Annotated in this window: 64 protein-coding genes and 1 tRNA gene (1 of these 65 cut by a window edge); 32 read left to right on the top strand and 33 right to left on the bottom strand. The window is 62.0% G+C overall.

The features are described from left to right. Together mfd and NKJ64_RS11275 are read left to right on the top strand one after the other, a co-directional pair. Positions 1-84, top strand: the 3' portion of a protein-coding gene (mfd, locus tag NKJ64_RS11280) for a transcription-repair coupling factor (protein ID WP_352462559.1). It extends 3,414 nt beyond the left edge of the window; only the last 84 of its 3,498 coding nucleotides appear in the window; its start codon lies beyond the left edge, outside the window; the stop codon is at positions 82-84. A 135-nt stretch (positions 85-219) separates the two neighbouring features. Beyond that, positions 220-1,593 (top strand): class II 3-deoxy-7-phosphoheptulonate synthase, encoded by a 1,374-nt coding sequence (locus tag NKJ64_RS11275; RefSeq protein ID WP_023734446.1) that lies wholly within the window; start codon positions 220-222, stop codon positions 1,591-1,593. Between the two features lie 58 nt (positions 1,594-1,651). Here the strand turns inward: NKJ64_RS11275 and NKJ64_RS11270 are convergent, their stop codons facing one another. From NKJ64_RS11270 to NKJ64_RS11260, 3 genes are all read right to left on the bottom strand, one after another. Further along, a complete protein-coding gene (locus NKJ64_RS11270; RefSeq protein WP_023734445.1) occupies positions 1,652-2,422 on the bottom strand; it encodes an RES family NAD+ phosphorylase in 771 nt (256 codons plus the stop codon). Beyond that, a complete protein-coding gene (locus NKJ64_RS11265; RefSeq protein WP_023701176.1) occupies positions 2,382-2,780 on the bottom strand; it encodes an MbcA/ParS/Xre antitoxin family protein in 399 nt (132 codons plus the stop codon). Before NKJ64_RS11265 ends, NKJ64_RS11270 begins: the two co-directional genes overlap by 41 nt. 105 nt (positions 2,781-2,885) lie before the next feature. Continuing rightward, the gene (locus NKJ64_RS11260) at positions 2,886-3,956 is read right to left on the bottom strand and encodes a GGDEF domain-containing protein (RefSeq protein ID WP_023681555.1); all 1,071 of its coding nucleotides are present in this window, start codon (positions 3,954-3,956) and stop codon (positions 2,886-2,888) included. Positions 3,957-4,294: 338 nt separating this feature from the next. Here NKJ64_RS11260 and NKJ64_RS11255 point away from each other — a divergent pair, with 338 nt between their 5' ends. The 3 genes from NKJ64_RS11255 (at position 4,295) to NKJ64_RS11245 (ending at position 5,780) form a co-directional block, all read left to right on the top strand. After that, the gene (locus NKJ64_RS11255) at positions 4,295-4,714 is read left to right on the top strand and encodes a GFA family protein (RefSeq protein ID WP_023725736.1); all 420 of its coding nucleotides are present in this window, start codon (positions 4,295-4,297) and stop codon (positions 4,712-4,714) included. Positions 4,715-4,789: 75 nt separating this feature from the next. After that, on the top strand, positions 4,790-5,149 hold the full coding sequence (locus NKJ64_RS11250; RefSeq protein WP_023667554.1) for a diacylglycerol kinase: 360 nt from the start codon (positions 4,790-4,792) through the stop codon (positions 5,147-5,149). Positions 5,150-5,192: 43 nt separating this feature from the next. Continuing rightward, complete coding sequence (locus NKJ64_RS11245; protein ID WP_023667553.1) at positions 5,193-5,780, top strand: hemerythrin domain-containing protein; 588 nt, start codon at positions 5,193-5,195, stop codon at positions 5,778-5,780. Between the two features lie 3 nt (positions 5,781-5,783). On the opposite strand, the gene NKJ64_RS11240 is transcribed toward NKJ64_RS11245, so the two are convergent. After that, complete coding sequence (locus tag NKJ64_RS11240; RefSeq protein WP_023734443.1) at positions 5,784-6,392, bottom strand: DedA family protein; 609 nt, start codon at positions 6,390-6,392, stop codon at positions 5,784-5,786. Then, entirely contained in the window at positions 6,389-6,952 is a 564-nt protein-coding gene (locus NKJ64_RS11235) for a DUF1003 domain-containing protein (RefSeq protein WP_023691179.1), read from the bottom strand. Before NKJ64_RS11235 ends, NKJ64_RS11240 begins: the two co-directional genes overlap by 4 nt. 91 nt (positions 6,953-7,043) lie before the next feature. Between NKJ64_RS11235 and NKJ64_RS11230 the strand changes: the two genes are divergently transcribed. The 6 genes from NKJ64_RS11230 to NKJ64_RS11205 all read left to right on the top strand — a co-directional run bounded on the left by NKJ64_RS11230 (position 7,044) and on the right by NKJ64_RS11205 (position 14,090). Then, positions 7,044-7,760 (top strand): DNA-3-methyladenine glycosylase I, encoded by a 717-nt coding sequence (locus NKJ64_RS11230; protein WP_023695415.1) that lies wholly within the window; start codon positions 7,044-7,046, stop codon positions 7,758-7,760. Between the two features lie 62 nt (positions 7,761-7,822). Next, positions 7,823-9,538: an NAD+ synthase gene (locus tag NKJ64_RS11225; RefSeq protein ID WP_352462557.1), complete on the top strand. Its 1,716-nt coding sequence runs from the start codon at positions 7,823-7,825 to the stop codon at positions 9,536-9,538. Between the two features lie 34 nt (positions 9,539-9,572). Then, positions 9,573-10,457: an SPFH domain-containing protein gene (locus tag NKJ64_RS11220; RefSeq protein WP_023701171.1), complete on the top strand. Its 885-nt coding sequence runs from the start codon at positions 9,573-9,575 to the stop codon at positions 10,455-10,457. A 13-nt stretch (positions 10,458-10,470) separates the two neighbouring features. Beyond that, a complete protein-coding gene (locus tag NKJ64_RS11215) occupies positions 10,471-11,421 on the top strand; it encodes a diacylglycerol kinase catalytic domain-containing protein (protein ID WP_050588495.1) in 951 nt (316 codons plus the stop codon). A gap of 70 nt (positions 11,422-11,491) precedes the next feature. Then, entirely contained in the window at positions 11,492-11,902 is a 411-nt protein-coding gene (locus tag NKJ64_RS11210; RefSeq protein ID WP_352462555.1) for a GNAT family N-acetyltransferase, read from the top strand. A gap of 382 nt (positions 11,903-12,284) precedes the next feature. Next, a complete protein-coding gene (locus NKJ64_RS11205) occupies positions 12,285-14,090 on the top strand; it encodes an ABC transporter ATP-binding protein (RefSeq protein WP_352462554.1) in 1,806 nt (601 codons plus the stop codon). Positions 14,091-14,133: 43 nt separating this feature from the next. Here NKJ64_RS11205 and NKJ64_RS11200 read toward each other — a convergent pair whose 3' ends face one another. The 7 genes from NKJ64_RS11200 to NKJ64_RS11170 form a co-directional block, all read right to left on the bottom strand. Beyond that, positions 14,134-14,547, bottom strand: coding sequence for a GFA family protein (locus NKJ64_RS11200; RefSeq protein ID WP_023725741.1), 414 nt, complete (start codon positions 14,545-14,547; stop codon positions 14,134-14,136). A 20-nt stretch (positions 14,548-14,567) separates the two neighbouring features. Next, complete coding sequence (locus tag NKJ64_RS11195) at positions 14,568-15,032, bottom strand: SRPBCC family protein (RefSeq protein WP_023688339.1); 465 nt, start codon at positions 15,030-15,032, stop codon at positions 14,568-14,570. Further along, positions 15,029-15,349 carry an ArsR/SmtB family transcription factor gene (locus tag NKJ64_RS11190; RefSeq protein WP_023681541.1) on the bottom strand — a complete coding sequence of 107 codons (321 nt, stop codon included), beginning with the start codon at positions 15,347-15,349 and terminating at the stop codon, positions 15,029-15,031. Before NKJ64_RS11190 ends, NKJ64_RS11195 begins: the two co-directional genes overlap by 4 nt. A gap of 185 nt (positions 15,350-15,534) precedes the next feature. Further along, positions 15,535-16,032, bottom strand: a complete 498-nt coding sequence (locus NKJ64_RS11185; protein ID WP_023667541.1) for an NUDIX hydrolase — start codon at positions 16,030-16,032, stop codon at positions 15,535-15,537. A 207-nt stretch (positions 16,033-16,239) separates the two neighbouring features. Beyond that, positions 16,240-16,740, bottom strand: a complete 501-nt coding sequence (gpt, locus tag NKJ64_RS11180) for a xanthine phosphoribosyltransferase (protein WP_023667540.1) — start codon at positions 16,738-16,740, stop codon at positions 16,240-16,242. A gap of 86 nt (positions 16,741-16,826) precedes the next feature. Beyond that, positions 16,827-17,660, bottom strand: a complete 834-nt coding sequence (locus tag NKJ64_RS11175) for a universal stress protein (protein WP_023828651.1) — start codon at positions 17,658-17,660, stop codon at positions 16,827-16,829. Between the two features lie 98 nt (positions 17,661-17,758). After that, positions 17,759-18,499: a competence/damage-inducible protein A gene (locus tag NKJ64_RS11170; protein WP_023825634.1), complete on the bottom strand. Its 741-nt coding sequence runs from the start codon at positions 18,497-18,499 to the stop codon at positions 17,759-17,761. A 175-nt stretch (positions 18,500-18,674) separates the two neighbouring features. Here NKJ64_RS11170 and NKJ64_RS11165 point away from each other — a divergent pair, with 175 nt between their 5' ends. Beyond that, positions 18,675-19,736, top strand: coding sequence for an alpha/beta fold hydrolase (locus NKJ64_RS11165; RefSeq protein WP_023825633.1), 1,062 nt, complete (start codon positions 18,675-18,677; stop codon positions 19,734-19,736). A 4-nt stretch (positions 19,737-19,740) separates the two neighbouring features. Beyond that, positions 19,741-20,013, top strand: coding sequence for a hypothetical protein (locus NKJ64_RS11160; protein WP_023825632.1), 273 nt, complete (start codon positions 19,741-19,743; stop codon positions 20,011-20,013). A 117-nt stretch (positions 20,014-20,130) separates the two neighbouring features. Here the strand turns inward: NKJ64_RS11160 and NKJ64_RS11155 are convergent, their stop codons facing one another. The 4 genes from NKJ64_RS11155 to NKJ64_RS11140 form a co-directional block, all read right to left on the bottom strand. Then, a complete protein-coding gene (locus tag NKJ64_RS11155) occupies positions 20,131-20,370 on the bottom strand; it encodes a DUF2188 domain-containing protein (RefSeq protein ID WP_023667535.1) in 240 nt (79 codons plus the stop codon). A 59-nt stretch (positions 20,371-20,429) separates the two neighbouring features. Further along, a complete protein-coding gene (locus NKJ64_RS11150; protein WP_032891817.1) occupies positions 20,430-20,708 on the bottom strand; it encodes a DUF982 domain-containing protein in 279 nt (92 codons plus the stop codon). A gap of 93 nt (positions 20,709-20,801) precedes the next feature. Further along, positions 20,802-21,107 (bottom strand): SH3 domain-containing protein, encoded by a 306-nt coding sequence (locus NKJ64_RS11145; protein ID WP_023825631.1) that lies wholly within the window; start codon positions 21,105-21,107, stop codon positions 20,802-20,804. Positions 21,108-21,231: 124 nt separating this feature from the next. Next, entirely contained in the window at positions 21,232-22,329 is a 1,098-nt protein-coding gene (locus tag NKJ64_RS11140; RefSeq protein WP_023701165.1) for an NADH:flavin oxidoreductase/NADH oxidase, read from the bottom strand. A gap of 143 nt (positions 22,330-22,472) precedes the next feature. Here NKJ64_RS11140 and NKJ64_RS11135 point away from each other — a divergent pair, with 143 nt between their 5' ends. Both NKJ64_RS11135 and NKJ64_RS11130 read left to right on the top strand, forming a co-directional pair. Continuing rightward, a complete protein-coding gene (locus NKJ64_RS11135; RefSeq protein ID WP_023753305.1) occupies positions 22,473-23,051 on the top strand; it encodes an NUDIX domain-containing protein in 579 nt (192 codons plus the stop codon). A gap of 88 nt (positions 23,052-23,139) precedes the next feature. Further along, positions 23,140-24,111, top strand: coding sequence for an ATP-grasp fold amidoligase family protein (locus NKJ64_RS11130; protein ID WP_023753304.1), 972 nt, complete (start codon positions 23,140-23,142; stop codon positions 24,109-24,111). 370 nt (positions 24,112-24,481) lie between these two features. On the opposite strand, the gene NKJ64_RS11125 is transcribed toward NKJ64_RS11130, so the two are convergent. After that, positions 24,482-24,670, bottom strand: coding sequence for a hypothetical protein (locus NKJ64_RS11125; RefSeq protein WP_023688348.1), 189 nt, complete (start codon positions 24,668-24,670; stop codon positions 24,482-24,484). A 724-nt stretch (positions 24,671-25,394) separates the two neighbouring features. After that, the gene (locus NKJ64_RS11120; RefSeq protein ID WP_023681532.1) at positions 25,395-25,616 is read right to left on the bottom strand and encodes a hypothetical protein; all 222 of its coding nucleotides are present in this window, start codon (positions 25,614-25,616) and stop codon (positions 25,395-25,397) included. A gap of 86 nt (positions 25,617-25,702) precedes the next feature. Here NKJ64_RS11120 and NKJ64_RS11115 point away from each other — a divergent pair, with 86 nt between their 5' ends. Beyond that, on the top strand, positions 25,703-26,566 hold the full coding sequence (locus NKJ64_RS11115; protein WP_023667527.1) for an ATP-dependent DNA ligase: 864 nt from the start codon (positions 25,703-25,705) through the stop codon (positions 26,564-26,566). Here the strand turns inward: NKJ64_RS11115 and NKJ64_RS11110 are convergent. The 5 genes from NKJ64_RS11110 to NKJ64_RS11090 form a co-directional block, all read right to left on the bottom strand. Further along, the gene (locus NKJ64_RS11110) at positions 26,563-26,811 is read right to left on the bottom strand and encodes a hypothetical protein (RefSeq protein ID WP_023695401.1); all 249 of its coding nucleotides are present in this window, start codon (positions 26,809-26,811) and stop codon (positions 26,563-26,565) included. The genes NKJ64_RS11115 and NKJ64_RS11110 overlap by 4 nt on opposite strands. Before the next feature lie 898 nt (positions 26,812-27,709). Next, on the bottom strand, positions 27,710-27,901 hold the full coding sequence (locus tag NKJ64_RS11105) for a hypothetical protein (protein ID WP_023667524.1): 192 nt from the start codon (positions 27,899-27,901) through the stop codon (positions 27,710-27,712). 1,242 nt (positions 27,902-29,143) lie between these two features. Next, positions 29,144-29,229: transfer RNA gene (locus NKJ64_RS11100), tRNA-Leu, on the bottom strand. 128 nt (positions 29,230-29,357) lie between these two features. Then, the gene (locus tag NKJ64_RS11095) at positions 29,358-30,020 is read right to left on the bottom strand and encodes an outer membrane protein (RefSeq protein ID WP_023710596.1); all 663 of its coding nucleotides are present in this window, start codon (positions 30,018-30,020) and stop codon (positions 29,358-29,360) included. Positions 30,021-30,147: 127 nt separating this feature from the next. Beyond that, positions 30,148-30,999: an alpha/beta fold hydrolase gene (locus NKJ64_RS11090; RefSeq protein ID WP_023695399.1), complete on the bottom strand. Its 852-nt coding sequence runs from the start codon at positions 30,997-30,999 to the stop codon at positions 30,148-30,150. 263 nt (positions 31,000-31,262) lie between these two features. Here NKJ64_RS11090 and ade point away from each other — a divergent pair, with 263 nt between their 5' ends. Beyond that, positions 31,263-33,074: an adenine deaminase gene (gene ade / locus NKJ64_RS11085; RefSeq protein WP_352462551.1), complete on the top strand. Its 1,812-nt coding sequence runs from the start codon at positions 31,263-31,265 to the stop codon at positions 33,072-33,074. A gap of 22 nt (positions 33,075-33,096) precedes the next feature. Here the strand turns inward: ade and NKJ64_RS11080 are convergent, their stop codons facing one another. From NKJ64_RS11080 to NKJ64_RS11070, 3 genes are all read right to left on the bottom strand, one after another. Next, complete coding sequence (locus NKJ64_RS11080; RefSeq protein WP_031238546.1) at positions 33,097-34,260, bottom strand: alpha/beta hydrolase; 1,164 nt, start codon at positions 34,258-34,260, stop codon at positions 33,097-33,099. Between the two features lie 133 nt (positions 34,261-34,393). After that, positions 34,394-35,467 (bottom strand): alpha/beta hydrolase, encoded by a 1,074-nt coding sequence (locus NKJ64_RS11075; protein ID WP_023706608.1) that lies wholly within the window; start codon positions 35,465-35,467, stop codon positions 34,394-34,396. Between the two features lie 100 nt (positions 35,468-35,567). Beyond that, positions 35,568-36,971: an aminopeptidase P family N-terminal domain-containing protein gene (locus NKJ64_RS11070; RefSeq protein WP_352462549.1), complete on the bottom strand. Its 1,404-nt coding sequence runs from the start codon at positions 36,969-36,971 to the stop codon at positions 35,568-35,570. A 124-nt stretch (positions 36,972-37,095) separates the two neighbouring features. Here NKJ64_RS11070 and ilvA point away from each other — a divergent pair, with 124 nt between their 5' ends. The 3 genes from ilvA (at position 37,096) to NKJ64_RS11055 (ending at position 39,748) form a co-directional block, all read left to right on the top strand. Then, entirely contained in the window at positions 37,096-38,352 is a 1,257-nt protein-coding gene (gene ilvA / locus NKJ64_RS11065) for a threonine ammonia-lyase IlvA (RefSeq protein ID WP_352462548.1), read from the top strand. Next, complete coding sequence (locus NKJ64_RS11060; protein WP_352462546.1) at positions 38,349-38,894, top strand: DUF1697 domain-containing protein; 546 nt, start codon at positions 38,349-38,351, stop codon at positions 38,892-38,894. Before ilvA ends, NKJ64_RS11060 begins: the two co-directional genes overlap by 4 nt. 149 nt (positions 38,895-39,043) lie before the next feature. Continuing rightward, the gene (locus tag NKJ64_RS11055) at positions 39,044-39,748 is read left to right on the top strand and encodes an outer membrane protein (protein ID WP_352462544.1); all 705 of its coding nucleotides are present in this window, start codon (positions 39,044-39,046) and stop codon (positions 39,746-39,748) included. A gap of 105 nt (positions 39,749-39,853) precedes the next feature. Here the strand turns inward: NKJ64_RS11055 and NKJ64_RS11050 are convergent, their stop codons facing one another. Both NKJ64_RS11050 and NKJ64_RS11045 read right to left on the bottom strand, forming a co-directional pair. Beyond that, positions 39,854-40,147, bottom strand: coding sequence for a DUF2218 domain-containing protein (locus NKJ64_RS11050; RefSeq protein WP_023681521.1), 294 nt, complete (start codon positions 40,145-40,147; stop codon positions 39,854-39,856). A 133-nt stretch (positions 40,148-40,280) separates the two neighbouring features. Beyond that, positions 40,281-40,721, bottom strand: coding sequence for a VOC family protein (locus NKJ64_RS11045; protein WP_023667513.1), 441 nt, complete (start codon positions 40,719-40,721; stop codon positions 40,281-40,283). A gap of 358 nt (positions 40,722-41,079) precedes the next feature. On the opposite strand from NKJ64_RS11045, the gene NKJ64_RS11040 reads away from it, so the two are divergent. The 6 genes from NKJ64_RS11040 to NKJ64_RS11015 all read left to right on the top strand — a co-directional run bounded on the left by NKJ64_RS11040 (position 41,080) and on the right by NKJ64_RS11015 (position 44,494). Next, a complete protein-coding gene (locus NKJ64_RS11040) occupies positions 41,080-41,676 on the top strand; it encodes a cold-shock protein (protein WP_352462543.1) in 597 nt (198 codons plus the stop codon). Between the two features lie 114 nt (positions 41,677-41,790). After that, positions 41,791-42,363: a DUF192 domain-containing protein gene (locus NKJ64_RS11035; protein WP_352462542.1), complete on the top strand. Its 573-nt coding sequence runs from the start codon at positions 41,791-41,793 to the stop codon at positions 42,361-42,363. A gap of 10 nt (positions 42,364-42,373) precedes the next feature. After that, complete coding sequence (locus NKJ64_RS11030) at positions 42,374-43,141, top strand: alpha/beta fold hydrolase (RefSeq protein ID WP_352462541.1); 768 nt, start codon at positions 42,374-42,376, stop codon at positions 43,139-43,141. 101 nt (positions 43,142-43,242) lie between these two features. Continuing rightward, positions 43,243-43,569, top strand: a complete 327-nt coding sequence (locus NKJ64_RS11025) for a hypothetical protein (RefSeq protein WP_352462539.1) — start codon at positions 43,243-43,245, stop codon at positions 43,567-43,569. Between the two features lie 70 nt (positions 43,570-43,639). Further along, the gene (locus NKJ64_RS11020; RefSeq protein WP_023822943.1) at positions 43,640-43,954 is read left to right on the top strand and encodes a hypothetical protein; all 315 of its coding nucleotides are present in this window, start codon (positions 43,640-43,642) and stop codon (positions 43,952-43,954) included. Between the two features lie 84 nt (positions 43,955-44,038). After that, complete coding sequence (locus tag NKJ64_RS11015) at positions 44,039-44,494, top strand: GNAT family N-acetyltransferase (protein WP_352462537.1); 456 nt, start codon at positions 44,039-44,041, stop codon at positions 44,492-44,494. On the opposite strand, the gene NKJ64_RS11010 is transcribed toward NKJ64_RS11015, so the two are convergent. Beyond that, complete coding sequence (locus NKJ64_RS11010; RefSeq protein WP_023822941.1) at positions 44,491-45,105, bottom strand: HD domain-containing protein; 615 nt, start codon at positions 45,103-45,105, stop codon at positions 44,491-44,493. The genes NKJ64_RS11015 and NKJ64_RS11010 overlap by 4 nt on opposite strands. A 133-nt stretch (positions 45,106-45,238) precedes the next feature. Between NKJ64_RS11010 and cysE the strand changes: the two genes are divergently transcribed. Beyond that, entirely contained in the window at positions 45,239-46,087 is an 849-nt protein-coding gene (gene cysE / locus NKJ64_RS11005) for a serine O-acetyltransferase (protein ID WP_023667506.1), read from the top strand. A 255-nt stretch (positions 46,088-46,342) separates the two neighbouring features. After that, a complete protein-coding gene (locus tag NKJ64_RS11000; RefSeq protein ID WP_006200852.1) occupies positions 46,343-46,546 on the top strand; it encodes a DUF3126 family protein in 204 nt (67 codons plus the stop codon). A gap of 255 nt (positions 46,547-46,801) precedes the next feature. Here NKJ64_RS11000 and NKJ64_RS10995 read toward each other — a convergent pair whose 3' ends face one another. Then, entirely contained in the window at positions 46,802-47,527 is a 726-nt protein-coding gene (locus NKJ64_RS10995; RefSeq protein ID WP_352462536.1) for a hypothetical protein, read from the bottom strand. 110 nt (positions 47,528-47,637) lie between these two features. Here NKJ64_RS10995 and NKJ64_RS10990 point away from each other — a divergent pair, with 110 nt between their 5' ends. Beyond that, positions 47,638-48,006, top strand: a complete 369-nt coding sequence (locus NKJ64_RS10990) for a DUF6949 family protein (protein ID WP_352462534.1) — start codon at positions 47,638-47,640, stop codon at positions 48,004-48,006. A gap of 84 nt (positions 48,007-48,090) precedes the next feature. Then, a complete protein-coding gene (locus NKJ64_RS10985) occupies positions 48,091-48,618 on the top strand; it encodes a gamma carbonic anhydrase family protein (RefSeq protein WP_023710583.1) in 528 nt (175 codons plus the stop codon). 243 nt (positions 48,619-48,861) lie between these two features. Here NKJ64_RS10985 and NKJ64_RS10980 read toward each other — a convergent pair whose 3' ends face one another. The 3 genes from NKJ64_RS10980 to NKJ64_RS10970 all read right to left on the bottom strand — a co-directional run bounded on the left by NKJ64_RS10980 (position 48,862) and on the right by NKJ64_RS10970 (position 51,138). Next, entirely contained in the window at positions 48,862-49,470 is a 609-nt protein-coding gene (locus NKJ64_RS10980; RefSeq protein WP_023753295.1) for a transglutaminase-like cysteine peptidase, read from the bottom strand. Between the two features lie 287 nt (positions 49,471-49,757). Beyond that, complete coding sequence (locus NKJ64_RS10975; protein WP_023667501.1) at positions 49,758-50,375, bottom strand: PilZ domain-containing protein; 618 nt, start codon at positions 50,373-50,375, stop codon at positions 49,758-49,760. A 124-nt stretch (positions 50,376-50,499) separates the two neighbouring features. Beyond that, complete coding sequence (locus NKJ64_RS10970) at positions 50,500-51,138, bottom strand: PAS domain-containing protein (protein ID WP_023833720.1); 639 nt, start codon at positions 51,136-51,138, stop codon at positions 50,500-50,502. 398 nt (positions 51,139-51,536) lie between these two features. On the opposite strand from NKJ64_RS10970, the gene NKJ64_RS10965 reads away from it, so the two are divergent. After that, positions 51,537-52,304 (top strand): rhomboid family intramembrane serine protease, encoded by a 768-nt coding sequence (locus tag NKJ64_RS10965; protein WP_352462533.1) that lies wholly within the window; start codon positions 51,537-51,539, stop codon positions 52,302-52,304. A gap of 138 nt (positions 52,305-52,442) precedes the next feature. Continuing rightward, complete coding sequence (locus NKJ64_RS10960; protein WP_023667498.1) at positions 52,443-52,874, top strand: CBS domain-containing protein; 432 nt, start codon at positions 52,443-52,445, stop codon at positions 52,872-52,874. Positions 52,875-52,985 lie beyond the last annotated feature (111 nt).

Below are 52,985 nucleotides of genomic sequence, written 5' to 3'. Positions count from 1 at the left end.
GACTGGCCGACAGCCGAGAAGCGTCTGGCGGGCTCGGCTGTCGTCATGACGCAGTTGGCGCGGCTGGTGGAGAAGGCCGCATAGCCCGCCGGCTACCATTCGCCAGCGCTTGAATTCCGGTCTAGAATAGGAAATCGGCTTCGTGTATGGAGCCGCGATCCCCATGTGGGGCAGGAATGGCGGGCAAAAGCCTGCTGGAAAAGGCGTTTGGGTGCAGCGATGACGAAATGGTCGCCGAATTCTTGGAGAGCGAAGCCGATCAAGCAGGTTCCTGCCTATCCGGACCTTGCCGCGCTGAAGAGCACGGAAGCCCAGCTCGCCACCTTTCCGCCGCTGGTTTTTGCCGGTGAGGCGCGCAAGCTGAAGAAGCAGCTTGCGGCCGTCGCTGCCGGCGACGCATTCCTTCTGCAGGGCGGCGATTGCGCCGAGAGTTTCGCCGAGCATGGCGCGGACAACATCCGCGACTTCTTCCGCGTCTTCCTGCAGATGTCGGTGGTGCTGACTTTCGCCGGCGCGCAGCCGGTGGTGAAGGTCGGCCGCGTTGCTGGTCAGTTCGCCAAGCCGCGCTCGTCCGACAATGAGACCAAGGGCGAGGTGACGCTGCCGAGCTATCGCGGCGACATCATCAACGGCATCGAGTTCGACCCGAAGTCGCGTATTCCCGACCCGGCCCGCCAGGAGATGGCTTACCGCCAGTCGGCGGCGACGCTCAACCTGTTGCGCGCCTTCGCCCAGGGCGGCTATGCCAGCCTGGAGAACGTGCATAGCTGGATGCTGGGTTTCGTCTCCGACAGCCCGCAGGGCGAGAAATACGGCAAGCTCGCCAACCGCATCACCGAGACGATGGACTTCATGAAGGCCGTCGGCATCACCTCGGAAACCAACTACGCCTTGCGCGAGACCGATTTCTACACCAGCCACGAAGCGCTGTTGCTGGGCTATGAAGAGGCGCTGACCCGCGTCGATTCGACGTCGGGCGACTGGTATGCAACCTCCGGCCACATGATCTGGATCGGCGACCGAACCCGCCAGCCCGACCATGCCCATGTCGAATATTGCCGTGGCATCAAGAACCCGCTCGGCCTCAAATGCGGTCCGTCGCTGACGCCGGATGGTTTGCTGGAGCTGATCGACCTGCTCAATCCGGAGAACGAGCCGGGCCGGCTGACGCTGATTGCCCGCTTCGGCTCCGACAAGGTCGCCGACCATCTGCCGAAGCTGGTGCGCGCGGTGCAGAAGGAAGGCCGCAGCGTCGTGTGGTCGTCCGATCCGATGCACGGCAACACGATCGAGGCCGCCGGCTACAAGACGCGGCCGTTCGACCGCATCCTCAAGGAAGTGCAGACCTTCTTCGAGGTGCATCGCGCTGAGGGCACGCACCCCGGCGGCATCCATGTCGAGATGACCGGCAAGAATGTTACCGAATGCACCGGCGGCGCCCGCGCCATCACCGCAGAGGAATTGCAGGACCGCTACCACACCCATTGCGACCCACGCCTTAACGCCGACCAGGCGATCGAATTGGCTTTCCTCGTCTCCGACCTGTTGAAGAAGAGCCATCCCGTGCAGCACAAGCAGGCGGCCAACGGCTGAACCCGTTTTCAGATTGAAGTGGAAAGCGCCGGAGAGATCCGGCGCTTTTTCGTTTTGATCAACGCCCGCGTTCCCAGCGCAATCCGTTGAGCCGGGGATCGTTGGCAAAGGCGGTTCTGGAAAACTCGATGCGCCTTTCCGGAAATTCGCAGATCGCCTGGACGCCGAGGGAGCCCAGCCGGATGCGCCATGTGTGCGGCTCCAGCGGCTTGGCCTTGGTAAAGCCGCGGCATGTCAGCAGCGCCACATTGACGCCCTTCGGGTCGCGCGCCGAACGGTAACGGATCGCCTCCAGCCCAGCCTCACGCGCGACATCGGCAATCGCCTGGCTGGCGGCATAGTCGGTCGGATGCGTCCAATGGGCCCGGTCGCGGTCGAGCGGCGGCCGCGTCAGGTCGATGGCCTTGTCGGTACGGATCGCGGCGGCGAAGGCGGTGTATTCGGCGGCGTCGTGCGGCCATGGCGTGTCGGGCGAATCGGCGAAGAACAACAAGCGGTAGAAGGCCATTTCGGCGACCGCCGTCATGATCGTCTCCGCGGCATAGTAGACACCCAGGGTGCGGCCAGCGCGGCGGAAGCGCGAGCCGTAGGGATAGATCGAGCCGTAGCGGAAGGGCGTCGCCAGGAGATAGTGGAGATGCCGGCATTCCATGGGGATTTGCGGCTTGGTCTCCTCGATCAGATCCTCGAGCAGCGCCTGTTCGTCCAGCGTGTCGACGATCTTCAGCGTCGAGACGCGGTGCTGCGCCTCGACCATGCGCCAGTATTTGCCGTCGAGCCGGACGGCTTCAGACGAGAGCGCGTCGGGAGTCCAGATAGGCAATGACATCGACAAGCCCGGTAATAGTGAGGATCTTTTCAAGCGGGCTGCCATCGAAAGCCGTGTTGGCGTTCTTCAGCCATGCCCGGGCTATCGTCTCGTCACCGCCGACAATGGCATCGAGCGAACGGAACAGCCGCACGAACAGCACCGCGAGTTCGAACGGCTTGGTGCCGCGCTCCAGCAGGAATTCCTGCCTGCGCATGCGTGAAACCGTGGCTTCCGAGACGCCGATGATCGACGCAAGCACCCTGGCGGTTATATCCAAGAGTTCGGCGGCGCGCAGCGTGGCCTTGGTCAGAACCGCGTTTTCGGCCGCCTTCGCGGTCAGATCAGGGGCGGCAGCATTGGGTGGTGTAACAGACATGGCCTCTCTCTTTCCATGGAAAATATAGTCCACGGAAATTCATATGGAAAGAGGCGGGATCCGATAAATTTGCCTGTGCCCGGGAATTGGCTGCACGCCGAAGCGTCAGTCTTTCTTGTAGAGCAGCCAGTTCTTGCCGGTGCGGCCGGCCATTGTCGAGTGCCGGGTGACGCGGTTGCGCCCGCCAACCTTGGAGCGGTAGAGCGCCCGGTCCGCCTTGGTGTAAAGATCCTCCGGGCTTTCCGCTTCGGAAGCCATGCAGATGCCCATGGAAACGGTCACCGTGCCGTAATTGGCGCCGGTCTGGCTGCTGGTGAACGGCGTCTGTTCGATCAGCACGCGGATGCGTTCGGCGATCTCGTAAGTGGTATCCTCGCTGGCGCCCTCGACGATCAGCGCGAATTCCTCGCCGCCGGTGCGGGCAACGAACATGTCTTCACGGATGCTGGTCTGGAAGATTTCAGCGACGATCTGGATGATCTTGTCGCCGACCGGGTGGCCGTAGCGATCGTTGACACCCTTGAAATGGTCGATGTCGGCAAGGATCAGGGCGTTGAACAGGATCCCCTTGTTGGAGGTGTAAATCGCCGTGATTTGCTTGTCGAAGGCGCGGCGGTTCCAGATATGCGTCAAGGGGTCGGTGTCGGCGAGCCGCTTGTACTCCTCAAGCTTCGACTTGACGCTCTCCAGTTCCGCCGTCTTGTCGCTCAGCGTGGTTGCAACCTGCTTGCCGTGGTCGAGGGTCGAGTTGGTGGCCGCCGCCATGGCGCTGGCGACCTTCTGCAGCAGATCCTGCGAAAGCAGGCTGCGGTTGGCGAGGCCACTCGATGTCTCATCGAGGATCTTGCCGTATTTCTCGATATGGCTACGTTCGCTGCGCAGCAGCAAGGCGATGTCCTCGAGTTCCCTGGCCAGCACGTCGCGCGCCTGCTCGACAATGCCGGGACCGTGATGCTGGGCAAAGAAAGCGCGGCCGATGCGGTCGAGATCGTCCTGCGTCGGCTGGTTGCCCAGCGCGACGACGGCCAGGCCGAGTTCGCGATTGGTGCCTTTCAGTGCTTCGTAGAAGATTTCGTAATTGCGCGGCAGGCCAAGCACGCCGAGCTGACGCATGGTCGCCACAACGGCTGTTGCAATGTCGCTGTTTCGGTCGGTCTGGACGGCTGCCGGCTGCATGTTCTGTTCACTCTGCCTCTGGGAACCATCGCAGACCGTGCGAGATGCCGCCGACCGGAGAGTGCCAGCCGTATTTCGGATCATCCTGCGAAAGACACGTCCCCAATCGCGACATTCGCTTGGCAACGACCATAGATGCGCCGGCGCTAAAGTTTCCTTAATGTGCCGCCAGGTAACGCGTCCGTTCTACCGCAGGCTGCAGAAATGGTTTGCAAAGATCCTGAGGTCAGGTCCGAACACGCCCACCCCATGTCGCATTTGCCGGTGCCCGGCTGCGGCAAAACTGAAATCCTCTCGGCCAGCGGCGAAGCCGTGGACGATGGCTGGTGGAGGTAGGGATGAGCAACAACCACAGCGGATCTTGCCTGTGTGGAGCCGTGCGTTTCCAGACGCGAGGGCCGTTGCGCGGCGTCATTTATTGCCACTGTTCGCAGTGCCGCAAGCAGAGCGGGCATTTTTACGCCGCGACCAACGTCGCCGACGGCGACATCACGATAACCGGCGCCGACAACATCAGCTGGTACGAATCGTCTTCCTTTGCCAAGCGCGGCTTTTGCAAGATCTGCGGCTCGGTGCTGTTCTGGAAGCCGGGTCAGAATGCGTATGTCTCAGTTCTGGCCGGATCGTTCGACAACCCGACCGGGCTCGAAGGCCAATGCCACATCTTTGTCGGCGACAAGGGCGATTACTATACGATCGACGATGGACTGCCGCAGTTCGAGAAGTCGACGCCGACGATCAAGGTTGCGGAGGAGTGATTTTGCGGCGGCTGCCTTATTCCCTTGATCCAGCCATTGCGATATCCCCTGCCGGTGATTCGAAGGGGATGCGGCATGCAGCGGCTGATCGGTGCTTACTTCAATTCTGTGCGAGCCTTTCGCAAGCTCGCCGCCAGCGAAAGGGCATTTCAGCAGGAACTGATGCTGCTGGTGCTGGCGCTGCCGCTCGGCTGGTTCGTCTCGGTCTCGTGGCGCGGCTACGCGCTGTTGATCGGCGCGGTGCTGCTGCTCATCATGGTCGAAGTGCTGAACACCGGCATCGAGGCAGCCTGCGATGCCTTCAGTCGCGAGTTCAACGTCGACATCCAGCTCGCCAAGGACTGCGGCTCGCTGGCGGTGCTGATTTCGGTTGTTATCGTCGCCGGCGTCTGGGGAATCGCCCTCATCGAGCGCATCACGGGACTACCGATCTGATCTGAACGCTCCCATATGTTAGTCACCAAAGGAGACTGACGTCGTGGAAGCCAATTTTCTGCTGCTTGAAAGAGCCGGCCTGCCGGAAGACCTGCGCTGGCTGGCGGAAAAATATCCGCGCGAGACATGGCAGGGCCACGCCAACATCCACGGCATGGCAAACATGTGGCTGCAGCGGCACGACATGTTCCGAGAGCTGGGCGGCATGCTCACCAACGGCATTGGCGACTATCGCGAAGGCAGGCTGACGGCGCCGGATTTCGCGCGCTGGTTCGCGCCGCGGCTGAACCACTTTCTCGGCAATCTCGACGGCCACCACAATGTCGAGGACTACCAATATTTCCCGGCTTTCGCCAAGGCGGAGCCGCGCCTGAAGCGCGGCTTCGAAATCCTCGATGCCGACCATCACACCATTCATGAGGGGTTGGAGCGCAACGCCGAGACGGCGAACGCCTTCATCCGCACGCTCGAGGAGAGCGAGGACAGGCAACGCTTCGCCGCCGACGCCTATGCGGACGAGAACAGCCGGCTGATCGCCATGCTGAAGCGGCATCTGGCCGACGAGGAAGATCTCATCATCCCGCTGATCCTCGATCGCGGCGACCGGGCTCTGGTCGAGGACGACGACTGAACCTTACGATATGGTTTCGCTGTCGCGGGCGTCCTTGGCGCGCTCCTTGCCGGCGACGGTGCGGGCGATGAGCCAGGCAAGGATGGCGACACCCAGACCTATGGCAAGCGCGATCAGCAGCCGTTCGTGATGGAGCAGTGCCTTGCCTATCATCTGCTCGGCGCCGAGGCCGAAGACGTAGCCGATGCCGCAGAACAAAGCCGCCCAGACCAGCGACGACACCGCGTTGAGGATAACGAAGCGCGCTACCGAAATGCTGGCGAAACCGGCCGCGATGCCGCCGACCAGGCGCAGGCCATAGATGTAGCGGTTGGACAGGACGAATATGTTGGGATGGGACGAGACGAGACGGTAGGCGTGGTTGAAGCCGGGCCTCGCCTTCAGTTTCAGCACCCTGGGATGGTCGGCAAAGCTGCGGCCGAGGACGAAGAAAAACGTGTCGCCGACGAAGGCGCCAATGGCGGCCGCGAGGAAAGCCTTCCAGAGGATGAAGACATGCTGATGGGCGAAGAAGCCGCCGAGGATGGCCGCACTTTCGCCTTCGGCGACACAGCCCAGGAAAACCGCGATCAACCCATATTGCTCGATGAGGTGATGGACGATCCCGGTCATTGAGAGGTTTGCCGGCCCGACAGTTTTTCGTCTATGCGGTTCACCTGTTCGGCCAGGCGCGCAATGTCCTCGCGCACGCCGATGATCTGGCTGTGGCGCAGTTCGTCCAGCTTTTCATGCAGAGCCATGATCTCGATCTCGGCCTTGAGGTTGACCTCATAGTCATGCGCGGCGTCGATGCGGTCGCGCGCGGCCTGGCGGTTCTGCGACATCATGATCACCGGCGCCTGCAAGGCGGCGATCATCGACAGCACCAGGTTTAGGAAGATGAAGGGGTAGGGGTCGAACGAGTCTCGCCCGAGCAGCCACCAATTGGCGCCGATCCACAGCACCAGGAAAGCAATGAAGGACAGGATGAACGTCCACGAGCCGCCGATGCGGGCAATGGCATCGGCGATCCGGTCGCCGGCGCCCTGAAGGCCGGTGAGGCTGTCGTTGATATCCTGCGAGATGGGCTTGCGGTCGACAGTGCTCTGCAACACCCGCCGCTCGAGCTCGCTGAGGCCCTCCGGCGTTCGCTTCAGCCAGCGGTTGGCCAGTTCTGGCACGGTTTTGTGCATGGATGTCTCCATAGGAAAAGCGTCGGCTTGGCAGCCTCGTTTGCATATAGGAAGATGGCGTTTCGTCAAAAGCGCGGCGCGAGGATGCAGGATGCCCGATTTCGCGAAGATTCGCGCCCGTGCAGCAAAACGCAAAGGCGGCGACGCGGTGCTGACCTCGCTGCTCGGGCCGGCGCCTGACAATGCTGCTGTTGCCGACATTACGGACGATCGCATCCTGTCGACGATGGCCGAGCGGGTGTTTGCCGCCGGCTTCGTCTGGCGCGTCATCGAACAGAAATGGCCGGGCTTCGAGGAAGCCTTTCTCCATTTCGAGCCGAAACGGCTGTTGTTTCAACCTGATGACTTCTGGCATGACCTGACGGCTGATCAACGCATTGTGCGCAACCCGCAGAAGATCAAATCCGTCCGCGACAACGCCGCCTTCGTTGAGCGTGTGTCGAAGGAACATGGCGGTTTCGGCAAATTCCTCGCGGAGTGGCCTGACGACGACCAGGTCGGGCTGATGGCGTATCTCGGCAAGCATGGCAGCCGGCTTGGCGGCAACACCGGCCAGTATTTCCTGCGTTGGCTGCAATGGGACGCCTTCGTCATCTCGGCCGATATGGTCGCGGCTTTGCGTGACGCCGGCCTCGACATCGCCGAAAGTCCGACGTCGAAGAGGGATCTCGACAGGATTCAGGCGCAGATCAACAAATGGGCGCAGGAAACCGGCCTGCCGCGCCGGCACATCTCGCGCATTCTGGCGATGTCGATCGGAGAGAACCATTCGCCGCAATCGCTGCGGGAATATATGGGCGATGACTGATCACCGAATTGGTCCAAACGAACGCCATTGCCCGGGCAAATTTGCCGCGCTAAACCGCAGGCATGACCCAGAAGACCGCACCCGATATTCTGCGCATCGCCGTTGCCCAGCTCAACCCGACGGTCGGCGATGTCGCCGGCAACCTTGCCAAGGCGCGCGAGGCGAGGGCCGATGCCGCCCGCCAGGGCGCCGACATCGTGCTCTACACCGAGCTTTTCCTTGCCGGTTACCCGCCGGAGGACCTGGTGCTGAAGCCGGCCTTCCTCAAGGTTTGCGAGAAGGCCGCGCAAGACTTCGCCGGAGATACCGCCGATGGCGGGCCGGGCGTCATCATCGGCACGCCGCTGAAGCGCAAGAGCGGCACCCACAATTCGATCATCGTCGCCGATGGCGGCAAGATCCTCGCCGAGCGCTACAAGCTCGATTTGCCAAACTATGGCGAGTTCGACGAGAAGCGCGTCTTTCAGGCCGGCCCCGAGGCTCAGGGACCCGTCAATTTCCGCGGTGTGCGCATCGGAATTCCGATCTGCGAGGACATCTGGGGCGACGTCGGCATCTGTGAAACCCTGGCCGAAAGCGGCGCGGAAATCCTGCTGGTGCCGAACGGCTCGCCCTACTACCGCGCCAAGATGGACGTGCGCCATCAGGTCGTTATCCGCCAGGTCATCGAGACCGGTTTGCCGATGATCTATGCCAATCAGATCGGCGGCCAGGATGAGCTGATCTTCGACGGCGCCTCTTTTGCCATAGGCGCCGACAAGACGCTTGCCTTCCAGATGAGCCAGTTCGAGGAAACTGTCGACGTCACCACCTGGAAGCGCAACCGCGTCGCCGCAGGCGCGCAAAACGCAGAAGAGTTCGACGGCTGGGTCTGCTCGGAAGGGCCGATGTCGAAAATCCCCGAGCGCGAAGAGGCGGACTACCGCGCCTGCATGCTCGGCCTGCGCGACTACGTCAACAAGAACGGCTTCAAGAACGTGGTGCTGGGTCTCTCCGGCGGCATCGATTCGGCGATCTGCGCGGCCCTTGCCGTCGACGCACTTGGCGAGGAGCGGCTGCGGGCGGTGATGATGCCCTACCGCTATACCTCGGAGGATTCGCTGAAGGATGCCGAGGATTGCGCCCGTGCGCTTGGCTGCCGCTATGACATCGTGCCGATCTTCGAACCGGTCGAGGGTTTTCTGCATACGCTGACGCAGCTTTTCGAGGGCACCAAGGAAGGCATTACCGAGGAAAATTTGCAGAGCCGCGCGCGCGGCACGATCCTGATGGCGATTTCCAACAAGTTCGGCTCGATGGTCGTCACCACGGGCAACAAGAGCGAGATGTCGGTGGGCTACGCCACGCTTTATGGCGACATGAATGGCGGCTTCAACCCGATAAAAGACCTCTACAAGATGCAGGTCTATGCGCTGTCGCGCTGGCGCAACAGCCATGTGCCGCCGGGCGCGCTCGGTCCCTCAGGCGAGGTGATCCCCAGGAATATCATCGACAAGGCGCCGTCGGCGGAATTGCGCGAGAACCAGACCGACCAGGATTCGCTGCCGCCCTATCCGGTGCTGGACGACATTCTGGAATGCCTGGTCGAGAACGAAATGGGCGTCGACGACATCGTCGCGCGCGGCCACGATCGGGCGACGGTGACGCGCGTCGAACATTTGCTCTACATTGCCGAGTACAAACGCCGGCAAGCGGCGCCGGGTGTGAAGATCACCCGTAAGAATTTTGGACGCGACCGCCGCTATCCCATCACCAACCGTTTCAGGGATCGCGGCTAAACCTCTGATTAAATTGATGAACCTTGGGGGGCGCATGTTTATCAGCTATTTCAAGGGAACGCCTGAGTATCACATCCTGCGCTTCAAGAACGGCAAGATCAGGGAGCAGGGGCGCGGCATCTCCTTCTGGTACGGCACGTTCGGCACCACGATAGCGATGGTGCCGGTGACGTCGCTCGATAACCCCTTCATCTTCACCGAGACGACGGCGAATTTCCAGGATCTGGCAATCCAGGGGTCGGTCAGCTACCGCATCATCGATCCACTCAAGGCAGCCGAAGGTTTTGATTTCAGCGCCAAGCTCAGCCGTGCCGACGTCGTCGGCGACGGCCGGGAGAAGATCGCCGAGCGCCTGGTGCTTGCGATACAGAGCCGCGCCCGCGCGGTGGTTTCGAGCATGACGCTGGAACAGGCGCTGGCCGAGGTGACCAAGCTCGGTGGCAATCTGGCCGAACTGCTCCGCAACGATCCGATTGCCGCGACCGCAGGCCTGTCGATCGAGGAGGTCCACATCACCTCGGTCCAGCCGACGCCGGAGATCCGCAAGGCGCTCCAGACCGAATATCGCGAGGCGCTGCAGCGCCAGGCCGATGCCGCGATCTATGGGCGCCGTGCCTGGGGCGTGGAGAAGGAGCGCGAGATCAAGCAGAGCGAACTGGCGACCGAAATCGAGCTTGCCGAACGCAACAAGCTGCTGGTCGACACCGAAGCGCGCAACAAGCTGACGCTTGCCGAGGCGCAAGCCAAGGCGCAGCAGCTGGAACTGACCGTCTATTCGTCGGCGCCCGCCCACGTGCTGACGGCGATGGCCTTCAAGGCCTGGGCGGAAAAGGGCGGTTCGGTCGGCAATCTGTCGATCACGCCTGACATGCTCACCAGCGCGCTCAGCCAGCTTTCCACGCCGAAAGCCGGGTCCTGAAAGGCAAGCACGGGTGGCAAGCGACCAGAGCGGCAGGCCGATCGACCGGGTGATCGTCGTCACCCGCAAGACCGAGCTGGAGGAGCTGACGACGCGCTTCAACACGCAGGGACAGGCGCGCTTTTATCTCCGGCAGGCCGGCATGAATTTCGACCCGGTCAAGGCGGCGCATGACGTCTATCACCAGGCGCTCGACCGGGTGATGGGTTCGCTTCCCCAAGGCCTCAAACAGTTGCGGCTCGACCGCGAACTGGTACCGCAGTTCGAATTCGGGTCCGACGCGGTGATCGCGCTCGGTCAGGACGGGCTGGTGTCCAACACCGCGAAGTACCTCCCGTACCAACCGCTGATCGGCATCAACCCGAACCCGGCGCTTTTCGACGGCGTGCTGCTGCCGTGGAATGCCGACGATACCGAAAAGGTCCTCGGCCTGACGATCGCCGGCAAGGCGAAGCGCCAGGCGGTGGTGATGGCCGAAGCGCGCTCCAATGACGGACGCCGGCTGATCGCCTTCAACGATCTGTACGTCGGCGCCTCGACGCATGTCTCGGCGCGCTACGAGTTGACCTATGGCGGCAGGACCGAGCGCCAGTCGTCGAGCGGCATTATCATCTCCACGGGCGCCGGCTCCACCGGCTGGCTGCGCTCGGTGATGGCGGGCGCCGCGGGACTGGCCGCGGCCTATGGTGACAACTCCGTGCCGACCGTGCCGCCGCAAGGCTACGATCGCGAAGGCGAACAGCTGTTCTTTTCGGTGCGCGAACCGTTTCCGAGCAACACGACCGGCGTGTCGCTTGTGCATGGCGTCATCACCCGCGACCGGCCGCTGGTGGTTTCTTCGCGGCAGAGCAGGGGCGGCGTTATCTTCAGCGACGGCATGGAGCTCGATTTCGTCGAGTTCAATTCCGGCACCGACGTGACCATCGCGATCGCCGACCAGAAGGCCTATCTCGTGGTGCCATAAACGCGCCACGTGGGCAGCCAAATCACCGGCCGGACTGAATTCGGCCGCCCGCCATTCTTTGCGATGCACCATGCCCGACTGTGAAATCAGCTTCGACATGTCACGGATCGATTTCCGGGCGACCTCCGATCTATTGATGGCGAGTTATTGGGGCGCCGGCCGCAGCGATGACTTTCATCGCCGCGCCTTTGCCAACTCGTTCTGCACCGCGGCCTATATCGACGGGAACCAAGTCGGTTTTGGCCGGGCCATCACCGACCGTACGGTGTTTGCCTATCTCGCCGACATCATCATCTGGCCGCAGCATCGCGGGCAGGGCATTGGCACGCAACTGGTGCGGGCGCTCATCGACCACCCTGAACTCAGCACGGTCTCGCACTGGAGCCTGTCGACCAGTGACGCGCATTGCCTTTATGAGAAGCTGGGCTTCAAGGCATCGATCGACGGCCGCTACATGCGCCGCGATCGCAACCCGGAATGAGGCATAGCGAGGGGGTCGACCGGCTGTTGTTGCAAAATAACCTCACTGGTTGGGCCAGTTACGCTTTGCCACGTGCCCGGCCTTGGCGATCCTTCATGGCGTCTCTATAAGGACCGCTCCGCAAGTGTCTTGCGGGAGGTCCGAATGGCAGTATTTCACATGGTAATGCGAGGCCGCTAGGTCTCACCTGGCGTCCGGCGAAGGTTTGTCCTTCGCGCCGATGCCGGGTCGAGTACAGGCTTCTGCCGATGCCGGTCGCCACCCGACGAATCGGGCGCGCCGCCACCTATGCCGAACCTCCGCAGCCCCGGGCGAATTGCCCAGCGCGGTTTTCAATTTCAGACCTTACCGGGACCGGGCAGATTTGCGCCCGGATGACAACATGGCTCGTTTCCGAATCGATCTGCGTGCAAGCGCCTTTCGCAGCGTTCTTGGCTTCACGCTCAGCCACTGGAGGCGCCAGCCGTGGCGGCTTTCGCTGATCATGGGCAGCTTCCTGCTGTCGACCCTGGCCGACGTCTTGACGCCGCTCTATTCCGGCCGGCTGGTCGACGCCGTCGCCAGCAGTGCGTTGGCTGACGATGTCGCGTGGAACGCGGCAATGGCGGCGTTCTTCGCGCTCATCGCTTTGGCGCTGACCGGCGTGGTGCTGCGCAACCTCGCCTTCATGGGCATTGTCGAGCTGACGCTGAAGATGATGGCCGACATCGCCGCCGACGCGTTCCATCGCGTGCAGCGCTTCTCAACCGACTGGCACGCCAACAGCTTTGCCGGATCGACGGTGCGCAAGGTTACGCGCGGAATGTGGGCTCTCGACCTGCTCAACGACACCATCCTGATTGCGTTGCTGCCGTCGGTCGCCATGCTGGTCGGCTCGACGTTGCTGCTCGGCTGGTTCTGGCCGCTGATGGGGCTGGTCGTGGCAGTCGGCTCGCTGCTGTTCATCACCGTGACGGCGCTGCTGTCGCTCGGCTATGTCGCGCCCGCGGCACGGCTCGCCAACAGCTGGGATACGCGGCTTGGCGGCTCGCTTGCCGATGCCGTGAGCTGCAATGCCGTGGTCAAGGGTTTCGGCGCCGAGACGCGCGAGGAAGCGCGGCTTGCCAAGGTCGTCGCCAAATGGCGCGCGCGGACCAGCCGCACCTGGGTGCGCGGCACCATCAACGGCACGACGCAAGGCGCCATGTTGCTGGTGCTGCGGACGGCAGTAATCGGCCTGTCGCTGATGCTGTGGGCCTGGGGCCAGGCAAGTGCGGGCGATGTCGCCTTCGTGCTGACCTCGTTCTTCGTGCTGCAGGGCTACCTCAGGGACATCGGCACGCATATCCGCAATTTGCAGCGTTCGGTCAACGACATGGAGGAACTGGTCGATTTCCAGTCGCAACCGCTCGGCATCGAGGACCGGCCCGGCGCCAAGCCGATCCGGATCACGCATGGCCACATCGCCTTCGATAACGTCACCTTCCACTATGGCAGCCATCGCCTGCCGCTCTACCGCGATTTTTCGGTGGAGATAGCGGCGGGCGAGCGGGTCGGACTGGTCGGCCATTCCGGCTCGGGCAAGACGACCTTCGTGAAGCTGATCCAGCGTCTCTATAATGTCAGCGGCGGCAGGATCCTGGTCGATGGCCAAGACATCTCCCAGGTTGCACAGGCGTCGCTGCGCGCGCAGATTGCCATCGTCCAGCAGGAGCCCATCCTGTTCCACCGCTCGCTGGCGGAAAACATCGCCTATGCCCGTCCGGACGCCACGCAGGCCGAGATCGAGCATGCCGCCAAGCTCGCCAGCGCGCACGACTTCATCACCAGCCTGCCGAAGGGCTACGGCACGCTGGTCGGTGAACGCGGCGTGAAACTGTCGGGCGGCGAGCGCCAGCGGGTGGCGATCGCACGCGCCTTCCTGGCGGATGCGCGCATCCTGATCCTGGACGAGGCGACATCGAGCCTCGATTCGGAATCGGAAGTACTGATCCAGCAGGCGATGGAGCGGCTGATGGTTGGCCGCACGACGCTGGTCATCGCGCACCGTCTGTCGACGGTGCGGGCGCTGGACAGGCTGCTCGTGTTCGACCGTGGCAAGATCGTCGAGGAAGGCTCGCATGACGAGCTGATCCGGCTGAAGGGCGGCATCTACCGCCGCCTGTTCGAGCGGCAGGCGCTGGAACTGACCAAGGGCCTGGTGATCTGAGCTGAACGCAGAGCCCTATCCGAGGGATAGGGCTCTGCCTGGTTCATCCAGGCATTCGCTCGAATGGCTGAAGCGCTGGGTCGATCGTGTCCCAGGCGTGGCCGCGCACGGTGTAGGTGACCGCCTGCGGGTCGAACTGGCCGGGATCATCGAGGCTCGTGGCCTGGATAGCCGTCACCTCCGGCATGGCGACGAACGTTACGTAGACCGGCGTGCCGCAGGTCGGGCAAAAGGCCTGGGCTTTTTCATTGCCGCTGTCGGCGATCATCCGCCACGTGCTCGGCTCGCCGGTGATCTTTACGTCAGCGCGCCGGCCGAAGGTCACATAGGAACAATGGCCAGTACCGCTGCGCTTTTGGCAATCGAGGCATTGGCAGTGGTTCTGAAAGATCGGCTCGCCGCTGGCCTCATAGCGGATCGCGCCGCAGGCGCAGCCGCCGGTAAAGTGCTTGGTCATCATCGTTCTCCGCGGTTGCTTCAGGCCGATTTCGGCTTGGCGAACAGGTCGATGCCCGTGCCGGTTTCGAGGAAGGATTTCATGCTGGACAGCACGGCCGGCCAACCCTGGCTGATGCCCTTGGCCATGCCGCTGCCGGCTTCGAGCTCGTCATGGCTGACGGTCAGCTTGACCATGGTGTCGTATTCCTCGATGGCGAACGTCACCTGGCTGTGCTTGGTCGGATCGTCGGCCTGCGAGGCGTTGGCCCAGCTCATGACCAGCCGGGTTGGCGGCGAGATTTCGACGACCTTGCCAACGAGTTCGACGGTCCGTTCGTCATTGGCGCGGATGTGTTCCCATTTCGAGCCGGGCTTCCAGTCGGAGACGTTTTCGTGGCCCCAGTAGCGCTTGGCGATATCGGGCCTGGTGATGGCTTCGAACACCTTTTGTGGCGTCGATCTGATGTAGGTCACGTAGACAAAACTGGTGGTTTCCCGGGTCATTGGTCGTCTCCTTCGAGTTCTTGTTTCAGGTCGTGCAGCAGGCTCAGCCGCTGCCGTTCGAATTTTCGCACCCACCGCTCGTAGACTTCGTGCAGCGGCACGGGGTTGATGAAATGCAGCTTCTCGCGGCCACGCTTGACCGTGCTGATCAGATTGGCCGCTTCCAGCAGATCGATGTGCTGCGTGGCGGATTGCCTCGCCATGTCGAGATTTTCGCAAAGCTCGCCGAGCGTCTGGCCGTTCTTCTCACACAGAAGATCGAGCAGCATTCTGCGGGTCGGGTCGCCCAGCGCTTTGAAAACCTTGTCGGCGTCCATCGGTCTCACTCATCTTGAAGACACAATATGCAGGTAAATGCCTGCATGTCAAGCTGTGGCTAAGCTTGGCCTGAAGGGGAGGGATTTATAGTGTCGGATTGCTGGCGCGCGGAGCGAAGCACCGAGCCCGGAATCGGGGCAAGAACCGGTGCGGGCGCGCAGGACTATGCAGCGGTGGCTGTGAGCTAGGCTCTAACGACGAACTTGTCGGGATCGGCGCAGAAATGGGCGATGATCTGGCAGAGGTCCGGCTCGTTGACCATGCGTACGGCCTCGGCCCCATTGACCCATTTGCGGGTGCGCGCGCGCTTTTCCTTCCAGCGGTCGGCAACGTGCTCAACCTGCAGCGGAAACACCAGCACTTCGCAAGGGACTTCCTCGCCGGACGCGAGGGCCTTGGCGTAGAAGTAACGACCGGCCTCGAAAAGCGAAATCTTGCCACGCAATCCGGCTTCCTCGCCCGCCTCGCGCGCCGCTGCCTCGCAGAGCGGCTCCCTGGCCTCGGGCCAGCCCTTCGGCAGCACCCAACGCCCGGTGTCTCGGCTGGTGATCAGCATGATCTCGACGCCGTCTTCGTTATTGCGCCATGGCAAAGCGGCAACCTGCAGGCGACAAGGCGAAGTGCCGAAGAGCTTGCGGACCCTTTCAGCCAGATGGTCGTGTGTCGCCGGTGTCGTCAGCATCAGTGAAAGCTACCCCAGCCCTCAGTATCGTTAGCCGCCGTATGTAATCTTACCGACAAGTGTAAGTCTTAAAAGTAAAAAACATCACACCAACCGTCCAATCCGCCAACAGGCGTCGATTCGACAGAATAATGTGCCTTCCAGTGTCTGTTTTCATAGCAGACGGGGCGGGTTTGGCCGTCTGGGCAGAAATGGGGCTGGCGCGAATCAGCCGGCGTGATCGTCGGCGATCGGCTTCTGGTAGGTGAAACCCATGTCCCAGGGAAAGTAGATCCAGGTGTCCTGGCTGACTTCGGTGATGAAGGTGTCGACCAGCGGCCGGCCTTTCGGCTTGGCGTAGACGGTGGCGAAATGCGCCTTGGGCATCATGGCGCGCACGATGCCTGCCGTCTTGCCGGTGTCTGTGAGGTCGTCGATGATCAGCACGCCCGCGCCATCATCGGCGAGCAGCGCCGGCGTGATCTCCTTCAGCACCTGCAATTGCCCCTGGCTGGTGTAGTCGTGATAGGAGGCGACGCAGACCGTCTCGATGACGCGTATGCCGAGTTCGCGTGAGATGATGGCAGCGGGAACCAGGCCCCCACGGGTGATGCAGACGATGGCCTTCCACTGACCCTTGTTGGCGCCGGCAAGCCGCCAGGCGAGCGCCCGGGCATCGCGGTGGAACTGGTCCCAGGAGACCGGAAAGGCTTTTTCGGGAAGGGACATTCTGCACTCCGCGCGCAACATTGTGGAATGCGCGCGGAATTAACTGGAAAGTCAGGGCATTGGCAAGGGCGGGGCCAGCTGTGGAGTTACCGCGACAAAAAGGCCGCAACCGGCACGCTGCGCAACACGGTGCGCGTGACGCCGCCGAACAAAAGCTGACGCAGCCAGGAATGGCTGTAGGCGCCGAGCACCAGAAGGTCGGCTCCGGTCTCGGCGATCCGGGTCTGGATGACGTCATCGACCGAAGCATTACCCGATTTCTGCACCGACACGCTGACCGTTGCGCCATGCCTGGAGAGTGCCGCGGCGATCTCGGCGCCGGCGGCTTCCGGGTTGTCATCCAGCGTATCCGGCGGATCGATGACCAGAATGTCGGTCTTTTCGGCCTCGATGATGAAGGGCAGCGCGTCGAAGGCGGCACGCGCCGCCTCCTTGCTGCCGTTCCAGGCCAGCAGCACATGTTTGAATGTGGTGACCAACGGCCCCTCATGCGGCACCACCAGCACTGGCCGGCCGGCATCGTAAACCAGCGTGTCGACATCGGCGCTCGTGTCGCCCCCGATCTCGCGCTGCGCGGCAATAATCAGATCGGCGGCGCGCACGCTGGAAATACCCGTCAGCGCGCTGTCGCCGGAAAAGCTCTCGAGGCTGCGCCATTCGAAGGAAAGGCCGGAATTCTCGATCCGCCCAACGAAAAGCGCCTGCAATTTCTCGGCGCGCTCGCGGTTCATGTCGGCGGAGACCTGCAGGAACTCAGTGTCGGGGAAGCCGGTTGCCGAGGTGTAGGGAACGGGCAGCGCTTCGGCATGGATGCCGATGAGATGGCTCTCGAACCGGTCGGCAAGCGGGATGGCGCAGTCGAGCACGCGTTCGGCGTCCTGTTCGTTCTGCAATATGGCGACGATGGTCTTGAAGCGCATGCGAAATCCCTCAAATCTGCCAGCGCGTGCTGCGCCCGAGGGAAAACGTGGGAGTGCGGTGCTTGGTTCCGGCCCGGCGATGGTCCGCGAACCCAGGGTCAATTGGCGGCGGTGAAGCCGGCCACCATCGCCTCGACGTCCTTGCGTGCCGAATCCAGCGCCTCCTGGCTGCGGGCGCGGACCACCAGCTCCGTCCAGAATTTGCCGTCGCCATATTTCGGATAGGAGCCGATGATGGTGTCGGGATGCGCCTTCTGGATGTCGCCCAGGGGACCGCCGATCAGGCCTTCGCCGAACGGGCAATGGACGGTGGCCGACAGCATCTTGGTGCCGGCCTTCAGCGTCGGCACGACATTGTCGAGCATGGCCTGGAAAATCGCCGGCACGCCGGCCATGACATGGACGTTGCCGATGCGAAAGCCGGGCGCGACGGAGACCGGATTGTCGATATGGTCGGCGCCGCGCGGCATGCGCGCCATGCGCTTGCGGGCCTCGGTGTATTCGATGCCGCGCGCGGCATAGCTCTCGCCCAGCATGGCATAGGCCTTGGCGTCGTATTCGCACGGCACCCCAAAAGCCATGGAAACGGAATCGGCGGTGATGTCGTCATGCGTCGGGCCGATGCCACCGGTGGTAAAGACATAGGTGTAGCGGGCGCGTACGGCATTCACCGCAGCGACAATCTCGTCCTCCTCGTCGGGAACGATGCGCACTTCCTTCAGGTCGATGCCGATGGCCGTCATGATGTCGGCGAGGTGGCCGATATTTTTATCCTTGGTGCGGCCGGACAGAATCTCGTCGCCGATGACAAGCATGGCGGCAGTGACGATTTCAGGCATGGAAGGCTCCGGCAAACAGGCCCGTTGGCAGACAAGGTCGCCTGAGGCAGAAAGAAGGTCGCCTGAGATAGCGCGCCATCGAACTGGCGGCAATGCCGACACAAGCCGCCATCTGCCTTGCCGAGCGTTCGTCAGTGGGTGATGGTGCGCGCCGGTCCGCTTCCCGGGTGAAAACATGCTGGTATCGATTCTGCTTTGGCTTGTCGCCGGCCTGTCCGTGCTGGCTCTCGTCATCGTGGCCTGTCTGGTGGCCGCTACGCTCTGGATTGCCGCCAAGGCCGAAAGGCTGGTGCCGGCCAGCGGAAACTTCGTCGAGATCGACGGCAGCCGCATCCATTATGTCGAAACGGGCGAGGGACGGCCGATCCTGTTCGTGCACGGACTTGGCGCGCAGCTCCACCAGTTTCGCCACACGCTGTTTGAGCGCTTTGGCCCTGGCTACCGCCTCATTGCACTCGACCGGCCGGGATCGGGCTATTCTGTTCGCGCGCGAGGAGCCACCGGCCGTCTGCCTGAACAGGTCGAGATCATCAGGCGCTTCATCGAAACACTCGGGCTGGAAAGGCCGCTCGTGGTCGGGCACTCGCTGGGGGGCGCCGTCGCGCTGACCCTGGCCTTGGAGCATCCCGGCGCGATTTCCGGCATCGCTTTGCTGGCGCCGCTGACGCATCTGGAAGCCGGCGCCCGCGAGAAAGCGGGCCTGCTCTATATCCGTTCGCGGCTTTGGCGCTGGATCATGGCCTACACCGTCGCGATACCGACAAGCCTCAGATATGCGCGGCAGACACTGGAGTTCATCTTCGCGCCGCAGGCCGTTCCCGCCGACTACATGATCGATGGCGGCGGATGGCTCGGGCTGAGGCCAAGCCATTTCCATGCAACCTCCACCGATTTCGTAGCGGTCGAACAGGATCTTGGCCGCATCGAAGAGCGCTATGAAGAGATCGCCATGCCGGCCGGCATTTTCTTCGGGACAGCCGATCGCGTCATCGCCATGCGCATACATGGGGAGCCGATGAAGGACAGGATCGAAGGGCTCGATTTCGAGACGGTCGAAGGCCTCGGCCACATGCCGCAATTCGTCGAGCCGGACCGCGTCATCGCCTTCATCAAGCGCATTGCCGAGCGGGCATTCGCCGGCCAAGACCTCACCACAGCCTCACAACAATTTCACCGAACCATTCGGCTGATATCCGGTTTACCCCGTGTCGCACCCAAGGCGGCAGATACGGAGTAATTCAATGTACAGGAAAGTTTTTGCAGCATCCGTGCTGACGATCGGTCTTGCCACATCGGCGATGGCGCAGTCATCGCACGGCACGTATTCCAACCATTACAACTGGTGGCCGTTCGGGAACGAGCAGTCATCGACGGTCGACCAGAGCACCACTGGCAGCATCAATGTCGACGATAGCCAAGGCTATGGCGGCGCTACCGGGCCGTGCGCCTCCGACCCGTCAGGAACCTACGGAAATGTGAGGCCCAACGTGAACGATCAATATTGCGGCAAGTGATCAAGCCGCGGCTTCGACTGACCGGCAGGATGTCCCGCCTGTTTGTTTTGACGCAATTCCCTAGGGAATTGCTTAGGCGAGCATCCACGGCCGGCAGCGAAAGCTGAGGGGCAAGGATCAGTCGGAAACTTCGGTCTGCGGCCGGTCGCGGCCGTCGGCCAGTTCGTCGTGCCACTTGCCTTCGGCATCCTCATACTGGATGCCGTCCGTGGCGCCGGCGATCTGCTGTTCGGCCGAGGCGATCTCGGCGGCGCGCAGCGCATCCTGGTGGGTCGGGAATGTCTCCGAGAATGTCGAACCGACCTTGTAGGCCCAGCCCCCGTCATGCTCGACGATCTTGTAAGTCAGCTTCGCCATGAAATCCTCCGGTTCGTCCGTCCGCTCAATGCGGCCCGTTATTCAATGCTATCTGGGCTTCAATGCAGTTTGGCGTCTGGCAGCCGGTCTTCGGGAACCAGCACTTCCGATTCCTTGGCCGCTTCGATCAAGGCCCTGCGTGCATCGGCCGTCGAACGATAACCTTCCAGCACTTTGAGGCAAGTGTCGAGAGCATCACGATGGCGCGGGCCGCGATTGAGAGGCCACACCGTCATCAGGCACTCCGCCGCTTCCTGGGTGCTGCGGATCTGGCGATATTTGCCGACATGGCCGAGTTCGACCACGACCGGGGTTTCAAAAGGTTTGTTATCCATGATGGCCGCAACGCAAAGCAGCCAATATGGTTGCAAAAATGGCCGTCAGCCTGCGCCCAAACGTCTCACCAACCGCAATCGTTGGTCTCAGTAACCTCAGTCGTTGCGCAGCCAGTGGGCGTTGGCCCAGCCGGTCCGTCCGCCGATTTCGACCTGGTACCAGTTGCCCCGGCGGTCGAAAATCTCCGTGTGGTCGCCGTTGAACAATTGCCCGATCATGCGCGACGACGAGTTCGGCCGTGCGCGCACGGCGAGAAACCCGCTGCCGGTATCCAGATCGTAGTGCCTGGACAGGCCGTGCACCGTGCCTTCGCAATATTGCGCGCCGACCGGAGACGACGCGGCGAACGACAGTGCGACCACCAGAGCGGCTGCCGCCGGATAGATTGCCCTTGATGCCATGGACTTTGCTCCCAATCCGGCCGCCAAGGCGGCCTGCCCCCAGGGACTATAGCGGGCGGATTAACGCGAAGCTGCGGCAATCTGTCCAGCAGATGCGTTTGGCGCATCCGTCGGCGCTGCCTGTTCAGCCCTTCGTCCAATGCTGCATCGTCGTCACCGAGCGGGCGAGCTGTGGCGCGGGATGGATTTTCTCGCTGAAGGTGGCGGCGGCGCGCCAGCCCCAGCGCGGATCGGCGAGGAAGGCGCGGGCCAGCGCGACTATGTCGGCGCGGCCGTCGGCGACGATCGCCTCTGCCTGCGAGGGATCGTCGATCAGGCCGACAGCCCGTGTCGGGATGCCGGCGCCCTTGCGCACCGCTTCGGCCAGATGCACCTGATAGCCGGCGCCGGTCGGCAGCTTCTGCAACGGCGAATTGCCGCCGCTCGAACAGCAGATATAGGCAACATCAAGCGCCTTCAAAGCTTTGGCCACCTCGATCGCCTCTTCGACCTCGAAGCCGCCATCGACCCAGTCCTTCACCGACAGGCGGGCGCCAAGCATCAGGTTTGGAACTGCCTTCCTCACCGATTTGGCGATCTCGATGAGGAAGCGCATGCGGTTTTCCAGCGAGCCGCCCCAGCGGTCGGTGCGCTGGTTGGAAAGCGGCGACAGGAACTGGAAGATCAGATAGCCGTGCGCGGCGTGCAACTCGAGGAAGTCGAAGCCGGCGCGCTCGGCCCGCTTCGCGGCTTGAGTGAAGCGCTCGATAAGCTGCAGGATTTCATCCTCCTCCAGCGCATGCGGCACATTCCAGCCGGTGTCATAGGCGATGGCCGAGGCCGAGACGGTCTGCCAGGGATCCTCGCCCGGCTGCAATGGGCCGCCGCCTTCCCAGGGCTTTCGGTTGGAGGCCTTGCGGCCGGCATGGGCAAGCTGAATGCCGAATTTCGTTTCCGGCGCGGCGACGCGCCTTGCTGCATCCAGCGTGCGCCGGGCGGCCGCCTCGTTGTCGTCGGAATAGAGGCCGAGGCAGCCATGGGTGATGCGGCCGCGCCGTTCGACGTCGGTCATCTCGACGGTGACCATGCCGGCGCCCGACATCGCCAGGTTCATCCAGTGATAGAGATGCCAGTCGCTGGCCGAGCCATCTTCGGCGGAATACTGGCACATCGGCGCCACCGCGATACGGTTCGGAAAGGTCAGGCCGTCGAGAGCGATCGGCTGGAAAAGCGCTGCGGTCATCAAAAAACTCCGGAGAGGGACTGCAGCTATTTAGGCGATGGCAGTTGCCGGCACCAGACACGAGGCGGTGAAAGCGTCGCCGTTTCGGTTGCGCGCAAAACCGTTCGCGGTTACGCCATGGCGCCGACAGCTTGGAGCTCATCATGGAAGATCGTATCCGCATCCGCTCGGAGGAAGTCCTGTCCGACGACTGGGCGGTCCTGAAGAAGACTATTCTCGATTACCGTCGGCGCGACGGGCAGTGGGAGACGCAGATTCGCCAGACCTACGATCGTGGCGACGGCGCGGTGATCCTGCCTTTCGATCCCGAGCGTCAGACGGTGCTTCTGGTGCGGCAGTTCCGCTACCCCGCCTACGTCACCGGCCACCGCGAACCGCTGATCGAGGCCTGCGCCGGCCTGCTCGACAAAAACGATCCCGAAACCGCCATCCTCAAGGAGGCCGAGGAAGAGCTCGGCTATCGCCTACAGAACATCGAGCGGCTGTTTTCCCCCTATATGAGCCCGGGCAGCGTCACCGAACGGCTGTGGTTCTTCGTGGCGCGCTATTCACCCGCCGACCGCATCTCGGCCGGCGGCGGCGCGGCCGACGAGGGCGAGGACATCGAGGTTCTGGAAATGCGGCTTGATGAAGCGCTGGCCGGCATTTCAGACGGCCGCATCATCGATGCCAAGACGATCATCCTGATCCAGCATTTGAAACTGTACCCGATGAAGGGCTAGCTCGGCGAAGCTCGACGTGCCTCACTGCTGCGGGCAGGGTGGCCGTCCACTTCGCGGATGAAGTTGCGCAAGTTGCAAGGACACCGGAATGGCGCGTGGCGCAAAGGCATGGCTGAAGCGAAACAGCGCGCGGGCATCTCTCCTGTTGCTGAACGCCGCGCTGCTTGTCCGCTATCGCCGGTTGACCCAGCGTTTCCTTGAGCGAATGCGGCATCTGCCGAATTTTGCAGCCCCGGTGACGTTCACGGAAAAGGTCCACTGGCGCAAGATTTTCGATGACGATCCTCGCTTTATCGGCCTTCTCGACAAGCTCAAGTCCAAGGAAATCGTCAGGGAGCGGCTTCCCGGGCTCGCCATCCCGGAGGTGCTGTGGCAGGGCGACGATCCGCGCCAGATCCCCTTCGATGACCTGAAAATCCCATACGCCGTCAAATGCAACCACGGTTGCGCCATGAATGTCATCGTTCGCGATCCGGCCAACGCCGACCGGGAGGCGATCATTGCCGAGATGACGGAATACCTTGGCCAAACCTATGGCGCCCGCAAGCTGGAGCGCAGCTATGCGCACATAGAGCGGCGGGTTTTCGTCGAAGCGCTTGTCGGCAAGGACCAGGATTATGACCCGGTCGACTACAAATTCTGTGTGCTGGCTGGCCACGTCGCCTACATTGTCGTCGTCGCCTTCCGTTCCACGGTCAAGAATACCGCCCACCTGGATCGCGATTGGCGCCCGCTGAACATCGTCCAGGGCGCGATCGACTCGAGCCTGGAAATTCCCCCTCCCAAGAGCCTGGCGCGGATGATCGAGGCAGCCGAGGCGCTCGGCAGCGAGTTCGACATGGTGCGTGTCGATTTCTACGAGGAGGAGGGGGAGCCGATCTTCGGAGAATTCACGGTCTACCCACGCAGCGGCTTGCTGCAATTCGACCCGGCTGCCTTCGACCGCGAACTGGGCGCGCATTGGGATATTGGCGCGTCAGGTTACCTCAGTCGTTTGCCCAGCCGATTTGCCCAACGATACAAGGCGATGCTCGTCGCCGCCGGCTATCTCGACGTTTGAGATGGCTGCCTTGGGTGGCGTGCCACCCGAAGCTCGAAGAGCGAAGGGTGGTGCGGAGAACCCATACGATTAGAGATCGAGGCAAACTGATAGCTCAGCAGGTCAATAGCCGTGATTTCGAAGTGCTGCCTCAACTGAGCCGTAGCGGTCAATTTGCCCTGCTGGGATCAATCTTCGTGAGCCGCTGCCTGGTCTCGACCACGCGCCTTTGCGCAGATCGGATTCGGCAAGGCGAGATTCTTAGCGACGCCGCAGTCTTCATCGAGCAAGTTTTCAGCGCGCTTCCTGCTGCGACTCGGCCGATTACCGCTAAGGTTACCGGCAAGCTCTCCCACGTCCGGACTGGGTCGAGATCATTTGAAGAACTCTTTCAGCTTGTTGAGTCGACTGTCGCCAGAGGCCTTCCGGCTTTCAGGACACGCCGCCTCGCCGATCGTATCCTGCTGGATAAAGCGAGGTTCTCAGCCACCATTTTCTCGCTGAGTACCAGCGCGAACTCGGTCTGTTTGATGCGCTGCTGAGCATCAGCGAGTTGCATCGTGAAAAGATCGGTTGCCATTGTTGATCCGGGATCCGCGAGATTCATGATTGCGTAACACATGGCGGCCGAAATCGTTCCTAGTTGTCGGGCGAAGCCGGTGCCGCAAAGGGCGGCTGAGTTTGAACTTCCGACCCGACCAGACGTCCGCGAGCGCCAAGGCATCGAGAGCCCAGTGATCGGAGGGCCACGACGAGCGGGCGCAACCCGACCACTTAAGTGATCAGCCTCGCTACAGCCTTGACAGGTACAGTCGCGGCCTCATCAAGGGGAGGTATCAATGGTCTCGGCGATTGGAAACCAACATCGGCAGGCAGCTGAAACTCGACCGAAACCCGCAAAGACAGAACCGGGCGAAGGATTTGCGCCAGGCAAAAGCGCAGACAGCGTAGGACATCGCGCCAAGGCAATGGCGGCAGAAAGTGGCGACACGGATTCTGGCGCCCAGGGGCGCGCCGCATCGACAATCGCCAGGATGGATATCACCGTTTTGGCTCCACAGAGCGAAGAGCCGCCTTTGGAGTAGCCCGGGCGGCCGTGCCGCTGCCTCAGTCCTTGTGCAGCACAACGCGCGCTGGCTACGCTCGGTGGCCATCGTCGTCTCGAAACACTTCGGGCGTTGCACTGCCGCGAGCCGCCTTCGCTGCTGGTCGAGGGGCTGTAACCCTTGGTGAGGCCGGCATCGCCTCGCCGGTCGTTGCGAGCCCACGATCGGGCGGCCAAGCGACCTTCCCTGTGTCGGTCTCTATTTGATACTAGGGGACGGCGGTTTCATCACGGGCAGTTGCAGCTGGTCAATGGTTGCGACGATGCCGGCGGCAATGGCTTCCGCCTCATGGATCAGTTCCGGACCATAGAGCCCATTGACCATCTCTTCGCTCGGCAGCACGCCAGGAGGACAGTGCTCTTCCATTGTGCGCCGGATGAGCGTCAGCGCTGCCCGGCATTGGTCGGCTTCGATCTTCATAGCTCTTCAAACATCCAATTCGTCTAAAATGTTCCGGAACTAATTTAGCGATAGCTAATTGAAGTCGTGGTTCTGCGAGTCAGTGCATGCGTCTGAAATTCATCAAGCCTATGGAACCCGAACTGGTCGACACGCCGCCGATGGGCGATGATTGGATTCATGAGATCAAATTCGATGGCTACCGCACCCAGGTCATCAAGGATGATGACGGGATTCGGCTGATCACCAAGAACGGTTATGATTGGACGGGCCGCTACATCCAACTTGCCGGTGAGGCGGAAGCGATCGAGGCGAAAGACTTCATCATCGACGGCGAGACCATTACGATCAATGAGGCTGGCCTATCCGACTTCCATGCGCATCAATCAGCCGCGACCAGCCGCAAGCCGTCGCGCGATCTGTATCTGCTAGCATTCGACCTCTTGCACCTGAACGGGCATGACTTGCGGAACACGCCGGTGGAAGACCGTCGCGAGATCCTCCGGGCGTTGATCCCGGACGGCGGCCGAATCCAGTTCAGCGAAGCGATGCCGGGCACTGGCGACGCCGTCTTTCATCTGGTCGACCAGGCTGGGCTTGAAGGTATCGTTTCAAAGCGGAAGGGCAGCAAGTATCGGTCGGGTCCGACGACGAACTGGCGCAAGATCAAGTGCTATGCCGAAAAGGAGATGGACATCATCGGCGTGCAGCGCGAGGCCGGCAAGCCTGCCATGGTGCTGATGGCCGACAAAGGCCACTATGCCGGCGGCGCCTTCGTCACCTTCAAGGCGGACAAGCGCCAGCGCCTATGGGACCGCGTGCAAGGCAAGATTGGCGGGCCGGCGCCGAAAGGGCTCAAGAGTGACAAGGCCGAATGGCTAAAGCCGGGCCTGGTCGGCCGCGTGCGGTTCCTAAAGGGCGAGGAGAAGCTTCGCCATGCCAAGCTGCTGGATTTCCGGGAGGAGACTTAGCCCGGAGGCTTGTCCCGGGGCTGTGCCGGTCCTGTCCCGTTCCACTGGATGAACTTCGCCCTCTGGCCGGTGATGGTCTCGATCGACTTCAACAGGGGTCCATGGACCTTACGTAGAGCTTGGTAGTGCTCGCCGTGGTACGCCAGGAGCGGCCCGACGATGCTCTTGTGCAGCGCTTCGGCTGCCGCCAGGAAGCGCTCGATTTCAGCCCGGGAAAGTTGTTCCGAAGGTTTGGTTCTGGCCATTGGCGCTCTCCATTGAGGGGTCGCCGCAACGAGGACTATAATCCTACATGCCGGACTGCCTGACAAGAGGGCTCGCCGGCCTTACCCCGCAGGTAGCAGTAGGGCGACGGCGCCAAGCGCAGCATCAGGAGCAACCACCAGCAAAGATGAGCAACGGCAGGCCCGGCGACCTCCTTTGGCACACGGGACAAACAAGAAGGTCGCCGAGCCTTACCGGCGCTGCTTTGTGAGGGAGACGACGCCGGATGAGATGAGAGTATGCGATCGTGCTAATCTCTGCGAACCATGCGAACGAAGGAAAGCCTTGTGGCACCGACGTTGAGATCAAGGTCGGCGGGGCGCTGATCGCTGCGGCAGGATTCTTCCAAAGCGGTAGTGAGTCCAGAGCGGAACATTAGCGTCGGCTAACGGTTAATTCGGCAGTGTTCCGAACCGTGATTGGTAGAGCGATGGTGACGTTTCATCTTGTCTATTTTTCCGGCCTGACGGCAGACCAGCTGCTAGGCAGCGCCGTTTCTATCCTGGCGTGTTTGCTGCTTTATAACGCTCTGGCTACGGACGCCTAACTGATAGGTCGGCCAGCGGCCCGGCATCCTTGGCAGCCGGCGATTGCCATCCCGATGCCAACTTCAAGACCTATCACGAGGCCAAAGACAAGCTTGCCGACGAAATCAATGGCGAGGGCCGGACAGGACGCCACACGTCCAGGCAGGGCTCTCTGAGGGCATTGGCGATGCCCGTTGCCTCAAGGTGGCGAGCTTTTTTAGTTAATAGGCCTCCGCGCTGGGCAATCTGTTCCGAGAGCTTCTGTGATGCCTCTATGACGTGGCAAACCTTGGAAAAGGTTTCCGTGGCAGGACCGGGGTACGATTCTAACCAACTAGGGCTGTATAGGCCACTAGCGCCCGACGATCCGGCTAATCATGTCGTCGTCAGGTGCGCTGTCGGTGAATTCCCGTAGGAGCGCCTTCGCGTGGTCTACCCAATGCTCTTCAGCCAGGTTCAGCTCCCGAACGGATCTCCTGAAGGTCTCGCACACCACATCGAAATCGAAGGCGTCAATGCTGTAGCCTTCCTCGTCATGGTCCATCGGCCGCCTCCCCCAATGGGGGAAACTGTACGGAATCGTACGAAGCAAGTGCAAGGGCATTCAAAAGCAATTGGCTGATGCCGCCCGATCGTTCCACAATGTGTTGCTAATATGCAGCACCGACTGAATCTCCGATCAGCGGCACTTGTGGTTGGTTCCAACAGCTGCGCGTTGACGGCAAGATGCCAAAGCCAACGACATGCGGGCGACGAAGATGGACAAGCGACAAAACACAAGAAATGTTGAGTTGGTCGGTCTTCTGGCCGTGCCGTTGTCAGTTCTAATCACGCTGCTGATAGCTGGAATGATCCTTTGCTGAAATGTTTGAGTGGCAAAAGGCTGGGGCGGGTTTTTCCCCTTTGAAAGAAGTCACGATGTCCCTATCCGTCGAACCCCCGATATTGCCAGAGGATAGCCCAGACCGTGAGGTGAACTGTGAAGTCGCATTAGAAGCCGCGTTTGCGGCCTTGGTGACTGCGTCAGAAGCGCAAGGTTGGACGCCACAGGAAACGGCTGCAACTCTTCTTAAAATCGCGACGGAGCATGCCCACCGGGTTGAGGCCGCTGCGGCCCCAGCCGGCTCCCAAGGGAGTGCTTGACCTGGCCCGCGCGGTCGGTCGCTACCGACAGGAGTGTTGCAGCAGGTATTCCAGCAAGAGTGTTAAACCTCTTCAGTTTTGTCCCTCTCCTCTGCCAATGCGCTTTTATCAAAGCCAAGCCCCAGTGGCATCGGCATGATAAGGTCTGTGAGTTGCGGCTTACACTCGAAGAGGATTGCCCTGGCCAATAGGTGGCCGGCTCGCAAAGGTCTTTGAGACGTTCTGCAGCCACATCCTCTATGCCGACATGCTCCATAGCGTATGAAGAGCTACCAGCACGCTTGTAATATAGCTTTTGATCGCTGCGGTGTGGTCGACGTTCCGACCGTGGCACGTCAATGACTATGAAACCGGCGTTTTGGTCGGCATTCGATGCAAGTCCGGCGACACGGATACCGTCGTTTTTCGGCTGCATTAGATCCCCAACTGCCGAGCTTACGACCGAAAGGGCTACAGGTTCGGGATTTGGCTCAAGCGCAGTTGCGCCGTCAGCCCCGTCACTGTTCTTACGGCAACCAATACCGAACACCAAAACTCCAGCATGGCAGTTCCCGGCTTTGTATCCCGGCTCTACGGCTACCCGCGTCAGCCTTTTCTATGGTAGCCAGTGAGTTCTTACAGAACGAATCCTAAGCATTTCAATTGGTGCGGACGACGGGAATCGAACCCGTACGATCAGAGATCGAGGGATTTTAAGTCCCTTGCGTCTACCAATTCCGCCACGTCCGCAGGCCAGCCCTTTTCAGACGCCAGCGAAAACCCGTCAAGCCATCTTTTGCCGAGTGTCGGACTCATGAAAGGTGGTTCGCGATTTCAAAACAATTGGTTGTGGCGAAAATCTCAGTCGCCGAGAAGGCTCAGAATTTGTAGCTGAGATTAATACTAACCGCGTTCAGCATCACATCCTGATCGCGATCGTTGAAGGGTTCCGCCACGTCATAGTGCTCGGAGCCGAAATCATAATAGCGATATTGCGCGCCGACGATGAATTTGTCGGTCAGCGCATAGTCGACGCCGGCGCCCAACGTCCAGCCGACATTCGTGCGTGTGCCGGCGAACGACGCGCCCGCGACTTGCGAAGTTTCGATGCCGGCAAAGGCGACGCCGCCGACGCCGTAGACCAGCACGCGGTCCATGGCGAAGCCCGCTTTGGCGTCGACAGATCCGAACCACTTGATGTCCGTGCGGAATGTGCTTCCAAGGCCTGATACGGCCGTACCGTCGACGGCGGAATAATTGAGCTCCGCCTCGGCGCCGAGCACTGCCTGGTCGAACTGCCACAGGCCGGCGACATGGCCCCCGACGAAACCGCCGTCAATATCGGGCGAGATGGAAAACGGCGCGCCTTCCGTCACTGATATGTCGGACTGGCCCCAGCCGTAGCCGGCCTGCAGGCCGGCATAGTAGCCGGTCCAGTCGAAGCCTGGTTCGGTCATCGGCACCGCCATCGGGTCGGCGGCGAATGCCGGCGCGGCCAGAGCGATCAGAAATCCGGCACTGGCAATCGTCAGACAGCGCATCGAGTTCTCCGAAAAGGCGGTTCAGAAGGCGCCTTGCCGGAAGGTAATCCTATTCGCCGCAAAACGGAACCCATTGTTCAACAATCGGAATGTACCCGTTGCTGCGCTGGGTGCTCAGCTGGGGGCGCTATTTGGCGTCGATGAAGTCCAGCGCCGCCTGACTATATTCGTCCGGCGCCTGCAGCATGGCGAAATGACTGGCGTTGGGCAGGATGATGAGCTTGGCGCCCGGAATGACGGAGGCCATGTATTCGGTGTGTTCGCGCTTGATCGCCTCGTCATGGTCGCCGGCAACGATCGCGGTCGGCGTGGTTATCTTGCCGAGCTGTTCCTTGGTCCAGGCCGGCTCCGACTCCCACATGTGGCTGATCTGCGCCACGAAGGCATCGTACTGGTCGGGAGTCTTCGACAGTTTCTTGTAGTCGCGGCCCGAGCGGTCGATATAGGCGGCAAAGGTCTTGTTGGTCAGCACACCCGGATCGACGCCATCGGTGGTGACGTTGGCGGCCTGCGCAAAGAGCCGTGTCAGCCGCTCCGGATGATGCAGCGCAATGTCGATGCCGATAATGCCCCCGTCGCTCCAGCCGACAAGAGCGGTCTTGTCGATCTTGAGATAGTCGAGCAGCGCAAGATAGTCCGACGCCATGAGGTCATAGCCGTAAGCTTGCTCGGTGCGGGTAGAACGGCCATGGCCGCGGCTGTCGGCAATGATCACCTTGTGCGTCTTGGACATCGTCGCCACCTGGCTTGCCCAGATGTCGCCATGGCCAAGGCCGCCATGGATCAGGAGAATCGGATCACCGGCGCCGAAAACGGCATAGTACATCTGGATGCCGTTGACCGGCGCATACCCGCTCTGATCCGGTTTGGGCATCGCCGCCGGCTCCGGCAAGGTCTGCCAACGTTCCTCGGCGGATACAAAGCCGGCCGAGATCAGGAACAGGGTGACGAAGGCGAGTGCTTTCAGGAACCGGATCATGACTTCACCTCAGGAGGTTTCGGGCTCATCACAACAAAAACCCGCCTCGCGGCGGGTCGTCGGCGCAAATCAGCACCATAGCCAGAATGGTAGCATAAGTGGCGGCACAAGCCAAACTGAATGACCGCACCGCTGATGCCTGCCCTCGGGGGTGAGCAGGTGCGGCGCATCCGCCCCGGGCGAATTCTCATCGACGGATTTCGTCCGTGATCGCTGGCCAAAACCTTGCCGGCTTGGCACAGTCTGGCAAACAGGAGTCTTTCATGGCCAAGCAGCCGTCGGCGACGAAACCCAAGCCCTGGACCGAGATGGCGACGCATCTGGTCGATGTCGCGACGGGGCGCAAGCCTGCCGATCTCGTCATCCGCAACGGCCGCTGGGTGAACGTGCATTCGGGTGAGATCATAGCCGGCACCGACATCGCCATATCAGGCGGCCGCTTCGCCTATTGCGGGCCGAATGCCAGCCATGCCATCGGCCAGGGCACCAAGGTGGTCGACGCCGGCGGTCGCTATCTGGTGCCCGGCCTGTGCGACGCGCATATGCATGTCGAGAGCGGCATGGTGACGGTGACCGAGTTCTGCCGCGCCGTCATCCCGCACGGCACCACCTCCATGTTCATCGATCCGCACGAGATCGCCAATGTGCTGGGTCTGCCCGGCGTGCGGCTGATGCATGACGAGGCCGTCGCCATGCCGATCAACATCCATGTCCAGATGCCGTCCTGCGTGCCGTCCGCGCCGGGGTTGGAGCATGCCGGGGCAGAACTGACGGTCGCCGATGTCGCGGAAGCGATGACCTGGGAAAACATCATCGGGCTCGGCGAAGTGATGAATTTTCCCGGTGTCGTGGCCAACGATCCGGTGATGTCGGGCGAGATCGCCGCCACGGTGCGAGCGGGCAAGACGGTCGGCGGCCACTATGCGTCGCGCGATCTCGGCCTGCCGTTCCATGGCTATGTCGCCGGCGGGCCGGAGGACGACCATGAAGGCACACGCGCCGAGGACGCAATCGCCCGTGTGCGCCAGGGTATGAAGGCAATGCTGCGGCTGGGCTCGGCCTGGTACGATGTTGCCTCGCAGATCAAGGCGGTGACCGAGAGCGGTCTCGACCCGCGCAACTTCATCCTGTGCACCGACGACAGCCATTCCGGCACGCTGGTGCATGAAGGCCATATGGACCGGGTGGTGCGCCACGCCATCCAACAGGGATTGAAGCCGGTGACGGCGATCCAGATGGCGACGCTGAATACCGCCCAGCATTTCAAGCTGGAGCGCGAACTGGGCTCGATCGCGCCGGGACGGCTGGCCGATCTGCTGATCGTCTCCGATCTTGCCGCCATGACCATCGACGAGGTCTATGGCCGCGGCGTCAGGCTGGCCAAGGGCGGCAAGCTCGAGATCGACATTCCGGCCTATGATTACCCCAAATCGGCGAAGAACACCGTCAAGCTCGGCAAGAAGCTGAAGCCAGGCGACTTCGACATTGCGGCGCCCAAGGGCGCCAACGAGGTGCGGGTGCGGGTCATCGGCGTGATCGAAAACCAGGCGCCGACGCGGGCGCTGGAGGCCGACCTGCCGGTCGAGGACGGGCTGGTCGCCATGGACCGCCGCAACGACATCTGCCAGATCGCGCTGGTCGAGCGCCACCGCGGCACCGGCGGCGTCACCAATGCCTTCGTCTCAGGCTTCGGCTATATGGGCGACTGCGCCATGGCGTCGAGCGTCGCACATGATGCCCACCACATCATCTGCGTCGGCACCAACAAGGAAGACATGGCCCTGGCCGTCAACCGGCTGGGCGAGGTCGGCGGGGGCGTGGTGCTGTTTTCGAAGGGCAAGGAGCTTGCGCTGGTCGAAATGCCGATCGCCGGGCTGATGTCGGACGAGCGGGCGGAAATCGTGGCGGCCAAGGCGGAGAAACTGACCGAGGCGATGCGCAAGATGGGCTGCTCGCTCAACAACGCCTACATGCAGCACTCGCTGCTGGCGCTGGTCGTCATCCCGGAACTCAGGATTTCCGATGTCGGCCTGATCGACGTGACGACGTTCCAGAAGGTAGGTTTGTTTATCTGAGATCAGCCCCGGTGCTTGGCTCTCATCCGCCGGTGGCGATGGTCAGCACCTTGAATGGCGTGGTGATGATGATCTCGGCGACGGATCCGACTGCCTTGCCGAGGCCTCGGCCGAGATTGTCGATCTGGCCCTGCGTGGGTTCGTCCGATGCCAGGCCGGCTGGAGCGCGCAGACGGTCGCCGAGCAATTGCACCAGGAACGGGTTGTCGGCGAATTTGGCGTGGTTCAGGCGGTCGCCGCCCTTGATCTGGCTGAGGTCGGCCACAACGACGCCGTAACTGGCAATGTCGGCGGCGTTGCCGTAGTCGCCGACGCGCGGCTTGTCGCCGGATAGCAGGCTGGACAGTCTCAGAGCACGGTCGTCGGCGGAAAGCAGGATGACGAACGGCCTGTCGGGCTTGCCGTAGCGGATCATCTGCTTCTTGAAGACGTCGACATCGATATCGGGCGATGCCAGGACAACACGGCCGAGCTTGCCGTCGAGATCGCGGTCGCCGGTGATGGCGAGCTGGCGCAGCGCTTCCATCGTCACCCAGGTTCCCATCGAATGCGCGATGATGTCGATGCTCTTGACCTTTGTCTTGGCGAGCATCCTGAGCGTCGCCTCGAGGTCGTCGCGCGCGGCGTTGGCGCTGTCCTTGTCGTAGATATAGCCCGTGGTCTTGCCGCTCGAAGCCCACGAAAACAAGATCGGCGTGCCGGGATATTCGGTGTCGTGGGCGATCTGCGTCAGCCGGTAGACCCCATCGTCGAAGCCGTTGTTGAAGCCGTGGACGAAGACCAGCGCGCGGTCGCCATTCATGGTGATGTTGGCGCCGACGGCCTTGGCGAATTGCGAGGCGTCGCCATAGTGGACGACATCGGTGACGGTGAATTGCTTGGCCGGGTTCGAATTGGCCGAGCCCTTGGCGCGCTCGATGGCGCCGACCTGGTGGACCTTCGGCACGGTGACGTCGACACGGGCGTAGCTGGTGGTCAGCGAGCGATCGCCATCGAACACCTGGCGTGGGTCCTTGGTCGCCTGCTTGCGGGTGGTGGCGACGAAGATTTCGTGGGTGGCCGCGATGTCGGAGGCAGGCACCGAAACCGTCGTCTTGTTCAACAGGTCATGGGTGTTCGGGCCGGCGCAGCCGGCGGCAGCGAGCGCGAACGCAAGGACCAGGACAGTCTTCCAACGCTCGTTCACGCGGGCTCCCGCTGGCGCATTGGCGCCGATTTCAATGTCGTAGAGGCAGAGACCGGCCCGGTCCAGTTGAAAGTGATCGGGCCGAGCGGCATTCGCGACCTCACGCGGCGACGGTCGCCGCAAGGCAACAGCCTTATTGTCCGAGCGCGCTGATGCGGTCGGTCACCGTCTGGTCGCTGGCAAAGCCGTCATCCTCGCGCAGCCGCTGGCCGATCATCTTCACCAGTTCGGGATTGTCGGCGAACTTGGTGTGGTTGAAGCTGTCGCCTCCCTTGACCTTGGAGAGGTCGACCACGGTGACGCCATAAGCGGCGAGGTCGGCGGCATCCTTGTAGTCGCCGACGCGTGGCCGCGAGCCGGCAATCAGGCCTGAGAGCCGCAGCGCACGGTCGTCGTCGGAGAGCAGCAGGATGAACGGCTTGTCCGGCTTGCCGTAGCGGCGCATCTGGCTCTTGAAGACGTCGACGTCGATGTCCGGAGAGGCCAGCACGACATCGCCGAGCTTGCCGCCGAGATCGCGGTCGCCGGTGATGGCCATCTGGCGCAGCGTTTCCATGGTCACCCAGGTTCCGAGCGAGTGGGCGACGATGTCGATGCGCCGCGCGCCGGACTGCTGCAGCATGCGCAATGTCACCTCCAGCTGATCGCGGGCGGCGCTGGCGCTTTCCTTGTCATAGACATAGTCGGTGGTTCTGGCGCCGGATGCCCAGGAAAACAGCACCGGCGTGCCGGGATAGCCGGAATCGTGGACGATCTGGGTCAGGCGGTAGACCGCGTCGTCGAAGCCGGTGTTGTAGCCATGCACGAAGACCATGACGCGGCCGCCGCGCGCGGCAATGTCGGCATTGAGCGCACTGGAGAATTTCGGCTGCGCATCGTAGCCGACGACCTCGGAGGCCATGAAGTACTTCGCTGGGTCGTTGGACCTGCCGCGCGAGCGGCGCTCGATCTGGCCGGTCTGGTGGATGCCGGGAACGGTGACGGTGACGCGGGCGTAGTTCAGCGTCGCCGAGCGTTCGCCGTCGAAAACTTTGTTGGGATCGTCGGATTTCTTGCGTGTGGTGGCAATGAAGATCGAGTGATTGCCCGAGATTTCGGTCACCGGCGTGGACATGACGGCGCTGCCGAGCAGTTCCTCGGTTTTGCGGCCGCCGCAGCCGGCGATCAACAGGGCAAGTGCAAGAATGCAAATCGTCTTCAAACGCACGTCAAAAATTCCACTCCGGCCAAAAGGCCCATATACCCCCGCGGCACCTCCCGGACAGTGAGAGTGCGGCAGAAGTAAGTCGTGTCCAGCCGAAATGTGGTCAGCGTCGAGCCACGGTCATCGCACTGTTGCGCGAAAGCCAGAATGGCGGCAGGAACGCAGGGATGTTGGAGAAGGGCAATACCTCGGGCTTGAGCCTGATGCCCAGCACATCGCCCATGAAGGCGCGGCGCGCCTCGATGCGGCGCCATGCCTCGGGATAACGGGCCGCGATCTCCTCGCGCAACGCCTCATCGGCAAGCGCGATACCGTCTTCGATGTTGGTGGTGAAATAGCTGGTTCCGGTCGCCGGAATGATGTCGACCTGCAGCGCCATGCCGGACCGCAGCGCGATGTCCGAGCCGGAAAACACCGGCGAATGCATCCATTCGTCGATATGGACGAGATGGCCGGGGTTGAGCGAGACGCCGAAGAACGTGTCGCCTATGCGGTCGTGCACGGCTTTCCACAGCACGCCGCCGGCAACGCCGATGCCGATGGTCTCGTACCAGTCGACGACGGCGGCGAAATAGGGCGCGACCAGCTTGTCGACATAATCGTCTATCTCGCGCGGCAGTTCCGCGGCGCTCTCGACCAGGAAGCCAGCGCGGGCGTTGAGCGAGCCCTGGATGCCATAGGCCATGGTGACGGGATCGCCGCGCTTGATGATGTCGAGGCGCGGGCTAGGCAAGCCGTAGGGCGCACGCCTGCCGGCGGACAGCATCGGGTGGCAGCACAGGGGCAGGCCGTTGATCCCCATCAGCCGCGCGGCCTGCAATTCGCTCATGCCGGGCTCGATATTCCCAAGCACGTTGCGCAGGCCCTGCGAGGAAAAGGTCGCGGCGAATTCGAAGGACGCCAATTGGTCTGCCTCGTTGATGGCGCGTAGGCCGTCGGACGGGTTCATCAACAGGTTGGCGGCGTTGACCACCGCGCCTCTGTCGCCGGCCAGTGTGCGCAGCGTATCGGCGATGAAGGACGGCAGGTCGAGCGTCGTCTCGCCAAAGCCGCCATCGCCGGGCCCGAACGGCTTCCAGCCGATGGCGCCGATCTTCTGGCCGGCTTTCAGGCCGCAGGCGGCAAGTGTGTCGGCAAGCGAGGCGGAGCGGTCGCGTGGCTGCGCCGGCAGCGAGAAGGTCTGGTAGAGGACGCGCTCGTAAGGCCCGTCGCAGATTTCGGCATAGCCCCAACCCTCATTGCCGACGAGAAGTTTTGGCTGGCTGCCGGGAACGATGACCAGCAGCGTCTCCTCGAAACGCGGATCGTAACCACTGAGATAGGCGACATTGGCCGCGTGCTCGCGGTCGCCATAGACGGCAAAGGCGTCGAGCCCGGCCTCGGCGCCGCGCGCCAGCAGAGCCTCGATGCGCGCTTCGTAGGTCCGCCGCTGAACTAGCGGCATCACTGTTGGTTCGCCGAATTCAGGAAGGTCTACGGTCTTCAGGGCGACAGCCGAAACAGGCATGAAGATGGCTCCAATGGATTTCCTGCTGGCGCGTCAAAGCGGCCGCGCCGCATCGGTGGCTGCAAACGGCGAATTGTGCAATAGGCTTCGCCTTCGAACCATTCGATCCAGAGGTGACGGCGCCATGAACAGTTTCTCCTCCCGTGTCGCCACCGCCGCAGCCGCGATCCGCGAGATCTTTCCCGAAACGCCGCTGCAGGAAAACAACTATCTGTCGAAGAAGACGGGGGCTCGGGTGCTGTTGAAGCGCGAGGATCTTTCGCCGGTGCGCTCCTACAAGATCCGCGGCGCCTTCAACTTTTTCCGCAAGGCGCTTGCCGCCGGCAACGAGGCCGAGCTGTTCGTCTGCGCCTCGGCCGGCAACCATGCGCAGGGCTTTGCCTTCGTCTGCCGCCATTTCGGCAAGAAGGGCGTGGTCTTCATGCCGGTGACGACGCCGCAGCAAAAGATCGACAAGACGCGGCTGTTCGGCGGCGATTTCGTCGAGATCAGGCTGGTCGGCGACTTCTTCGACGACTGCTACCGCGCCGCCTTCGAATTCACCGAAAGTTCCGGCGCGCATATGGTGCCGCCCTTCGACCACAAGGATATTATCGAGGGGCAGGCGACGGTCGCCTATGAGATCGCCGACCAGATGCCAGGCGCGCGCATGCCCGACATCATCATGCTGCCGGTCGGCGGCGGTGGCCTGGCCGCGGGGGTGACGCACTATTTCGCCGATCAGCAACGTGACGCGCGCTACGTCTTTTGCGAACCGGCCGGTGCGCCGAGCCTGCATCAGAGCCTCGCCAGCGGCAAGCGCGTCCGGCTCGCCAATGTCGACAATTTCGTCGACGGCGCGGCGGTGGCCGAGATCGGCCGCGAGCCGTTGCGCCACCTCAAGGAGTTCGCCGCTCAGGCGGTGCGGCTGATCCCTGAGAACCGGCTCTGCGCCACCATGATCGAGATGCTCAACATCGAAGGTGTGGTGCTGGAGCCGGCCGGTGCCTTGGCGATCGACGCGTTGAAGGATTTTTCGCGCAAGGAAATCCGCGGCAAGACCATCGTCGCGGTGGTGTCGGGCGGCAATTTCGATTTCGAGCGGCTGCCCGACGTGAAGGAGCGGGCGCTGCGCTTCGAGGGGCTGAAGAAATATTTTATCATCCGCTTTCCGCAGCGGCCGGGCGCGCTGCGCGACTTCCTCGAACTGCTCGGTCCCGACGACGACATCGCGCGCTTCGAATATCTGAAGAAATCGGCGCGCAATTTCGGCTCTGTGCTTATTGGCATCGAAACCAAAGACCGGCGAAACTTCGATTTGCTGAGGGCGAATTTCGAGGCCGAGGGCGTGCACTATCAGGACATCACCGACAACGAGACCCTGGCCGGGTTCATCATATGAGCGGCACTGTCTTCGTCGCACTGTTTTCCGGCATCAATGTCGGCGGCAACCGCATCGTCCAGATGGCGGAGTTGCGGGCGTTATTCGAGGCGCTAGGCTTCACCGATGTCGCCAGTTATGTGCAGAGCGGCAATGTCGTGTTCCGGACCAAGAAGGGCGACACCGCCACGCTGGCGAAACAGATCGAAACGGCGTTCGAGAAAAAATGGGGCTTTCACTCGCGCATACTGGTGCGCGATCTCGGCTGGCTCGAACGGCTGGTGAACGAAAACCCATATCCGGAGGTCGCCGGCGATTCGACCAAGCTCCATGCCTACACGCTGGAGCGCCAGCCGACGGCGGACGAGATCGCCAGGCTTGCCGAAAAATGCACCGGCCCGGAAAGCTTCGAGGTCAAGGGCGACGTGCTCTACCTCAATGCGCCGGACGGGCTCGGCAAATCGATGTTCGGCAATCTCATCCCGCGCACGTTGAAAGTGCCCGGCACCGCGCGCAACTGGCGCTCGGTGCTTGCGCTGCTGGAGATGGCGCGTTCGCTTTGAATCGCTTAGATCTGCATTGCGGTCGCGATGCTAATTAAGTCTCGGCTAAACAGTTGTTTTTCTGCAACAATTTTCGATTATCCAGCCTGGGCAGCTTAATGACTACTGCATGTCTGTGCTATGCTCCTTCCGACGCATTGGGGAGTTTCATGAAACGTCTGCTTCTCGCATCTACTTTCCTGATTTCGGCTTGCGGCGCGGCGTTCGCCGCCGACGTGATTGAGACCGTACCGGCAGGGTTTGTCTGGTCGGGTGGCTATGTCGGCATCAACGCCGGCTATGGCTGGGGACGCGGTGACGCGGTCGACCAGACGGATTCCTTCTTCGATGAGGAGCTTGGTCAGACCCATGACGTCGATACCGACGGCTTCCTCGGCGGCGTTCAGGCCGGTTACAACTGGCAGTCCGGAGCATTTGTCTATGGCGTCGAAGCCGATCTGGGCTATCTCGGCCTCGACGGCGACAGGACTATCGTCGAAGAGCCGGACAATTTCGGATCGGCGAAACTGGGCGTCTATGGCGATCTGACGGCACGTCTGGGCTACGCCACCGACAGGCTGCTGATCTACGCCAAGGGCGGCGCGGCGGCGACTCACTACAAATTGAGTTATGGCGATACTTTCGATTTTGACGGGGTGCCCGACCCGGACAGCAGCGCATCGAGGAGCGGAGGCCGCTTCGGCTATACGATCGGTGGCGGTGTCGAATGGGCCTTCGCCGACAAATGGACCACGAAGCTGGAATACCAGTACTTCGACTTCGGCAAGGTCCGTTTGACAGATATCGAGGGCAACGACGCAAGGGTGAAGATCGACGCCCATACGATCAAGATCGGCCTGAACTACAAGTTCTGATCGATCCGTCGTTCCGACAATTCAGATGGCGTCGCAACCAAGTGACGCCATAACGTTGTCCGGGGCTGGCAGCTTCCGGCGTTCGGCGTTGCGGCTGACAGCAGATCAGGTCGCCGGAGCCTGCTTCCACTCGAAAGTCAGCTCCTCACGGAAGGCGAAGCGCTTGATGTGATCGGCAACGACGCTCTCCATGCGCTCCAGCGATCCACTTTCATCTGTCGACACCGTGATATGCAGCGCTGCCGCATCGGCATCGAGAACCGTGCGGCCGAGCGACAGATCGATGGTGCCGTGGTTTGGATCGAACTCGACGGGAAATTTGTGCGCCCAGTGCTTGCACAGCTGCTGCAAATAGCGGCTGGCATATGCGGTGGTGACATCGGCACGGCTGGTCGGCATAAATGAATTCTCCTGGATGAGGCACTGGCTTTGTTTGGCTGGCGCGACAGGCAGGTAAATAGGTGCCGTTGCTCGAAATGGCAAAGGCGGCCGGCTTGTCGGCGCGGCCGCCTCGCTCAAGATGGCGTGATCGCTACCAGGTGCCGGTGTTCGGCATCGATGCCCACGGCTCGGCCTTGGGCTTGGCCGGGCCCTTCTGCAGCAGTTCGAAGGAGATGCCGTCCGGCGACTTGACGAAGGCCATGTTGCCGTCGCGCGGCGGCCGGTTGATGATGACGCCATTGTCCATCAGATGCTGGCAGGTGGCGTAGATGTCGTCGACCTCATAGGCGAGATGGCCGAAATTGCGGCCGCCCTTGTACTCCTCCGGATCCCAATTGTAGGTCAGTTCGATCAGCGGCGCCTTCTCAGTGATGCCGCTTTCTACATCCTCGGAGGCGGCGAGGAAGATCAGCGTGAAGCGGCCCTGCTCGTTTTCGTAACGGCGCACTTCCTTAAGGCCGAGCTTGTTGCAGTAGAAATCAAGCGAGACATCGACGTCGGCGACACGGACCATTGTGTGGAGGTAGCGCATGGGATTTCCTCGGGGATGTTTGGGTTGCGAGGCAACATAAGGTCCACCCCGCCGAAGGGCAACGAGCATCGGACTGGAAAAGTGGTCACCGGTTTTGGAAAAATCAGATTGCTCTGACAAAAGCGTCGAACACAAGTGGTTGCCGATTTCGGCAAAATCCCTTGCAAATTGCCGACCGGTTGACCGCCTTGATGGATCGTCATTGCTGCCGGCAGCGACGCCGGCAAACAACAAGTCAGCTATTCCTGTATTCAACCGTGAAAAAAGGCACGGCAGGTCTTGCACACCCCGGAAGCGGCGGTGTTAATCTAATGTCAAGAATCACTTGCGGTTTTCTTGAAAAAAAGGGGGCGTTCTTATGGGGGATAAGGCCTCTTTCACGAGGCGGGATGAGAACCTTGACGGCGCCCTGAAGCGCGACAGTGGCGGCGATAGCGCCGACCTTGTCGAAATCGCCGGCGCCATCAAATGGTTCGACGTGGCCAAGGGCTACGGTTTCATACTACCCGATGACGGTTCTTCGGGCGACATCCTCCTCCATGTCACCTGCCTTCGAAAGGACGGTTTTCAGACGGCATTGGAGGGCGCGCGTGTCGTGTGCGTTGTCAAGCACGGCGACCGTGGTTTGCAGGCGTTCCGGGTGCTGTCCATGGACACCACTACGGCGATCCATCCGGCCGAGATGCAGGAACAGCGCACCCATGTGGCGGTGACGCCGGAAAGCGGGCTCGAGCGGGCGCTGGTTAAGTGGTTCAACCGCACCAAGGGCTTCGGCTTTCTGACGCGCGGGGAGGGCACCGAGGATATCTTCGTCCATATGGAGACGCTGCGCCGCTATGGCATCACCGAGCTCAGGCCCGGACAGGTCGTGCTGGTGCGTTTCGGACGCGGTGACAAGGGCCTCATGGCTGCCGAGATTCACCCCGATATGGGCACCTTGCCGGTCGCGCATTAGGACGCGAGCCTTCCTGAGGAAGTCAGGACGGCTCTTTTTCTTGGTTTCACCACGATCTTATCCGAATACCTGAGACCACTTTTAGGGATCATGGTCTTTGGTCGAGGATTTCCAATGGCGTACAGGAACTGGCTGACAGCGGGCGCGCTCTGCGTCATCGTTGCGGTAGCCGCAGGCGCTTACTTCTATTCCGGGCAGCCGACCGCATCCCAGCAGACGATCGCCGGCGGTCAGGCGATGATCCTTCCCGTCGATCCGACACCCTTGGTCGTGGCGACGAAAGGCGGCGATAAATCCTTTTCGATCGAAGTCGCCGACACCGACTCGGAACGGGAGGCCGGCCTGATGTATCGCCAGGATATGGCCGACAATCATGGCATGCTGTTCGTCTTCGAGATGCAGAAGCAGGTCGGCTTCTGGATGCACAACACGCCGATGCCGCTCGACCTGATCTTTGTTGGACAGGACGGCAAGGTCCGGGCCGTCAAGCACGGCACTCCATTGTCCGATGCAGTCATCTCGCCGGGTGTGCCAGTGCGCTTCGTGCTGGAGCTCAAGGCCGGCACCGCCGCCAAAAACGGCGTCGACTATGGCGATCTGCTGCGCCATCCGGCCGTCGGCACGGTGTCCGGCCCCGGCATGCCGCCATCGGACAAGGGCAACGCGCCCACGCCCGGCGCCGGCTGAGCCGCTCCCGATGCAATTCTTCTCCCATGACGGGTTCGACTTCGCCTTCCTCGACCGCGAGCCGGCGTCGGGGGCGGGCGATCCGGTGCTGATGATCCACGGCTTTGCCTCCAGCCACTATGTCAACTGGGTATCGCCCGGCTGGTTCAAGACGCTGAACGATGCCGGCTATCGCGCCATCGCCTTCGACAATCGCGGCCACGGCTCGTCGTCGAAAAGCTATGACGAGGCCGACTACACCCCGGCCAAGATGGCCTCGGACGCGGCAGCGCTGCTCGACCATCTCGGCATCGGGCGCGCGCATGTCATGGGCTATTCGATGGGCGCGCGCATTTCGGCGTTCCTGGCGCTGTCGGATCCGGACAAGGTGGCGACGCTGGTCTTCGGCGGGCTCGGCATCGGCATGATCGACGGGGTCGGCGACTGGGATCCGATCGCCGAGGCGCTGCTGGCCGACGATCCGGCCGCCACCAGCCATCCGCGCGGCCGCTCGTTTCGCGCCTTTGCGGATCAGACGCGCAGCGACCGCCGGGCATTGGCGGCCTGCATCGCCACGTCGCGCGAACTGCTCAGCGAGGACGATATGGCGCGCATCGCCCAACCGACGCTGATTGCCGTCGGCACGACAGACGATATTGGCGGCTCGCCCGACGAACTGGCGGCGCTGATGCCGAACGCCAGAGCATTTCACATCGACGGCCGCGACCATATGCTGGCTGTGGGCGACAAGACCTTCAAGCAGCGGGTTTTGGAGTTTTATGCCGAAAATCCGCTTTAACCGGTAAGCGATTTTCGGGCGATATGGATTGGGCGGCCGGCGAGGGGTGGCAAACAATGGCACAATGGGGAAGAAGCGCCGACGCTCTGCCGGGCCCCGTCGTGACAAGCAAGTTCGGCAAGCGTTCCGTCATCCTGGCGCTGCTCGCCTTCGGTGCCGGTGTGATAGCGCTGACCACAATGGTGGCGCTGCCGGCCCACGCATCCGAGCGTGCCCAGAACATCGCCACGGGTTTCTTCATGGCGGTTTTCCTGCTGGCAGGGCCGTTGGCGCATATTGCCGGATTGATTTTCGGGCTGATGGCGCTGGTGCGTTCGAACGATAGCCGCGTGCTTGGGGTCGTCGGCATCCTGCTCAACGGCGGCTCCCTGGCGGTTGGCTTCCTGCTGCTTGTGGCAATGGCATCGACGATAGGCGCTTTCACCTGATCGGGGACGAGTAATGGCCGGATGGGGAAGAAGCACGATAGCAATGCCCGGCGTGGTGGGGCGGAGCAGCTTGGGCAAACGCTCGGTGATCCTGGCCCTGCTGGCGTTCGCAATGGATTTTGCGGCGGTGGTCACGCTGGCGTTGATGCCAGGCGAGGCGTCGCTGGCCGCTCAAAACGTCCTCGGCGGGGTTTTTCTGGTGGTGTTTCTCGTTGCGGCGCCGCTGGCGCACATCACCGGCGTGGTTTTTGGCTTGATGGCACTGGGACGTTCAAACGACAATCATGTCCTCGGCATCGTCGGTATCCTCCTCAACGGGCTGTCGTTGGTGATCGGCCTGTTCTTTGTTTGGGCGGCGACCAAGTCCGTTGGCGCCTTCAGGTGATCGATCTTCGTCTGGCTTGCAGCCGGAGGCGGTGCCGCTCTGGTTGACCTTCTCGTCACCTATATGGACATGCGCCCGCGCGATTTGGCGCCTGCACGCGTCAGCCCTGCAGCAGCGACCACGGTGGCGCTGGAAAGGCTGGACAGCGCCGCTTACATCGACCTCTACCGCGCTGTCGGCGAGCCGGTGCAGTGGGACCAGCGGCTGCGCATGCCGGCGGAAGACCTCGAGCGCCTGCTGGCGCTGCCCTCGACACATATCCATGTGCTGCGCGTCGAGGGCGAGGCCGCTGGCCTGTGCGAATTCAACGGCGTCGGCCAGCCTGAGGTCGAGCTGGTTCATTTCGGGCTGGTTCCCGCCTTCCAGGGTCGCAGGCTCGGCCCGTTCCTGCTCGACCAGGCGCTTCGCGCCATCTGGTCGCGGGCGCCGCAAAGGGTCTGGCTTCATACCGACACATACGACCATCCGGCCGCGCAATCGGTCTACAGGCGCGCCGGTTTCAAAGCCTATGCGCAGCGCATGGGGACATTTCCGGATTAGGATTTGAGCGTTTCTAGAGACCGCGCCAGGTTTTGCCTGGCCTGGGGCTCGAACCTGTGGCGGAATTCCTGCGTGTGAAAAATATGCTGGCGCGCGAGGAAAGTCTTGAGAATCGCGCCGCGGCCGGCGCGCCACATAGGCTCCTCGACCCAGCCATATTCGCGTCGGACCGCTTGTTCATAGGCGTCGAAAGCGTCGGCTGACGCACCCAGTATCGCCAGGTCCATGTCGAGGAAAAGCGCTGCGTCGCGGAGGGCGTTCTCATCGGCAAGGCCCCGTGGTTGAAGGCTGGGCAGTTCATGCGTGGCAGTGGCGACGATCATCGCCGCGATGCGGCCGAGGCGCTCCGGATCGGTGCGGGCGGCAAGTTTGTCCTGCGCAAGTGCTGCACTCCTGGCCTCGTTGTCCTTGGCGCGGCTGTCATATATGGCGTCATGGAACCAGATTGCGGCTTCGACGGCGCCGGAATCATGCAGCGATGCTCGATATTCGTCCGCCAGCGCCAGCAACGCCTCGATATGGGCGAGGTTGTGATAGTGGCGATCCGGAGCTTGATAGAGCGCGGAGAGCGCGCGTTTCAGCGGAGCGTCGATCAAGGGTTCGTTTTCCATGGCGGCTTGAATTTCCGTGAACCAAATCCATTTCACCGAGCACTAAGGAAAATTGAGTTCAATCGTGCTATGATCTGGCTTATATGTGCCGCCGGAGAATAGGCAAGCGGCCAGGACGCAGGACAAGACGTCGATGAACAGCATCAGCATTTCCCGCCCCACAATGGTCCAGCCGGTCGATCCGATCTGGCGTTCGGTCCGCGACGAGGCGATGGAAGCGGTCAACCGCGACCCGCTTCTGGCGGCGTTCCTCTATTCGACCATCCTCAACCAGGAGAGCCTGGAGGAAGCTGTCATCCATCGGCTCGCCGAGCGGCTCGCGCATCAGGACATCGGCTCCGACCTCATCCGCCAGACGTTCAAGTCGATGCTGGCCGACGACAAGGAATGGTCGTCGATCGTGCGTGTCGACATCCAGGCCTATTACGACCGCGATCCGGCCTGCGACCGCTTCATCATGCCGGTGCTCTATTTCAAGGGTTTCCATGCGATCCAGACGCACAGGCTGGCACATTGGCTGTGGAATCAGGGCCGCAAGGATTTCGCGCTCTATCTGCAGAGCCGCTCGTCCTCGGTGTTCCAGACCGACATCAACCCGGCCGCCCGCATCGGCAAGGGCATCTTCATCGACCACGCCACCGGCCTCGTCGTGGGCGAGACGGCGGTGATCGAGGACGATGTGTCGATCCTGCACGGCGTGACGCTGGGCGGCACGGGCAAGGCCGGCGGCGACCGCCACCCCAAGATCCGTTACGGCGTACTGATCGGCGCCGGCGCCAAGATTCTCGGCAATATCGAGATCGGCCATTGCTCGAAGATCGCGGCAGGCTCGGTCGTGCTGTCGCCGGTGCCGCACAACAAGACGGTTGCCGGCGTACCGGCCCGCGTCGTCGGCGAGACCGGCTGCGACCAGCCTTCGCGGCAGATGGACCAGCTTTTGCCGTCGCAGTCGATGGACCAGGTCGTCAGCTTCGACATCTGATTTGCAACACCCGGCGTGCCGGACTGAGTCCGGTTGCCGGCGCCGTTGCCTCTGGAGCATGATGCCGAAAAGTGTGAAGCGGTTTTCGGACGACATCATGCTCTACCTCCTTGATTTAGAGGCGGATTTGGATTCGACCTGAAATCATCCGGCTCCAGGGTTCGCGTTCTATCCAGCCGGCTTGCCTTTACATCGCCATTGTCGACGTGCCAGAAGCGCGTTCCAACGAGCAAGCCCGACGATCGGAGAAGACTTTTGAAGCCGGACGAAATCAGAAAGCTGGACGCCTATTTCAAGCGCGTCTTCCAGAATCCCAAACTCGAGGTGAAGGCGCGGCCGCGCAAGGAAGATTCGGCCGAGGTCTATGTCGGCGACGAGTTCCTCGGCATCGTCTTCAAGGACGAGGACGACGGCGACTATAATTTCTCGATGGCGATCCTCGACATCGATCTGGCCTGAGCCCAGACGGCTACGGACTTCGGCGATTGGCGGCAGCCAGCTGCGCCATCGTCATCCCGGGGAGAAGCAGCCGCAGAGCGGCGTCGCTGAGACGCTGGGATACATTCCGGCCCTCGGCTCAGGAATGTGGCGGTCCAGAACTGCCTCTGCTGCTTCCCAACAGTAATTCTGCACCGCTTCGCTGCCTTAAGCGCATGGAACGGATCCTCGGGTCCGCGCGGCTTCGCGCCCATGTATGACAAAAGCAGAGGGCCGCTACCGTGCGGTCTTTAAGACGCGCGTGGCCTCGGCGACGATAGCGGCGTCAAGCGCCGGCCAGTTGCCCAGCAACTCCCGGGGAAAGCGGTAGGTCAGGCTGAGGCTGTCGTCGACCTGGATGTCGCGCTCGCAGGGCGCCAGCGATTCCTCAGCGCTCGGTCCGCTCAGGCAGCGGACGACGAACGGGTCCTTGCCGGCCCGGTCGGCGACCGCAAGCACCTCGTTGAGATAGCCTGATTTTTCCGTAAAACCGTAAATCGTCGTGCCGCCGGGGCCGGGCGCGCCGGGCTGGCTGATGAGCGCGCTATAGATCGGCGCGAAACGGCCGCTCATGTCGCGCGACATCATCTGCGGTTCAAACGACAGGAAGATGATGTTTTTGGCGGCCCCCGTGTGGTTGAAATCGTCGCGGGCGGCTTCGCTGTAGCCGTCCATCTGGGGATAGCGCAGATAGAGGTCGAGGCGCGAAGCGATGCCGTCGCGCCGCGCCTGCAGGAAGCGGATGGCGTTGGCCGGCACGGCAATGACATTGTTGCCGATCACTACCCTGTGGACCGTGGTGTCGTCGGTGTAGCCGGCCATGGCGATCGAGCGGCCGAACCATTTTCCGCCAAGGCTGATCGCCAGCGACAGCAGCGCCAATGCGGCAAAAGCATAGAACACCCGCTTCATCAGCACGGAATCGACGACGTTGAACTCTTCTGCGGTCGCTGCCTGCTTCATCGCAATCCCCATAGTCGCCGCCCTCTGTCCCTGGGCGGCACACATGCCGCGGCATGGCTCTTGCTGCGCTGGACGCGACTGTGCGATTTCATGGTAAACGGAAGGTAAAGATGAGCCTGCTACTGCCCGTTCTCTTCGCTTTCGCCGTCGGGCTCACCGCCTGCGGGCTTACCGGGTCCGTGATGGAACTGGCGGCGGGCCGCCGGCTTGCCTTTGCCGAGCCTTATGTGTCGCCGGCGTACATCCTGCGCTCGCTGGCCGCGACCGCTTGCGCCGGGCCGTTCATGCTCGCCAACGATGCGCTCGATGCGCGGCGCGAGGGCCGCATTTCGACGCTGATGCTGGTGTCCTGCGGCTGCACGGTGATCGCCTGGGCGCTGGCGCTGGGCATCGTGCTGATCGCCATTGCCTCCTGGGGCATTGGCTCTCCTGGTGCGCTTCAGCTTTTGGTGGAATCGCTGGCGCGGTATTTGCCTTGAGGCAATTGCTGGGGAAACCGCTACGCGGTTTTCCCAGGATTGTTCTAGGGTTTGTCCCGGCCTGCGACGAATCGGAGACTGGAAATGCCGACCTATGCAATCGACGGAAAATCGCCCCGTTTCGAGGATGCCGACAGCAACTGGATCGCGCCCGATGCGACCTTGATCGGCGACATCAGCGTCGGTCGCAATGCCGGCTTCTGGTTTGGCGCAGTCATCCGCGGTGACAATGAGCCGATCGTCGTCGGTGCCGACAGCAATGTCCAGGAGCATACGGTGATGCACACCGATCCCGGCTTTCCGCTGACGATAGGGCAAGGCTGCACCATCGGCCACCGCGCCTTGCTGCATGGCTGCACGATCGGCGACAACAGCCTGATCGGCATGGGCACCATCGTGCTCAACGGCGCCAGGATCGGCAGGAATTGCCTGGTCGGCGCCGGCGCACTGGTCACCGAAGGCAAGGAGTTCCCCGACAATTGCCTGATCGTCGGCTCGCCCGCGCGGGTGATCAGGACGCTGGACGATGCCGCGGTCGCCAGGCTGCGCGCCTCGGCCGCGCACTATGTCGCCAACGGCAAGCGCTTCAAGGCCGGGCTGAAGAAGGCCTGAACTCTATTCCTGTTTGACGATGATCTTTCCCGAACGGCGGGTCAGCGCAGCAAAAATCGTTTCTCGCTTTCGCTGACGCGGTCCTTCGGTTCGGGATCATGGTCTGAAATGGTGGAGCCGGCCCGGGGACGGGGCCGGCTCCTTAAAACCCGGTCGTTGGGGACGGGGAGGGTGGGGACTCGACCGGGCTTTCTCGTTAGGCACGTCGCATTATTCGATGTGCTTGACCTCTGTAATGGCGTCCTAGCGGACGCTGGCGACCGCGTCGGCGCGGCCGTCGTTGATCGTCACCCACACGCCGGAATTCTGGTCGGACTGGCGCTTCAGGTAGGTGTAGTCGGTGTCGGTCCAGGACAGCACCTTGGACTCCAGATTATCGAGGATGAACTCGCCGAGGCTGGTGCGCACGGTCAGCACCGCATGGCCGTCGCCATTTTGTTGGCGCGCCACGGTCATCAAGAGATTGCCGGCGGGAACGCCAAGCGCCATCAATTCGCGGCGCTTCTCCAGCGCATAATCCTCGCAGTCGCCGAAGCCGCTGTCGGGATAGGACCAGACCTCTTCCTTGCCCCACATTTCCATGTCGGTGCGCGGCACGATCCGGGTGTTGACAGAATTGTTGACGTCGACGATCGCCGCCCACAGCTTGCGGGTCAGTTCGACCGGTGTCTGCTTCGGCGTGCGCTGAGCGCATTCCTGCGGCAGCTTCTGGCAGAATTCGTAGTGACCGACCGGCTGTGTCGTGCGGCCGCCAGTGTGCATGTAGGCCGGTCCTGCTGCTTGCGCCGTTCCCCAAGCGGGAAGCTGCATCGCCATTGCCATGAGCAACAGCTTGCCCCACGTCTTTGCCATTCGTCAGTCTCCCCGTTTGAGGAGACAATGACAGCGTTGGATTTATTTGACGCAAAAACCCGAAGTAGACATTGAGTAAAACCCCAATAGAATAAGCGTAAAATTTGATCTATTTTAATATAAAATCGTTCAGGGTCTCGGCGTAAAACCGCGGTGTCGGAGGCGCGGATTCCGGGTGGAGCCGTGGATTTGCGAGTGCCGCTACAAGCTGCAGAGGCAGGCGGAACGCCGGCAACAAAAACCGGCCGCGCAGGGCGGGTTCGTCTTTGCTGCCTGTTGCCGATCGTTCAGGCGCGCGGAGCGTTGAACTCGGAATCGAGCGTTTCCGGGCGCTGGATGACGGCGAATTCGATGGCGACGCCATCCTCGAAATGACGCACCACCTGGCCACGCATGGTGCCCAGCATCACCTGGATGCCGAGCGCCGGCTTGACGTCGATCTCGACCGCCGCGCCCGACAGCGACAGGTCGATGATGCGGCACTGGTACTGCCGCCCATCGGTGAGCTGCAGCACGCTTGTCGGGTTGCGCGGCGCCACGCGTTCGTGGCGGCGGTCTTCCGGCAGGTCGAGTTCATGCTTGTTGGCGAGCCAGGTCAACTGCGCGGCCAGTTTGTCCTTCTTGCGATCCGAGGCAATGACGGTCATGGCAAAGCCGTCCTGCGAAGTGCGCGTCACCACGCCCTCGATGCGGCCGATATGATCGATATAGGCAATGATTTTTTCGCCCGGCATGCCGACGCGCTCGGTGCGCAACGCGACATTGCCCGGTGACATATCGACGACCTGGCAAGGGTGTTCGGTGCGGTCCTCCAGCATGAAGCGCCCGTAGATCTTGACCCGGACGCGCTGAAAGTTACGCCTTTCGGCGCGGGACGGTGCGTATTCGACCGCCGCTGACCTCATGACTGCCTACACCCCGTTGGCATTCCCGCGTCGTGCGTGGAATCTCGGCCAAAACTACAGCCAAGCAGGTTAACAAAGGAGAAAAGTGGGTCGCCGATAGTTAAGATTAGCGCCGGCTTGGAGACTATTGCTCGCGCCCGCCGTCGAACACGACGAGGTGGCGGATACGGCGCGACCGACCGAGCGCCGAGATGGTCTCCGCCGCTTCGAGTTCGGTGGGAGCCAGCGAAGGAACGGATATTTCCGGACGGTTTTTCAGGAACATCGGTTCCTTGTCGGGAGCGATGACGCGGATGGCGTCGATCAGCGCGTCGGTGATCGGGTCGGCGCCCAGCCAGAACGGCTTTTCCACGGCGCTGATGACGCCGAGGCAGCGCGGGTTCTCGACGCCGCCGTCGAGCGGCAGCGCAAGCAGTTCGAAGTGGTTGGACCGGCCGCTGCGGCTGAACCCCTCATAAGTGATCAGCACCACGGATTTCTGCTCGAAAACGCCGTGAATGAGGCGCGACACCAGCCGCTGGTCCTTCTCGCGCCATAGCGAGGGGAACGAAAAACCCTTGAGTTCGCGGCCGTAGCCGGCGCAAAGCCTGGTGCCGGCAAGCCGGAACACCGCTTCGCCGCGCGTATCCCTTTCCAGGATGAAGGTGTCGGCCAAAAGCGCCTTGATATCGGCCGGTTCGACTTCCGAACGCTTTGGGGCAGGACGTCCATGACGCAGGCGATTCCAATAATGGAACAGCGCGATTGATCCGTTCTGGTTCATGCTATGAAACTCCGCGCATTCTGCCGTCTGATGGTCCCATCGGTGAACAGAAAGGGCGCCCTCCGATGACCTACATGCGTTCCGGAGCAGGATGCGTGCCAGCGTCGTTAAGACTTGTTCACGGGTCGGGGACGTTAAGGTTAACAAACGGTTTACGTTGCGCGCACAGGCTCGCCATGGCACACCAAAACCACTCCAGAAGCGGTCGTTTCGCGACGACCAACAGCACTTCGGTCTAGTTTTAGGGGAGCAGGGGGCTCGACCAGCCGTTCAAGGGAAACCTTGGACGGCTTCTTTTTGATTCGCGGTTTGTGATTCGCGCTTTGTGATTCGTAGTTTGTGATTTGTCCGGGCATGGCCTAGATGCTCGCGACACGCAAATCCCTGGATCAGAGCATATGAGCGAACCGGCCGGCCCCCTGGAGACCGAACAGACCGCGGAGGCGCCGCCGCCGCGCCGCGAGCCGGTGTTCAACCTGCCACCGGTGGTGCTGGCGGTGATCGGCATCTGCGTCGCCGTCTTCCTGCTGCAGCAATATGTGCTGACCGAAGAGCAGCAGATAACATTGCTCACCGATGGCGCCTTCATTCCGGTCCTCTACACCGGCCAATACGGTTTCGACTGGTTCCTCTTCACCCGTCCTTTCACCTATGCCTTCATGCATGGCGGCGTTGCCCACATTGCCATCAACATGGTTGCGCTGGCCGCCTTCGGGTCGCCGCTGGCCAACCGTCTCGGCTGGTTCTGGTTCGCCTTGTTTTTCGCCGCCACCGGGCTGGCCGCGGTGGTGCTGTTCTGGGCGGTCCATCCATACGGCGAAGCGCCGCTGGTCGGCGCTTCCGGAGCGATATCGGGCATGATGGGTGCTGCGGCGCGTTTCGGGTTCCGTACCGACCGCTCCTCCGGCAGGGCGGCCTTTGCCGGTCCCATGCTGCCGATCGCAATGGTTTTGCGCATGCGCGGCGTCGTCAATTTTCTCGGCGCCTGGATGGTCATCAATCTCGCCACCGGCCTTTACGGTCTCGGGCTCGGAGAACCCGGCCAGATCGCCTGGGAAGCGCACATTGGCGGCCTCGTCGCAGGCTTCTTCGGGTTGCGCTGGTTCGACCGGCGTTGGCGGGCGCCTGAATGGGAGATCCCCGACGACCAGCGCACCCCCGACTAGCGCACTCTATTGGCGCACCCCACTGGCACACCCCACTGGCACACTTGAAAAGCAACCGATCACGGCGCACGATGTTCACTCTTATGTGAAGCCGGTCAGGGCGGGAGCTGGCTAGCCAAGCAGGAGGAGGAGGACGCCATGACGGTTAAGGCAATTCTCGAGAGAAAAGGCCATGACGTGTTCACGCTCGGGCCGAATGTAAAGCTCAGCGAAGCCATTCGAATCCTGGCCGACCACAAGATCGGTGCACTGGTCATCACCAATGGCGATCGCAAGATCGTCGGCATCCTTTCCGAGCGTGACATCGTGCGGGTCGTCGCCAGGGAAGGCGCTGCCGCACTTGATATAACGGTACGCTCGGCGATGACGCCGAAAGTGAAGATCTGCAACGAGAACCACACGGTAAACGAGGTGATGGAGATCATGACCAAAGGCCGTTTCCGCCATCTGCCGGTGGAAAAGGACGGGCTGCTCGACGGTATCGTGTCGATCGGCGACGTGGTCAAGCGCCGCATCGAGGATGTCGAGCGCGAGGCCGACGAGATCAGGGCCTATATCGCAACGGCCTGACCTGACGAAAGGACCGCCGACCGAATACCGGCCGGCGGCGTTCATTCATCGGTTGCCGAGCGGCCGAAAAGGGCTGAAAAGGCCAGCCCGCTGCTCTGCGCTGCTTTGGGC

Origin of the sequence: Mesorhizobium sp. M0062 (assembly GCF_040323125.1) — a bacterium.
Lineage (GTDB): Bacteria > Pseudomonadota > Alphaproteobacteria > Rhizobiales > Rhizobiaceae > Mesorhizobium.
The sequence above is the reverse complement of the archived record's forward strand: the minus strand, read 5'-3'. Positions and strand labels throughout refer to the sequence as shown.

What these genes read in the sequence shown, in the direction of transcription:
- NKJ64_RS11275 (WP_023734446.1), top strand. Translation starts at nt 220, where the DNA reads ATGACGAAATGGTCGCCGAATTCTTGGAGAGCGAAGCCGATCAAGCAG.
- NKJ64_RS11270 (WP_023734445.1), bottom strand. Translation starts at nt 2,422, where the DNA reads ATGTCATTGCCTATCTGGACTCCCGACGCGCTCTCGTCTGAAGCCGTC.
- NKJ64_RS11265 (WP_023701176.1), bottom strand. Translation starts at nt 2,780, where the DNA reads ATGTCTGTTACACCACCCAATGCTGCCGCCCCTGATCTGACCGCGAAG.
- NKJ64_RS11260 (WP_023681555.1), bottom strand. Translation starts at nt 3,956, where the DNA reads ATGCAGCCGGCAGCCGTCCAGACCGACCGAAACAGCGACATTGCAACA.
- NKJ64_RS11255 (WP_023725736.1), top strand. Translation starts at nt 4,295, where the DNA reads ATGAGCAACAACCACAGCGGATCTTGCCTGTGTGGAGCCGTGCGTTTC.
- NKJ64_RS11250 (WP_023667554.1), top strand. Translation starts at nt 4,790, where the DNA reads ATGCAGCGGCTGATCGGTGCTTACTTCAATTCTGTGCGAGCCTTTCGC.
- NKJ64_RS11240 (WP_023734443.1), bottom strand. Translation starts at nt 6,392, where the DNA reads ATGACCGGGATCGTCCATCACCTCATCGAGCAATATGGGTTGATCGCG.
- NKJ64_RS11235 (WP_023691179.1), bottom strand. Translation starts at nt 6,952, where the DNA reads ATGCACAAAACCGTGCCAGAACTGGCCAACCGCTGGCTGAAGCGAACG.
- NKJ64_RS11230 (WP_023695415.1), top strand. Translation starts at nt 7,044, where the DNA reads ATGCCCGATTTCGCGAAGATTCGCGCCCGTGCAGCAAAACGCAAAGGC.
- NKJ64_RS11225 (WP_352462557.1), top strand. Translation starts at nt 7,823, where the DNA reads ATGACCCAGAAGACCGCACCCGATATTCTGCGCATCGCCGTTGCCCAG.
- NKJ64_RS11220 (WP_023701171.1), top strand. Translation starts at nt 9,573, where the DNA reads ATGTTTATCAGCTATTTCAAGGGAACGCCTGAGTATCACATCCTGCGC.
- NKJ64_RS11210 (WP_352462555.1), top strand. Translation starts at nt 11,492, where the DNA reads ATGCCCGACTGTGAAATCAGCTTCGACATGTCACGGATCGATTTCCGG.
- NKJ64_RS11205 (WP_352462554.1), top strand. Translation starts at nt 12,285, where the DNA reads ATGGCTCGTTTCCGAATCGATCTGCGTGCAAGCGCCTTTCGCAGCGTT.
- NKJ64_RS11200 (WP_023725741.1), bottom strand. Translation starts at nt 14,547, where the DNA reads ATGACCAAGCACTTTACCGGCGGCTGCGCCTGCGGCGCGATCCGCTAT.
- NKJ64_RS11195 (WP_023688339.1), bottom strand. Translation starts at nt 15,032, where the DNA reads ATGACCCGGGAAACCACCAGTTTTGTCTACGTGACCTACATCAGATCG.
- NKJ64_RS11190 (WP_023681541.1), bottom strand. Translation starts at nt 15,349, where the DNA reads ATGGACGCCGACAAGGTTTTCAAAGCGCTGGGCGACCCGACCCGCAGA.
- NKJ64_RS11185 (WP_023667541.1), bottom strand. Translation starts at nt 16,032, where the DNA reads ATGCTGACGACACCGGCGACACACGACCATCTGGCTGAAAGGGTCCGC.
- gpt (WP_023667540.1), bottom strand. Translation starts at nt 16,740, where the DNA reads ATGTCCCTTCCCGAAAAAGCCTTTCCGGTCTCCTGGGACCAGTTCCAC.
- NKJ64_RS11175 (WP_023828651.1), bottom strand. Translation starts at nt 17,660, where the DNA reads ATGCGCTTCAAGACCATCGTCGCCATATTGCAGAACGAACAGGACGCC.
- NKJ64_RS11170 (WP_023825634.1), bottom strand. Translation starts at nt 18,499, where the DNA reads ATGCCTGAAATCGTCACTGCCGCCATGCTTGTCATCGGCGACGAGATT.
- NKJ64_RS11165 (WP_023825633.1), top strand. Translation starts at nt 18,675, where the DNA reads ATGCTGGTATCGATTCTGCTTTGGCTTGTCGCCGGCCTGTCCGTGCTG.
- NKJ64_RS11160 (WP_023825632.1), top strand. Translation starts at nt 19,741, where the DNA reads ATGTACAGGAAAGTTTTTGCAGCATCCGTGCTGACGATCGGTCTTGCC.
- NKJ64_RS11155 (WP_023667535.1), bottom strand. Translation starts at nt 20,370, where the DNA reads ATGGCGAAGCTGACTTACAAGATCGTCGAGCATGACGGGGGCTGGGCC.
- NKJ64_RS11145 (WP_023825631.1), bottom strand. Translation starts at nt 21,107, where the DNA reads ATGGCATCAAGGGCAATCTATCCGGCGGCAGCCGCTCTGGTGGTCGCA.
- NKJ64_RS11140 (WP_023701165.1), bottom strand. Translation starts at nt 22,329, where the DNA reads ATGACCGCAGCGCTTTTCCAGCCGATCGCTCTCGACGGCCTGACCTTT.
- NKJ64_RS11135 (WP_023753305.1), top strand. Translation starts at nt 22,473, where the DNA reads ATGGAAGATCGTATCCGCATCCGCTCGGAGGAAGTCCTGTCCGACGAC.
- NKJ64_RS11130 (WP_023753304.1), top strand. Translation starts at nt 23,140, where the DNA reads ATGGCGCGTGGCGCAAAGGCATGGCTGAAGCGAAACAGCGCGCGGGCA.
- NKJ64_RS11125 (WP_023688348.1), bottom strand. Translation starts at nt 24,670, where the DNA reads ATGGCAACCGATCTTTTCACGATGCAACTCGCTGATGCTCAGCAGCGC.
- NKJ64_RS11120 (WP_023681532.1), bottom strand. Translation starts at nt 25,616, where the DNA reads ATGAAGATCGAAGCCGACCAATGCCGGGCAGCGCTGACGCTCATCCGG.
- NKJ64_RS11115 (WP_023667527.1), top strand. Translation starts at nt 25,703, where the DNA reads ATGCGTCTGAAATTCATCAAGCCTATGGAACCCGAACTGGTCGACACG.
- NKJ64_RS11110 (WP_023695401.1), bottom strand. Translation starts at nt 26,811, where the DNA reads ATGGCCAGAACCAAACCTTCGGAACAACTTTCCCGGGCTGAAATCGAG.
- NKJ64_RS11105 (WP_023667524.1), bottom strand. Translation starts at nt 27,901, where the DNA reads ATGGACCATGACGAGGAAGGCTACAGCATTGACGCCTTCGATTTCGAT.
- NKJ64_RS11095 (WP_023710596.1), bottom strand. Translation starts at nt 30,020, where the DNA reads ATGCGCTGTCTGACGATTGCCAGTGCCGGATTTCTGATCGCTCTGGCC.
- NKJ64_RS11090 (WP_023695399.1), bottom strand. Translation starts at nt 30,999, where the DNA reads ATGATCCGGTTCCTGAAAGCACTCGCCTTCGTCACCCTGTTCCTGATC.
- ade (WP_352462551.1), top strand. Translation starts at nt 31,263, where the DNA reads ATGGCCAAGCAGCCGTCGGCGACGAAACCCAAGCCCTGGACCGAGATG.
- NKJ64_RS11070 (WP_352462549.1), bottom strand. Translation starts at nt 36,971, where the DNA reads ATGCCTGTTTCGGCTGTCGCCCTGAAGACCGTAGACCTTCCTGAATTC.
- ilvA (WP_352462548.1), top strand. Translation starts at nt 37,096, where the DNA reads ATGAACAGTTTCTCCTCCCGTGTCGCCACCGCCGCAGCCGCGATCCGC.
- NKJ64_RS11060 (WP_352462546.1), top strand. Translation starts at nt 38,349, where the DNA reads ATGAGCGGCACTGTCTTCGTCGCACTGTTTTCCGGCATCAATGTCGGC.
- NKJ64_RS11055 (WP_352462544.1), top strand. Translation starts at nt 39,044, where the DNA reads ATGAAACGTCTGCTTCTCGCATCTACTTTCCTGATTTCGGCTTGCGGC.
- NKJ64_RS11050 (WP_023681521.1), bottom strand. Translation starts at nt 40,147, where the DNA reads ATGCCGACCAGCCGTGCCGATGTCACCACCGCATATGCCAGCCGCTAT.
- NKJ64_RS11045 (WP_023667513.1), bottom strand. Translation starts at nt 40,721, where the DNA reads ATGCGCTACCTCCACACAATGGTCCGTGTCGCCGACGTCGATGTCTCG.
- NKJ64_RS11040 (WP_352462543.1), top strand. Translation starts at nt 41,080, where the DNA reads ATGGGGGATAAGGCCTCTTTCACGAGGCGGGATGAGAACCTTGACGGC.
- NKJ64_RS11035 (WP_352462542.1), top strand. Translation starts at nt 41,791, where the DNA reads ATGGCGTACAGGAACTGGCTGACAGCGGGCGCGCTCTGCGTCATCGTT.
- NKJ64_RS11030 (WP_352462541.1), top strand. Translation starts at nt 42,374, where the DNA reads ATGCAATTCTTCTCCCATGACGGGTTCGACTTCGCCTTCCTCGACCGC.
- NKJ64_RS11010 (WP_023822941.1), bottom strand. Translation starts at nt 45,105, where the DNA reads ATGGAAAACGAACCCTTGATCGACGCTCCGCTGAAACGCGCGCTCTCC.
- cysE (WP_023667506.1), top strand. Translation starts at nt 45,239, where the DNA reads ATGAACAGCATCAGCATTTCCCGCCCCACAATGGTCCAGCCGGTCGAT.
- NKJ64_RS10995 (WP_352462536.1), bottom strand. Translation starts at nt 47,527, where the DNA reads ATGAAGCAGGCAGCGACCGCAGAAGAGTTCAACGTCGTCGATTCCGTG.
- NKJ64_RS10990 (WP_352462534.1), top strand. Translation starts at nt 47,638, where the DNA reads ATGAGCCTGCTACTGCCCGTTCTCTTCGCTTTCGCCGTCGGGCTCACC.
- NKJ64_RS10985 (WP_023710583.1), top strand. Translation starts at nt 48,091, where the DNA reads ATGCCGACCTATGCAATCGACGGAAAATCGCCCCGTTTCGAGGATGCC.
- NKJ64_RS10980 (WP_023753295.1), bottom strand. Translation starts at nt 49,470, where the DNA reads ATGGCAAAGACGTGGGGCAAGCTGTTGCTCATGGCAATGGCGATGCAG.
- NKJ64_RS10975 (WP_023667501.1), bottom strand. Translation starts at nt 50,375, where the DNA reads ATGAGGTCAGCGGCGGTCGAATACGCACCGTCCCGCGCCGAAAGGCGT.
- NKJ64_RS10970 (WP_023833720.1), bottom strand. Translation starts at nt 51,138, where the DNA reads ATGAACCAGAACGGATCAATCGCGCTGTTCCATTATTGGAATCGCCTG.
- NKJ64_RS10965 (WP_352462533.1), top strand. Translation starts at nt 51,537, where the DNA reads ATGAGCGAACCGGCCGGCCCCCTGGAGACCGAACAGACCGCGGAGGCG.
- NKJ64_RS10960 (WP_023667498.1), top strand. Translation starts at nt 52,443, where the DNA reads ATGACGGTTAAGGCAATTCTCGAGAGAAAAGGCCATGACGTGTTCACG.